Below are 57,671 nucleotides of genomic sequence, written 5' to 3' on the forward strand. Positions count from 1 at the left end.
GACGAATCGTGCGAGATGAGTCAAGCGTGACGAGCGAAGTGCGACGAAGCAAATGTATATGGCTGGACTAGACCAAACAGACAGCGCCAGGTGTCTGACTAAGTTCCGGCCATGAAGCGTCATTCGCTAGCGCCGCTGCGCGGACGTTCAGATGTTAGATCCACCCTGCGAGCGGCCATTCGATTCGCGAGGACGAATCGTGGGTCATCAGCCGCCGCGTTGATCCGCGTAAGCTCAGTCCGGCATTCCGTTATGGTCGCCGAGGGGTCTAGCGGGCCAGTCCACCCAGCGGTCCGCGCGCGTAAGTTCGTACGCTTCGTTGAGCGGGTAACGAATACGATTGTCGTCGCGCGGACGTTCGCCGATCACCATCAGCCTGACTTCGTCCTTCGTATTGTTGATGAAGGTGTGGCAAATTCCCGTACCTGCCGGAAACGCAACCGAATCACCTTCAGCAATGGAATGCAGCACACCGTCGATCCAGACGTCAGGCTTGCCCTCGAGCACGTACACAAACTCCTGCTCGGTACTTTCGGCGTGCGGATATGATGTCCTCCGGCCGGGTAGAAGCCTCACATGATGAATACCAATACGCGTGATGCCGAGTGCGGCAGAAAGCGGAGCGTCTAGCGCCATGGGCTCGGTATCGGCGGGATAGGAATGTGCATCCGGTTCTTCGAGTTCAGTCCAGTGTTTGACGAAATCTGGTCGGCTCATCGGTTGTTCTCTTAAAGGACGGCCATTGATGATAACGGTTTAGGAGCGGACGCTAACCACAACCTGCGGCCAATCTTGGCCATGGCCATTTCGGCCGACGAGCCGCAAGCGGCGGGCAAGGGTGAATGGCCGTTGTAGTTTGGGATCTGCCGAAAATGTGCTGCTGAGTCCACCGTCGGCTCCGGGTCGGAAGTCGCCGGTCGGGCCGCACCGGGCGCCGACCGGCGACTTCCCGGCCAGGAACGGACATTCGACAGCGCGATCTGAATCGTCGACAATGCAAGGTCAAACCACGGCTACGCCCCGTCAAATCAGACTGATAGCGGCGGCCTTCCAAGCCCGACAATGGTGTTGCGACGATGAGCATCAGCAAGTGGATAGCGCACGTTCGGAATGATTCTAAAAACGGCGAAGCATTCAACATGGTGACCTTGGAGGCAGCGCATCGCGTAATGTCTCCCGTGGTCGATGCGGCTTTGAACGCGCGGGGGGTCGAGACAGTAGCGCCTCTGAAGTGGGTGCGACACGACGGATCACCTATCCGCCAGATATTTGCATTTTCCGCATGGAAAGGCGGCGTCATCGCTCCTCGATGGGGCTTGTCCTTTGACTTTGTCCCGCATGTGTCCGGCAGTTCTGTTCGCTGGCACCGAACCAACAAAACTGCGATCTTTGACCTCGTTGTTGATGCACGCGACAGGGACTTAGACGTGAGCCTTATTTGTGGAGAGCAGGTCGTCGCTCAGAAATCGGCGCCGATTGTGCAAGCTGCGATCGCACGGGCAGACGAATTTTGGCGACTGGTCAATTCGATCGAGGACGTCGTCGGGGCATTCGAATGGCTGCGAAGCTATCTGTCGAGCGGAGGCTTGGGGTTTTACAACTATGTCCAGCATCCGATCGCGCTCGCATTTGTGCTCGCGAGGACAGGCAACGCTGATGGCGCACGTCGAGAGTTGGATCGCTTTCTCGAAGGGCGTTCAGCGGAAGACCCAGTCTCCATACGACTCGGTGAGATGCTGACTAAAGCTACCGGCATGGCATGATCGCGAACAAAGAATCCTTCGTGTGGATGGCGGGTGACTGCGCCAATGAACATGCGCCGAGTGTCCGCTTGCAGGAGATCTGACTGTCTCTTCAGGGGCGGGTTCGGCCAACGGCATCAGGCGACAGTCGGCCAGAACGAGCCGTCGAACCGATGCGTCCAGATCGACGATGATCGCGCTTCCGCAGACTCGCTCAAGCTCGCCGGCTCCGACTATCTCAGCTGGCATACGCAGAGGCTGCCTTAAATCCACTGGTCGTTCTCGACAGTACGCTCGCCCGCTGCGCCGTCGCCCGTGTTCACCACACCTCGCGGCTCGATCAGCAGCAGCTTTACTTCGGCATTTGCACAGGGCTTGTGTTCGACGCCCTTCGGCACCACCGCCATCTGACCGGCACGCAACACAATAGAACCATCGCCCGAAGGGCCCGCGCGAAATTCGATACGCAACTCGCCTCCGAGCACGATGAACGTTTCGTCGGTATCGGCATGGCGGTGCCACTGAAACTCGCCTTCGACTTTCACAACCTTGAACTGATAGTCATTCATTTCCGCGACGACACGCGGTTGCCAGTGACCGTCGATCAGCGCGATCTTGCCGGTCAAATCGATGGTCTGGCACTGGCCGCGTTCGGCCGGCACGTTGTTGTGTTTCGAGGATTGGGACACCGTTCTCTCCGTTCAAGGGGCAATGCTTCGAGGATATACATGCTCCTTGCGGCCGTATTGAACGATCGTGTGTGTTTTCAGCCGCGGTGAATGCTGCCCGTGACCTGGAGCCAGCGCCCTGGCGTCAGCCCGAATGTTTTCGAGAAGTGTCGCGTCATGTGGCTCTGATCAGAAAAACCCGCGGCCGCAGCGGCGTGAGCGAGCGAGGTGCCAGCGAGCAGCATGCGGCGCACCGTATCGAGGCGCCGCATCGTCAGATAACGGTACGGGCTCGTGCCGTAGAAGGTGCGAAAGTCGTGCGACAGACTCCAGCGATCGCGGCCCGTCGCCGCTTCAAGTTCGACGAGCGTGACGACGCGCGCGCAGTTCACGTGCAAATAGTCGCGCGCGCGCCGCGCCGCGAGGAAATCGCCTTTCGGACGGCGTGTGGGCGTGCCGGCAACAGCGGCAATCGCATGCGTCAGTTCGACGAGGGCATCGCTTTGTTCAAGCGGTTCAAGCCTATAGCCGACGTGCTGCAGCAATGTCGTGGTTGCCGCCGCAAGGCGCGCATCGGTCGTCACGCCGCCTTCGAGGAACGGCAGCGCGCGCCCGCCGAGCACGTCCTGAAAAAGCGCGGGTTCCACGTAGATCATCCGGTACCGAAACCCTTCGTCGGTACCCGCCTGACCATCGTGAGCCTCGTCGGGATGCAGCACCATCGTGTGGCCTGCCAGGCTGTTTCGCAGGCTGCGCCGATAGTTGAAACTCTGGACGCCAGCGAGCGTGCGACCAATCGCATAGGTATCGTGGCGGTGCATGGCATACGCCTTGCCGTGAAACCACGCTTCGATGCGTTCGACACCTTCTATCGGCTCGGCGCGCCTTACCCAGTCGGGGCATGAGATTGCGGGTTGTCGGTTCATGATGTAGAGCGTGGATGGCCTGACGCATCACGCTGCGGCACGGGCGCTCAGGCGCTGTACGATGCAAAGCCGCTATCCGAATTGTCGCATCGGATAGTCCACTAGCGATGACATGCTACGGTCGACGCGCCGGGTTGAAACGCGGCCGTTCGCGACGCCAAGAGACCACCATTTGAAAACAGCGCAACCCTACGCCTTGATATCTGTTGCCGCGAGATTCCGAACTTCTCTCGGTCGAAGGATTTTTTCAACGAGCCGAGCCGACATCTGACGGCTCAGTAGTCTCTGCAAGTTCGCAAGCAGTCGATTTCGCGTCCCCACAACCCGATAGCTCAGATTACGATCGAGCGCCCACAACGCATCCCGCACCACGTTGGCGACCGGCATCGGCACGCCGACTGCAGCCTCCTTCGTGCCAACAACGTCGAAAAAGGCCGTTTGCGTGGCGCCGGGACATAGCGCGACGACCCGGATGCCCCGCTGCCGGTTTTCAGCCCAAACAGCTTCCGAAAATGACAGGAGAAAGGCCTTCGTCGCGCCGTAGACGGCCATATACGGATCGGGCTGGAATGCCGCGGTTGACGCGACGTTGATGACTGCGCCGCCGGATCGCGCTTGCATCCCCGGCAGCAGAAGATGAGTCAGCTCGATCGCGGCGATGCAGTTCACCAGGACTTCATCGCGCTGGCGCGTCAGCGGAATCGTTTCAAAGCGCCCGTAAGCTGCGAAGCCCGCATTGTTGATCAGCACATCGACGAACGTGCCGGTCCCCTTCAGATGGCGATCGATCGTGTCGACGGCGTCGGCTGCGCTCAGGTCGACCGTCAGAAAATCGGCGTCGCACGCGTAATCGCGCCGCAGTTCCGCGGCCAGATCACGCAGCTTGTCGTGAGAGCGTGCGACCAGCAGGAGTCTCGCACCGCGTTCGGCCAACGCGTGGGCAAACGCGCGCCCGATACCCGATGATGCACCCGTGACGAGTGCTGTTTTTCCGCCAAAATCGAAAGATTTGCTCATGGGCTGCTGATGGAGTGGAACGGGAGTTGCACTCTAAACCGTTGACTATAGGCAACGGTCAAGCGTAAATGACGGTCCACGACATTGATTGGAGGCAGCATGCGCATCGGCGAGCTATGCAAGCGGGCGGGTGTATCGCGCGACACCGTCCGTTACTACGAGCGTATGGGTCTGCTGGATAAAGCAACGCAAGGTAACGCGACGAACACTTACAAGCACTATTCCGAACTTTCGTTACAGCGGATACGGCTGATCGTCCACGCGAAGGCGTTGGGCTTCACGCTGGCGGAAATTGGCGACGTTGTCCATGTATGGGAAAGTCCGACGTTCGGCGTTGACCAAAAGGTCGCGTGCCTGCAAGCAAAGCTCGCCGAACTCGACGCAAAGAGTCTCGCGTTAACCACGCTGCGAACCGGGCTGCTGAATGCGCTGGCCAAAGTTGGCGGCGATTGTGTCGAAGAAGTAGCGTGATCAGTCGCGGCCGGTGCAAGTGTCATCCTGCCCCGCACAGGAACTTCGATGGCCGCTTTGATCGCCCGTGAGGGTCCCTTCAGGGTCGGGTTGAGCCAGTCGGTGCCTGCCGGGGCTGCGGCCGGCCGAGTCCGGCCACAAACGGTCAGTCGGAAGACCACGCTCAAAGCGGCCATTCGCCGGTATTGACCTGCGCAGCCAAACGACGCTAGGATCGTCAGCATGATTAGTCGCTCCAAATCCCTCTTTTCGCTGGTCCGCGCATGTTGTCAAAACGTGCCGGGGAGATGCTGCGTCTAGCGATTAACTACACGTCGCATCAATCGCCTCTGGCCGCCCGTTGCAAAACCGGCGGCCTTTTTGTTTTTGCCCCCTTCGAGACGGAGAGAGTTGATGCAACTTACGTTGTATGACACCTGGTCGCGTACCGTGCGCTCGTTCACGCCAATTCACGCTGGCCGCGTTGGCATGTATTGCTGCGGCCCCACCGTCTATGACCATGCGCATATCGGCAATCTAAGAACGTATGTGTTCGAAGACATTCTGCGCCGGGTGCTCATTCGCAACGGCTACGAGGTCCGTCACGTCGTCAATATCACCGATGTCGGTCATCTGACTTCGGATGCTGACGAAGGCGAAGACAAGATGGAAAAAGGTAGCAGACGGACCGGAGAGTCAGCATGGGCTATCGCTCAGCGCTACACCGAGGCCTTCTTCGCGGATTGGCATGCCCTCAACTTGCTGGAGCCGACGGTATGGTGCCGTGCGACCGATCACATCGCCGAACAGATCGCGTTTATCGGCGAGTTGGAACGGTCAGGCTACGTATACAGGACCAACGACGGCCTCTATTTCGACACAAAAAAGCAGGACGATTACGGCTTTCTGGCCCGGCTCGACCGTGCCGGCCTGCAGGCGGGCAAGCGCGTCGTAGTTGGTGCCAAGCGGAACATCACAGATTTTGCGCTATGGAAGTTCAGTCCGGCGGGCGTAACGCGGCAGATGGAATGGGATAGCCCATGGGGGCGTGGATTTCCGGGCTGGCATATTGAGTGCTCGGCCATGTCGGCGAAGCACCTCGGCATCTGGTTCGACATCCACTGTGGCGGAGAAGACCATATCGCCGTGCATCACAGCAACGAGATTGCACAAACTCAAGCGGCCCACGGCACTCGGCTTGCGAACTTCTGGATGCACGGACATTTTCTAACGCTCGATGCCAACACGAAGATGTCGAAGTCGAGTGGCGATTTTGTTCGCTTGCAGACCTTGCGCACTCGGAACATCGATCCACTTGCCTACCGTTTCCTGTGCATGACGGCTCATTACCGGAGCAAGCTGCATTTCAGCTGGGCGTCTCTTGACGCAGCGCAGACAGCCTTGAACCGGCTGAGGCATCTCTATTCCGGTTGGCCGGACGGTGGCCGCATCGATCCGGATTTCGCCGCGCGCTTCGACGCCGAAGTGAATGAGGACCTGAATCTGCCGAGGGCATTGGCCGTGCTATGGGAGTTGGTCAAGAGCGAGCTCCCATCTGCGACCTTGAAAGCGACTGTCGACAGCTTTGATTATGTTCTGGGCCTTGGGTTACGCGATTGGAAGCCAGTTGCGTCTGACATTCCGGAAAGCATCCGAGTGTTGCTCGGTGAACGTGCTCAGGCCCGAGAGGCAAAGGATTGGGCAAAGGCCGATGAGATACGAAAGATGTTAAACGCCCGAGGCTGGAGAGTCGAGGATGGCAACGACGGACAACGTCTGATCGAAATCGCCACGCCCTCGACAGATATCTGAATGGGTGTTAGCTGCATGGGAGCCGCACTGAATGTCCGGATGGCACAGGCTCGATTGACCGCTTGGGGTCGGTGCGCGCCGTCCTCCGATCCAACGCAGTGTGACGGCGGCATCGGGCGGTCGTCGGCCACAAGCGGTCGGCCGACCACGCAGTCGGAATCGGCGACAATCACGACGAGTTGAGCATATTCCGTGCGACCATGTCCAATGACCAAAGAAATGTTTGCCAGCGATTCGGTACAGAATAATGCGTATGAACACTTTGGGAAGCTCTGAATTACGACGCACTTTGATGGCACTGGGGATCGTCCTGTTGACCGGTGTCTCTATGTTCTACGCGACCGACGAGGTCGGGCAAGCAGATATTGATCGTCCATCGATTGAGCGAACAACCACCAAGACCGCTGGTGTTTGGCAGTCCACGACGCGTATGGTGCTCGCCCGCTACGGGCATACCGCAACCTTGCTACCCAATGGCAAGGTGCTGGTGGCTGGTGGTTTCGGTGGCCCCGGAGGCGGCGGTCTTCTGGCGGTGAGCGAGCTTTACGATCCCGCCCACCCAAAATGGTCCAAGGCGGGCGCCATGGTGCTTCCACGCCAAGCGCACAAAGCGGTCTTGTTGGCCGATGGCAATGTGTTGGTGGCCGGCGGGCTGGCCGCTGACTCAAATAACCTCTCTGCGACGCCTTCGGCTGAGGTCTATAGCCCTACCCGTGGCGTTTGGAATCGTGTCGGGAACATGGCGACGGGGCGATTGGGTCATACGATGACTGTCTTGAAGGACGGTCGCGTGCTTGTCACCGGCGGCCATCGCGCGGATGACGTGATGGATGACGACGCTTTTGCTTCGGCCGAGCTGTTCAATCCCACCGATGGCCAATGGGCAGTCACCGCCAGTATGAGTATTGGACGTCGGGGCCACACTGCCACGCTGTTGCCGAACGGCAAGGTGCTTGTGGTTGGCGGGAGAATGGCGGGGAGCAACGGCGACGCGACCGCCATGGCTGAACTCTTTGACCCCGTCAAAGATACTTGGGTAGCGGTTGCCCCGATGAGGAACGCGCGCTACGGTCACTCCGCAACGCTTCTGCGAAGTGGGAAGGTACTCGTCGTGGGGGGCGAGGACGTCAAGAAAGCCGGCGACGACACCAAGAGGTTGGATGCCGCGATGGCGGAAGTCGTCAAGGAGAAAGGCTCGGACTTCACATCGACCGACTTGGCCATCGCGCTTGCCAAGGATCCCGGGCCTTATCGAAGCTTGGCCGAAATTTACGATCCAGTCACGAACCAGTGGTCGCCCGCGGGAAACCTGAACGCGGCGCGATCTGGGGCTCGCGCTGTGCTGTTGCCGAATGGAAACGTGCTTGTGGCACGAGGCGCTGATGACGAAAGCCTCGACCTTAATTCTTCAGAGATCTATGACGTAAAGACGGGTGTGTGGCGCCTGACGGCGCCCATGAACGACGGCGTGGGCATAGGGGCCACGCTTACCGTGCTGCCCGGTGGTGAGGTGCTCGCTGCGGGCGGGGATCGAGGTTACGTCAAGTCCAAGCCGGGCCTTCGAGAGCGTTTGGCGCAAGGAATCTATCGGGCAGACGATTTCAACGATAACAGCGCACTCTCCTCCGCAGAAATCCTGCGCTACTGATCACTTGATGCGACGCACCTCGCGAAACGCTGCGTTGGTCACGTTCATGTACAACCGATAAGCCACAGCAGAACCCGGAGCGGTGGGGAGGAGACTACGCTAACACGAACGACTGGTTCGGAGAAAAACGGGTGACCGCAGTGGGTCGATCACGGCCCTTGATGAAGTGACGGCAAAAGCAATCTCAGACCTGATCTGACGCTGACTGAGACATCAGGTCTTGACTTACGCAAATTCAAACGCGCCGAACCAAGCGCACCCGACTAAGCGCACCGCCCCACGGCCCCACCGCTGTCACAACACCGTCCACCTCGCGCCACGCGTGCCGAAACACACAGCGTCAAACCCGCTGCAGATGCGCATCGACGAGCGGCGCGAGCGTATCGGCATGCACGGCCGCGAGATCGTGCCGGCCGCCCGGCACCAGATGCAGCCGCGCATCGGGCAGCCGTTCGAGCAGGCGCTGGCCGGCCGCGACCGGGCTGATCGGATCGTCGTCTCCCCACAGCAGCAGCGTCGGTTGTGCGATGCGTCCGATCGCGTCGGACAGGTCGACGTGCAACGTCAGGAACCAGTCGGGCAAGTGCGGATTTGCGCGCGCGAAATCGGTGCGCCAGTCCTGCGCGCCGAGGCCGCGCATGTCGAGGCCGCCGGACGTGACCGTCAGCACCAGATGCGTGACGAGTGCCGGACGTTCGAGCGCCGCGTGCATCGCAATGACCCCGCCCATCGATTGCGCGATCACGGCGGTCGGCCGGTCGATCGTGTGCAGCACGCGGCGCACGAGGCCGTCGAAATCGGTGACGTCGGGATCGGCCGGCGTGTCGCCGAAGCCCGGATAGCCGACGATGCGCCGTTCGGCCGGATGCACGAGGCGGCTCGCGAGCGGCTGCCAGAACGCGGTGCTGCCCGACGCGCCGGGCAGGAAAAGCAGTTGCGAAGGAACGGGCATCGGGCGGTGATTTTCCAGTAAAAGAAGGATGGCGAACGTGACCTGACGGCGCGTCAGCAGCGGCCGGTGCGCAGCGCGACGGCCCACTCGTCGCGGCCGCGCGCGGCTGCCGTGTCGGCAGCCATCTGCCAGTCGTATTCGACGGTATGAAGTTCGGCGTGCCAGCCCGCCGGCGTGCGCGACACGATCGCATAGCGCGCGTGCGGCGAGCCGGTTTCGATCCGGTGCGGATACGGCAAATCGTCCGCATAGGCCGGCAGCCCGACGCTTCCAGGGTTGACGATCGTGCGGCCGTCGGCGAGCCGCGCGACGCGCGGCACATGCGTGTGGCCGCACAGGATCAGCGACGCCGGCTCGTCTCCGGCGCGCTGCGCGATTTCGTCGGGCGTCGCCGCGCGGCAGCCGTCGCGCGTCACCGTTTCGAGAAAATAGTCGAGGTCGCTCGCGGGCGTGCCGTGCACCAGCAGCACGTCGTCGCCGAGCGTCGCGCGTTCAGGCAATGCGGCGAGCCACGCGCGGTGGCGCTCGTGCAGCGTGTCGTGCGCCCAACGGTCGGACAGCCCCATCGCGTCGCGCGTGCGCTCCAGCAGTTGCCGTTCGTGATTGCCGCGGATCGTCGGCAGATCGAGTGCAATCAGGCGATCGGCCGTTTCCGCCGGATGGAGCGCGCCCGAGACGATATCGCCGAGATTGACGATCACGTCGGCGCCGCGGCGGCGCACGTCGTCGAGCACCGCGTCGAGCGCGGCGAGGTTGCCGTGGATGTCGGACAGCGCAGCGATTTTCATGGCGGGGCGAGTCGAGCCGGGGAATGCCGATTGTCGCGAATTCGCCGCGGGCCGTCCAATCGCTTCGACGGCGGGCGCAGTGCCATTCACGAGGCCGGTGCCGGTCGCCCGACGCGTCAGTCCGTCGCGAGGCGCGCGTACATCGCGAAATCGCCGGGCACGCCGCGCACCATCCGGTACGCACGCAGCAAGCCTTCGTAGCGGTAGCCGCATTTCTGCAGCACGCGTAGCGACGCGGCGTTGCTGGCCAGCACGACGCCCTGGACGCGCCTGAAGCCGTCGGCGAACGCCCATGCGGTCACACTCGCGCACAGCGCGCTGGCGATGCCGCGCCCCCAGTACGACGGCGCGAGATCGTACGCGATTTCGGCCGAGCGATTCGCGGTGGACACCGTATGCAGCCCGATCGTGCCGGCGAGCGCGCCGGACGCATCGTCGACGATCGCGAGACGGCGGATCGAATCCGGCTGCGCCGATTCGATCGCGTCGAACAGCGGCAGCAGGTCATCGCGCGAGCGCAGGTTCCAGCTCGTGTGACGGACGACGTCGGGCACCGACAGGTACGCGTACCACGCATCGAGATCGGTACGCTCGAGCTGGCGCAGCGACAGGCCGGGAAAGCCGCAGCGTGGCGGCGCGTCGATTCTCATCGTTCACGCCGAGCGGCGGCGAACGGCAACGGCGACATGCGGTCCATGGCGGCGGGTTCCTCGAAAGGCGGTGCTCGATTATCCGGCGCTGGTTCCTCGGTTGTACAGCGGTGCTATCCAAAGATGGCGGCCGGCTTCAGCGCATGGCCGCATGCGCGCCGCAGCGCCGGTTGCATCGTCAGCGGCATCGGCAAGTCGCCGTGCACTGCGTCATTTCCCATCCTTCACGACCTTCGCGACGCGGCGGCATGCACCATGCCCGCCGCGACGCACGATGCCGCACGCGACAATATTTTTTTCTTTCATCTAAATTTCTATTTGTAATCATTCAATCGATTCCGCGTGCGATAAAACCGCTGCGCGAAAATCAGAAAAAATGACATGCACGCATCGAATTATTCGGAATAAAGTGCCGAAAAATCAGGCCTGCACAATGCGGGCGCGACACATCGTAGCGTAGCGGCACGCCCAGCGTTGACGAGCAAAGCGCGCGACATCAGCATAACGTAAAGCCGCAAAATAATTCTCGGCACAATTTGATGGAATTTTTCAGAAATCACCAATGTTTCATCTGCGCCGAATTACAGTATCAACAAACAATCGTCCGGGAGCCTCAGTCATGTCAGTGAAACGAATCGGCGCGGTATTGCTTGCGGCATGCATGATGCTCACGGCACCGCTCGCCCACGCGCAGACGCAATACTCGACGGACTGGCTCGCCAACACGTTCGGCACGCTCGCCGCGCACGTGGGCAACGGCGCGCGCTCGCTGTGGGTCGCGCCCGAAGGCGTGATCTATACGTCGTCGCGCTGGGACGAGAACGCCGGCGGCGTCGCGATCTACCAGAACGGGCAGACGCTCGGCACGATCGGCATCCATGACGAGTTCCAGGGCGGCGCGATCACCGGCAACGCGAATTCGCTGTTCGTCGCGCTCGGCTACAACCGCACGTTCGGCAGCGGCTCGGTGGGGCGCTACAACCGCAGCACGAACCAGCGCGACCTGCGCATCCCGGTCAGCACGTGGACGGGCATCCAGTACGCCGACGTGATCACCGGCCTCGCGACGGGCGGCAACCTGCTGTACGCGAGCGACTTCTACGGCAACCGCGTGCGCGTGTACACGACGGACGGCGTGTGGCAGCGCGACATCGCGGTGTCGGGGCCGGGCGCGCTCGCGCTCGACGCGGCCGGCAACCTGTGGGTCGCGCGCAAGAGCGCCGGCGTGGTCGCGCAGTTCAGCCCGAGCGGCGCCGCGCTGGGCACGATCCAGATGGCGGCCCGCGCGCGGCCGGCTTCGCTTTATTTCGATGCGCCGAGCGGGCAGTTGCTGGTGGGCGACGAAGGCCCGGACATGAACATCAAGATCTACGCGCTCGCGGGCCAGCCCGCGCAGGTCGGCACGTTCGGCGTGCAGGGCGGCTATCTCGACACGACGACGGGCATCAAGGGGCAGGTCGGCGACAAGCGCTTCACGCGCATCGCGGGCATCGGCAAGGACGCGGCCGGCAACCTGTACGTGCTGAACAACACGTGGGGCGGCGGCTGGGATCTCGGCCGCAACGGCAGCACCGACCTCCATTCGTACAGCCCGACCGGCCTCTTGCAATGGAAGTTGCAGGCGCTGAACTTCGAGGCAGCCGCGGCGCCCGATCCGCTCACCGACGGCGCGTTCTTCTACAGCGGCAACACCGTGTATACCGGCACCGCGGGCGGCACGTTCGTCGCGAACACGATCGATCCGTTCACCTATCCGAAGGATCCGCGCCTCGACATGAACGACTATCAGCGCGGCCAGCATTTCGGTCAGCTCGCGCGGGTGAACGGCACGCGGATGCTCGTCGCGACCGGGCAGAACCCCGGCAACTACAACATCTATCACTTCAACGCGGCGAACGGCTACATCGCGATTCCAGACGGTTCGATCCCCGGCAAGCCATTCAATACGAGCCTGCAGGCGACCGCCGGTTTCATGCTCGACGACAACGGCGACGTCTGGGCCGGCCTCGATCGCACTAATACGATCTCGCACTATCCGATGACGGGCCTCGACGCGACCGGCAAGCCGTCATGGGGCAAGCCGGTGCAGATTCCGATTCCGCGCACGGTGCTGCCGCTCACGCGGATCATCTATCAGGCCGACAGCGACACGATGATCCTCGCGCAGGGCATCGCGGGCACCTGGGACTGGACGGCGATGAACGGGCACATCGAGGTCTATCGCGGCTGGAAAGCCGGCAATACGACCACGCCGAACGTCGCGATCGACCTGACCAGCGCGAACCCGAAGTCGATCGCGGCGGCCGGCCATTACCTGTTCGTCGGCTACGTGCACACGGTGCCGAACGTCGACGTGTTCGATCTGAACACCGGCAGCCTCGTCACCACGCTGACGAACTCGAACACGGCGGCGATGGATGTCGGCAACGACGTCGACTCGATGTACGGAATTCGCGCGTATCTGCGCTCGACGGGCGAGTACGTGATCACGAAGGACAATTACAACGGTTCGAGTCTCGTCGTGTATCGCTGGCGGCCGTGACGCGCGTGTGGCGCGCGGCCGCCGCGCATCAGAACGACACCGTGGTCGTCAGCGTGACGAGCCGCGGCTCGCCGACCGCCACGATCAGGTTGCTGTTGCTCGACGGGTAGTAGGTCTTGTCGAGCAGGTTCTTCACGTTCAGCTGGATGCGCGTTGGGAACTTGCCGACCATCGTTTCATACGCGGCGAACGCATCGACCGTCACGTAGCCGGGCAGCGTGAAGCTGTTCGCGGTGTCGCCGGGCCGCGCGCCGACCAGCCGCGCGCCGCCGCCGAAGCGCCAGCGTCCGGGCAGATTCGCGATCGCCGTGTCGTACACCGCGAACAGGCTGCCGGTGTGGCGCGCGACGTTGACGAGCGGCGTGTCGCTGTCGCGATCGTTCGCGTTCGTGTAGGCATAGCTGCCGATCAGGCTCAGGTGCCGCGTGAGCTGCCCGGCGACGTCGAGCTCGATCCCGCGCGAGCGCGCGGTGCCGATCGTCGACGTGAGGTCGCCGACGGTGACCGCGACGTTGCGCTTGTCGATCTGGTAAGCGGCGAGCGTGCCGCTGATCGCGGGCGTCATGCTGAACTTCAGCCCGGCCTCCAGCACGCGGCCGAACTCCGGCGCGAGCGGCGCGGCGACGTTCGACGCGACGTTCGGCTTGAACGAGCGGCTCACGTTCGCGTACGCGGTCAGCGACGGCGTGAGCGCATACGCGAGCCCGAACTGCGGCAGCCACACGTTGCCGTGCGAGCGGTCGGCGAACACGAACGGCCGGCCCATTCCCGATTCCTGCTGCCAGTCCTCCCAGCGCAGCCCCGCCGACGCGGTGAGCCGCTCGGTGAGCTTCACCGTGTCCTGCACGATCATCGAATACGCGTGGACTTTCGACAGCGAATCGCTCTGCTTCGCGCTGACCGTGCCGCCCGGCGCGAGCAGGCCGTACACGGGATCGTAGAGATCGAAGCCCTTGGTCGCCGTGCCGCGGATCGTGTCGCCGCGGAAGCTGCGCTGCAGTTCGTATTCGCCGCCGATGTACAGCGCATGGTGCATCCCGGCGAGCGTCAGGTTGCCGAGCAGGCCGAGCGTCGCGATCTGGTCGGCGTCGTTGCGGCCGAGGTTCGCGTCGGACGAGCGCGTCAGCGCGCCGGTCTTGCTGTTGAACGCAGCCGCGCGCGTGAGGTACTGATCGTAGCGATCGCGGCCCCAGCCGTAGGTCGCGCGGACACGCCACGCGTCGGAGAAGCGATGCTCGATGCGCGCGCGCAGCGTTTCCTGGATGCCGGCGCTCTGCGACCACGCCTCCTCGTAGCGGCGGTAGCGCAGCGCATCGTCGGGGCGGCCGTTGACGAGCACGGTGCCGCGGTCGAACGGCGTCGTGTAGTCGACGTATTGATAGGCGACGTCGATCGACGTGTTCGCGTCGTGCCACGACAGCGCGGGCGCGATCAGCGCATCGCGCTCGCGGCCGAAGCTGCGCCAGTAGCGGCTCGTGTCGTATTCGCCGGTGAGGCGGAACGCGAGCGTGCCGCCGGCGACCTGCCCCGGCTTGCCGAGCGGGCCGGTGAGGTCGAACTGCGCGCTGCTGCCGCCATGGCTCGTGCGCGATGCCGAGATCGAGCCGCCGAATTCGGCCTCCGGCTTGCGCGTGACGAGATTGATCACGCCGCCCGGGTCCTGCATCCCGTACAGCAGCGAAGCCGGGCCCTTCAGCACTTCGACGCGATCGATCGTCGCGAGATAGCTGTGCAGCACCGGCGTACGGACGCCGTCGACGAGCACCGAGCCGTCGTTGTTCGAACCGAAACCGCGCTTGATGAACGCATCGCGCGTGCCGCCGAGCGTGTTGGTCTGCGTGATGCCGCTGACGTTGCCGAGCACGTCGTCGAGCGAGTTCGCGTGCTGGTCCTCCATCACGGCGCTGCTGACGACGGCGATCGATTGCGGAATGTCCTTGAGCGCGCGATCGTCGCCGCCCGCGATGCTGCTGGTGCGCGGCTGGTAGCCGACGGTCGGATCGGCGACCGCCGACGCGCTGATGCTGATCGCCGGCAGTTCGCGCTCGGCCGCGGGCGGCGCGGCGGGCGACGCCGCGTCGGCCGCCGAGGCCGCCGAGGCAGGCGCGGCACGCTGGGCCTGCGCGTGTGCGCCGCCGGCGACGCAAAGGGTGATCAGGGCAGGCAGGCCCGCGCGCCACGGACGCAAAGCCCGCGCGCGGCGGAGCGGTCGACGAAATGACATGAATCGTTCAATGACGGAGTGCTGAGGAAAGAGCCGCAGCGTCCGAATGCGTCACCGCGGCAGGATGCGCATGATATATGTAATGAGAATCGTTTTCAATTGTAAATGTGGGACGGCGCACGTCGAAGCCGTCGCGGCCGCGGCTCGCGAAGTGACCGCCGTGTGGGTGACACGTCGATCGTCTGCTGCATCGGGAACGGCGGCCTATGGCCGCCCGCGTGCCGCGTCTACAGGTCGAGCACGAGCAGGTCGCTGCGGGCACGCGAACAGCAGGGCATGAACTGGTCGCCGGCGGCCTGTTCCGCTTCCGTCAGATACGAATCGCGATGGTCGGGCTCGCCTTCGAGCACGCGCGTCACGCAGGTGCCGCATACGCCCTGCTCGCACGAGGTCAGCACGTCGATGCCGTGGGCCGCGAGCGCGGCGACGACCGTGCAATCCGCCGGCACGTCGACAACCTTGCCGCTGCTCGCGAGCCGGACCTGGAACGCGCGCTCCGCACCCGACGCGACGACCGCGCCGCCGAAGAACTCGTAGTGCAGCCGCGCGTCGGGCCAGCCGCGGGCGCGTGCGGCGTCCAGCACCGCGTCCATGAAGCCGCGCGGGCCGCAGACGTACAGGTGCGTGCCGGCAGGCGCCGCGTCGAGCGCGGCGGGGAGATCGAAGCGCTGCGCGGCGTCGCCGTCGTCGACGTGCAGGCGCGTGCGGTCGCGGAACGCGGCGGTATTGATCTGCTCGACGAAGGCCATGCGCTCGAGCGAGCGCGCGCAGTAATGCAGGTCGAACGACTCGCCGGCCGCGGACAACTGTTCGGCCATGCTGAGCATCGGCGTGACGCCGATGCCGCCGGCGAGCAGCAGATGGTGCGAGGCGTCGCGCGCGAGAGGGAACTGATTGCGCGGCATGCCGATGCGCAGCGTGTCGCCCTGCCTGACCTCATCGTGAATCGCACGTGAGCCGCCGCGGCCGTCGGCGTCGCGCAGCACCGCTATCCGATAGCGATCGCCGTGGCGCGGGTCGTTGCACAGCGAATACTGGCGCACGAGGCCGCCCGGCAGATGGACGTCGATATGGGCGCCGGCGTCGAAGCGCGGCAGCGGCGAACCGTCGTCGGCGACGAATTCGAAGCCGCAGATGTCGCGCGCTTCCTGCCACTTGCGGGCGACCCGGACGGTCAGCGTCGGCGCGCTCACGACGCCGCCTCGATCCGCACGACCGCACCCGCGGCCGACGGCGCGCCGGCCGCCTCCTCGGCGGCGAGCAACCGGTCGATCACCTTGCGCGACAGCACGCCGCCCGCGTCGATATTGAGCTTCAGCAGCTTGCGCTCGGGCCATTGCTCGAGATTGCGCTGCTGGCGCTCGAGCATCTCGAGATCCTCGGCGAAGATCTTGCCCTGGCCTTCGCGGATCGTCGCGGTCAGCGCATCGTCGTCGGGCCGGAAGTTGCGCGCCATTCCCCAGAAATACCAGATCGAACCGTCGGTTTCCGGCGTGATGAAGTCGACGACGATCGACGACGCCTTGTGCTCCGCCGGCGCGTCGTAGCCGCCGTGGCCCGCATGCGCGACGCCCACTTCGATCATCACGTGGCTCGGTGGCGTGAAGCGGCAGATCTGCCAGCGGTCGACCGGCACGTCGTCGGCGAGCCCGTTGCCGCGCAGCGCCATCTGCCAGAACGGCGGCGGCATCACGTTGTGCATGAAGCGGCTCGTGACGACTTCGTCGCCGTGGCTGGTGGTCTTCGGCGGTGCTTCGTCGATTTCCTTCTGGCCGATGCTCGTCGCGTGCACGTAGGTCTCGTGCGTGAGGTCCATCAGGTTGTCGATCATCAGCCGGTAGTCGCAACGGATGTGATACAGGCCGCCGCCGTGCGCCCACGCCGGATCGTCGGCCCACGTCAGCGCGGGCAGGGCGGCCGGATCGGCGCGGGACGCATCGCCCGGCCACACCCACACGAAGCCGTAACGCTCGACCACCGGAAAGCTGCGGATCGCCGGAAAGCCGCCGACGCGCTGGCCGGGCATCGCCGCCGTCTTGCCGTTGCAGCCCATCTCCAGCCCGTGATAGCCGCAGACGAGCACGCCGTCGCGCACGAAGCCGAGCGACAGCGGCGCGCCGCGGTGCGGGCAGAAATCCTCGAGCGCGGCGACGCGGCCGTCCGCCGCGCGATAGAACACCATCGATTCGTTGCAGATTTTGCGGCCGAGCGGCTTGCCGTCGATTTCATCGGGCGTGCATGCCACGTACCAAGCGTTCTTGAGAAACACGTTCGTCGTCTCCTTCGGGGCGGTGCCGGTGGTCGGCACTTCTTCATTCCGTGTACTGAATGAGATTCAGTGTACTTATCGAAATGGGCGACGACAAGGCGGGCGGTATACTGGTTTTCCCGGCCAATGGCGCGACGCCGCGCGATGCCGCTGGCGCGCGCGACCGCGTGCGCCGCCTTATGTGACCGACTCATCCATGGAAAAAACGAATCCCGCCAGCGCGCCGGCTTTCCCGTTCGATCTGTACGACGAACCGGGACACCTGATCCGGCGTGCGCACCAGATCGCGGTGGCGATGTTCTACGAGAAGCTGGGGCGCGACGTCACGCCGGTGCAGTACGCGGTGCTGAGGATGCTCCAGGAAAGCCCCGGGCTCGACCAGGTGACGCTGGCGCAGCGCGTCGCGCTCGACACGTCGACGACCGCCGATCTGGCGGCGCGCCTCGAAGCGAAAGGGTTGATCGTGCGCGAAGTGCTGCCGCGGCGGCAGCGGCGCCTGCTGTTGACGCCGGCGGGCGTCGAACTGCTCACGCATCTGATTCCGTCGGTGCAGGCGTTGCGCGCGGGCCTGTTCGACGGGATGGGCGAAGACGACTCACGCGAACTGGTGCGGCTGTTGCGCAAGTTCGTCCATTTGAACAACGAGCAAAGCCGCGCGCCGTTGCGGGCCGCGGACGCGTCGTAGCGGCAGCGAGGCGCCATCGCGCCACGCGCGTCGAGCTACGGATCACGGCGGCACAACTTCGCCGCCCGCATCATGCCTCCGGCGCGTGTCCTTCCAGCCGGCGCATCGCTTCGGCCACCTCGTTCCTGAAGCGCACCAGCGCCGCCTGCTCCGGCGCGGGCGGCTGCACGGCCGCCCACAGCATGTCGATCAGCTGCGTGGCCGTCGTTTCCGTGTCGAGCTTGCGGTGCCCGAGGATCGCGTCCCACAGCACGTGCTCGATCGGCCCGAACACCATCGAGCGCAGCAGGCTCAGCGGCATGTCGCCGCGCACCTGGCCGGCCGCCTGGCCGCGCGCCAGCACATCCATCAGCGGCGCCGTGTAGCGGCGCTGCAGCGCGGTCAGCTCGTCGCTCAGCGCATGCTGCTTCGCGCGGCCTTCCGACAGCACCAGCGCACACAGCCCCGTGCCGTTCACCAGCATCAGCCGCAGGTGCGTGCGCACGATGAACGCGAACTGCTGCTGCACCGACGCGTCCTGCGGCATGCCGAGTTCGAACGCGGCGATGATCTCGTCGTACCAGTCGGCGATCACGCGCGCGCACAGCTCGCGCTTGCCGCGGAAATAGCTGAACACCGTCGCCTCCGACACGCCGACGCGCTGCGCGATCTCGGCAGCCGTCGCATGCTCGTAGCCCTTTTCGGCGAACACCTCGCGCCCGGCGCGCAGGATGTCCTGCACGCGCTGCTGGGACTTGCGCCCGGCGGGGGCGCGCGACGGCTCGGCGCGCTCGGCTTTGGCGGTGGCGGTCATGGTGTCGGGGCGGGCGTCTGTCATGCCCGCAATGATATCTGAGTGTCACTCAAAAAACTATTGACGCCAAACCGGACGACGCGCGAAACTGTGCGAAATATACGCTGCATTGGCTTAATGAATCGACGCATTGATCCGATTTGAGCGAAACTCAGAAATCGGCGCATGCGCAACTTTCTGGAGACGGAGGAGACATGATCAACCTGCCTGGCGTGCAATTCATGCTCGGTGAAGACATCGAGATGCTGCGCGACGCCGTCGCGACGTTCGCGGCGAAGGAAATCACGCCGCGCGCGGCGGAGGTCGACCGCACCGACCAGTTTCCGATGGATCTGTGGAAGAAGTTCGGCGATCTCGGCGTGCTCGGCATGACCGTCTCCGAGGAATACGGCGGCGCGAACATGGGCTACACGGCGCACATGGTCGCGATGGAGGAGATCTCGCGCGCCTCGGCGTCGATCGGCCTGTCGTACGGCGCGCACTCGAACCTGTGCGTGAACCAGATCCACCGCAACGGCAGCGACGCGCAAAAGCGCAAGTACTTGCCGAAGCTCGTGTCGGGCGAACACATCGGCGCGCTCGCGATGAGCGAGCCGAACGCCGGCTCCGACGTCGTCAGCATGAAGCTGCGCGCGGACAAGCATGGCGACCGCTACGTGCTCAACGGCACGAAGATGTGGATCACCAACGGCCCCGACTGCGACACGCTGGTGGTCTACGCGAAGACGGACGTCGACGCCGGCTCGCGCGGCATCACCGCGTTCATCGTCGAGAAGGGGATGAAGGGCTTCTCGGTCGCGCAAAAGCTCGACAAGCTCGGCATGCGCGGCTCGCACACGGGCGAGCTGGTGTTCCAGGACGTCGAAGTGCCGGAGGAGAACATCCTCGGCCAGCTCAACGGCGGCGTGAAGGTGCTGATGAGCGGCCTCGACTACGAGCGCGCGGTGCTGTCGGGCGGCCCGACGGGCATCATGGCCGCGTGTCTCGACGCGGTGGTCCCGTATATCCACGACCGCAAGCAGTTCGGCCAGTCAATCGGCGAATTCCAGCTGATCCAGGGCAAGGTCGCCGACATGTACACGACGTTCCAGGCGTGCCGCGCGTATCTGTACGCGGTCGGCCGCCATCTCGACTCGGCCGGCAGCGACCACCTGCGCCAGGTGCGCAAGGACTGTGCGGGCGTGATCCTGTACACGGCCGAGAAGGCCACCTGGATGGCCGGCGAGGCGATCCAGATCCTCGGCGGCAACGGCTACATCAACGAATATCCGGTCGGCCGGCTGTGGCGCGATGCGAAGCTGTACGAGATCGGCGCCGGCACCAGCGAGATCCGCCGCATGCTGATCGGCCGCGAGCTGTTCGCGGAAACGATGTAACGCCCCACGTCACGCGAACGGAGCCTCGCCGATGCCGATCATCGAATCGAAACTGAACCCGCGCTCGGAAGACTTCCGCGCGAACGCCGCGGCGCTGGAGGCCGTCGTCGCCGATCTGCGCGCGAAGATCGAACAGCTCGCGCAAGGCGGCGGCCAGGCCGCGCGCGACAAGCACCTCGCGCGCGGCAAACTGCTGCCGCGCGACCGGATCGCCCAGCTGCTCGACCCCGGTGCGCCGTTCCTCGAGCTGTCGCAGCTCGCCGCGAACGGGATGTACAACGACGACGCGCCGGGCGCGGGCCTGATCACCGGGATCGGCCGCATCGCCGGCCGCGAATGCGTGATCGTGTGCAACGACGCGACGGTCAAGGGCGGCACCTACTACCCGATGACCGTGAAGAAGCATCTGCGCGCGCAGGAAATCGCCGCGGAAAACCGCCTGCCGTGCGTGTACCTCGTCGATTCGGGCGGCGCGAACCTGCCGAATCAGGACGACGTGTTTCCCGATCGCGACCACTTCGGCCGGATCTTCTACAACCAGGCGACGATGTCGGCCGCGGGCATCGCGCAGATCGCGGTCGTGATGGGCTCGTGCACGGCCGGCGGCGCGTATGTGCCGGCGATGAGCGACGAGTCGATCATCGTGAAGAACCAGGGGACGATTTTCCTCGGCGGACCGCCGCTCGTGAAGGCCGCGACCGGCGAGGAAGTGAGCGCCGAGGATCTCGGCGGCGGCGACGTGCACACGCGGCTGTCGGGCGTGGTCGACCACCTCGCGCAGAACGACGCGCACGCGCTGTCGATCGCCCGCAGCATCGTCAGCCATCTCGCGCCGAGGATCGCCGCGCCGGTCGCGCTGCGCGAGCCGAAGCCGCCGCGCTACGACGCGCGCAGCCTGTACGGCGCGATTCCGGTCGATACGCGCAAGCCGTTCGACGTGCGCGAGGTGATCGCGCGGATCGTCGACGATTCGGAATTCGATGAATTCAAGGCGCGCTTCGGCACGACGCTCGTCACGGGCTTCGCGCACATCTGGGGCCATCCGGTCGGGATCGTCGCGAACAACGGCATCCTGTTCTCCGAATCGGCCGTGAAGGGCGCGCATTTCATCGAGCTGTGCTGCCAGCGCAAGATCCCGCTCGTGTTCCTGCAGAACATCACCGGCTTCATGGTCGGCCGCAAGTACGAGAACGAAGGCATCGCGCGCCACGGCGCGAAGATGGTGACGGCCGTGTCGAACGCGAAGGTGCCGAAGTTCACGGTGATCATCGGCGGCTCGTTCGGCGCGGGCAACTACGGAATGTGCGGCCGCGCGTTCGGCGCGCGCTTCCTGTGGATGTGGCCGAACGCGCGTATCTCGGTGATGGGCGGCGAGCAGGCGGCCTCGGTGCTCGCCACCGTGCGTCGCGACGGGATCGAGGCGAAGGGCGGCACGTGGTCGGCCGACGAAGAGGAAGCGTTCAAGCAGCCGATCCGCGATCAATACGAGCGCCAGGGCCATCCGTACTACGCGAGCGCGCGGCTGTGGGACGACGGCGTGATCGATCCGGCGCAGACGCGCGACGTGCTCGGGCTCGGCCTCGCCGCGTCGATGAATGCGCCGATCGACGAGACGCGCTTCGGCGTGTTCCGCATGTGACGGCGCGGAGGACTCACCGATGCGATACGAAACGATCAAGGTAAGCGAGGCCGGCCGCGTGGCGACCGTCACGCTCGCGCGGCCGGACGTGCGCAACGCGTTCAACGAGACGACGATCGCCGAGCTGACCACCGCGTTCGAATGGCTCGACGCGCATGCGGGCGTGCGGGCGGTCGTGCTCGCCGCCGAAGGCGCGGCGTTCTGCGCGGGCGCGGACCTGAACTGGATGAAGAAGATGGCCGGTTACTCGGATGCCGAGAACCGCGCCGACGCGCGCAAGCTCGCGCGCATGCTCGAGGCGATCCACGGCTGCAGCAAGCCGGTGATCGCGCGCGTGCACGGCGACGCGTACGCGGGCGGCGTGGGCCTCGTCGCGGCGGCCGACATCGCGATCGCGGCCGACGGCGTGAAGTTCTGCCTGTCGGAAGCGCGGCTCGGGCTGATCCCCGCGACGATCGCGCCGTACGTGGTGCGCGCGATGGGCGAGCGGGCGGCGCGCCGCTACTTCACGACGGCCGAAGTGTTCGACGGCGCGCGCGCCGCGTCGCTCGGCTTCGTTCACGACACGGTGCCGGCCGCGGCGCTCGACGACACGGTCGCGAAGCTGGCCGCGACGCTCGTCGCGAACGGCCCCGACGCGGTGCGGGCCTGCAAGCGGCTCGTTGCCGACGTGGCCGGCCGGCCGCTCGATGCGACGCTCATCGAGCAGACCGCCGACTGGATCGCGCGCACCCGCGCCGGCGCGGAAGCGCGCGAAGGGATCGCGTCCTTCCTCGAAAAACGCACGCCTTCGTGGCGTGACTGACGGCGTGCCCATCACTTTCCGGACGACATCGAAGCCATGTTCGACAAGATTCTGATCGCCAATCGCGGCGAAATCGCCTGCCGCGTCGCCGCGACGTGCAAACGTCTCGGGATTGCGAGCGTCGCCGTCTATTCCGACGCGGACGCGAACGCGAAGCACGTCGCCGCCTGCGACGAAGCCGTGCACATCGGCGGCTCGGCGGCCGCGGACAGCTACCTGCGCATCGAGCGCATCATCGACGCCGCGCGCGCCACCGGCGCGCAGGCCATCCACCCCGGCTACGGCTTCCTGTCCGAGAACGAGGATTTCGCGCAGGCGTGTCACGCGGCCGGCATCGCGTTCATCGGGCCGCCGGTCGACGCGATCGCCGCGATGGGCTCGAAGGCGGCCGCGAAGGCGCTGATGCACGCGGCGGCGGTGCCGCTCGTGCCCGGCTATCACGGCGACGACCAGACGCCGGCCCATCTGCATCGCGAAGCCGACCGGATCGGCTACCCGGTGCTGCTGAAGGCGAGCGCGGGCGGCGGCGGCAAGGGGATGCGCGTGGTCGAGCGCTCGGAGGACTTTCCGGCGGCGCTCGCGTCGTGCCAGCGCGAGGCCGCGAGCAGCTTCGGCAACGATCGCGTGCTGATCGAGAAGTACCTGACGCGGCCGCGTCACGTCGAAGTGCAGGTGTTCGGCGACACGCACGGCAACACCGTGTACCTGTTCGATCGCGACTGCTCGGTGCAGCGTCGTCACCAGAAGGTGCTCGAGGAAGCGCCGGCGCCCGGCCTGCACGACGACGTGCGGCAGGCGATGGGCGAAGCGGCGGTCGCGGCGGCGCGCGCGGTCGGCTACGTCGGCGCGGGCACCGTCGAATTCATCATGACGGGCGACGCGTTCTATTTCATGGAAATGAACACGCGGCTGCAGGTCGAGCATCCGGTGACCGAGATGGTCACGGGGCTCGATCTCGTCGAATGGCAGCTGCGCGTCGCCGCGGGCGAGCCGCTGCCGTTGCAGCAGCACGAGCTGCGCGTGCAGGGCCATGCGATCGAGGCGCGCCTCTATGCGGAGAATCCGGCGCGCGGCTTCCTGCCGTCCACCGGCACGCTCAGGCATTTGCGGCTGCCGGACGGCGTCGAGTTCGCGATCGGCGCGCCGGTGCGCGTCGACAGCGGCGTGCGCGAAGGCGATGCGATCACGCCGTTCTACGATCCGATGATCGCGAAGCTGATCGTGCACGGCGCGGATCGTGCGGAAGCGCTCGGCCGGATGCTGCGCGCGCTGCGCGCGTGCGAAGTGGTCGGGCTGCACACCAACACGGCGTTTCTGCAGCGGATCGTCGCGTGCGAGCCGTTCACGATGCCCGATCTCGACACGGGCCTGATCGAGCGCAATCACGACGCGCTGTTCGCGCCGCGCAAGCCGCCGCGCGCGGCGCTCGCGCTGGCGTGCGCGGCGCTGTTCGCGCGCGAGCGCGACGCGGCCGCGCATGCGGGCCGCTCGCCGTGGTGCGCGCTGCCGGATTGGCGTCTGAACGCCGGCTATCGCCGCACGCTCGAATGGCATGAGCCGGAGCGCGAAGTGGACCTGACGGTCGCGTACGACGACGACGGCGGCCGTGCGTGCCTCGCGATCGGCGACGCCGCCGCACAGCCGTTCGAGTGGACGCGCGGCGCGACGCCGCTCGACTTCGACGTGACGCTCGGCGGCGTGCGCAGCAGCGGGCGCGTCTATGCCGACGGCGATACGTTCCACGTGTTCACGCAGGGCGCGGCCGAGACGTTCGAATGGCGCAACCTGCTCGCGCATGCGGGCGATGCCGAGCACGGCGGCGGCCGCCTGACCGCGCCGATGCCCGGCAAGGTGATCGCGGTGCTGGTCGAGCCGGGCCAGAAGGTCGAGGCCGGCACGCCGCTGATCGTGATGGAAGCGATGAAGATGGAGCACACGATCGGCGCGCCGGGGCCGGGTGTCGTCGCCGAAGTGCTGTACGGCGTTGGCGATCAGGTCGCCGATGGCGCGCAACTGCTGATGATGGCGGAAGGCTGACGCAGGCAGCGGCCGAGCGTCGGCCGGCGCGGCCGGGCGAGACGCCGGCTGCCGTCGCAGCGGCAGCGGCAGCGGCAAGCAGCAGGTTGATCTGCGTTGGCAACGCGTGAAAAGCGTGCGCGCGGGCTCTGGTTCGAGTGGCCGGGCGCCCGCGCGGCGCATGACGATCCATGACAGTCGGGCGGCGCACGCTGCGCTAGACTGGCGGATAGTTCGCGCGGCTGCCGGCCGCGCTACACTGCGTCCAGTCCATCTCTCCTCCCGCCCACGATGAAGTCTCCTGTCCTGAACGGCCTGCGTATCGGTATCACGATCGGCCTGCGCACCGCCGACGAAAGCATGTGGATCAACGGCATCAAGCAGAACGCACTGTTTCTCGCGAAGCTGCTGATGGCGTCGCCGCACGGCTACCGCGTGACGCTGGTCAACACGACCGACGTGCCGTTGACCGACGCGCTGCCGTGGGATCGCACCGTGTACGACACGCGCGCGTTCGCCGACATGAAGGATGCGCTCGACGTGGTGATCGAGCTGGGCGGCCAGATCGACGGCGCGCAGACGGCCTACCTGAAGGCGCGCGGCGCGAAGCTCGTCAGCTACTGCTGCGGCGTCGAGTACATCAACGCGATGGAGTCGATGCTGTTCGGCCGCCGGATGTGGGATTCGCTGTTCATCAACCGCGGCTACGACGAGGTGTGGGCGATTCCGCAGATCGCGCCGTCGTCGCTGCCGTTCCTGCAGTCGCTGCGCCGCTGTCCGGGGCGCGTGGTGCCGTTCGTGTGGGACCCGATGTTCGTCACCGAGCGTGCGGCCGTGCTGCCCGGGCACGGCGAATACCGGCCGCGCACCGAGCCCGGCAAGCGGCTCACGGTGATGGAGCCGAACCACGACGTCGTGAAGTTCTGCGTGTATCCGATGCTGATCATCGACGAAGCGTATCGGCGCGACCCCGACGCGATCTGCTTCACGCACGTGACGAACGCCGACCGGCTTGCGCACGACAGCCCCGAGTTCGTGATGCTGATGAACTACCTGGACATCGTGCGCGCGGGCAAGGCGAGCTTCGTCGGGCGCTTCGAGACGCCGCTGTTCCTCGCCGACATGACCGACGTCGTCGTGTCGCATCAATGGTCGAACCCGCTCAACTACTTCTATTTCGACGTGTGCTGGCAGGGCTATCCGCTCGTGCACAACGCCAGCCTCGCGCCCGATCTCGGCTACTACTATCCGGACAACGACGTGCAGAAGGGCGCGGATGCGCTGCTGCACGCGCTGCATACGCACGACGACGACTGGGAAGGCTACACGCGGCGTCAGCGCGAGATCCTGCGCCGCTACACGTCGGCGAACCCGGCGCTGGTCGCCGAATACGACGCGCTGTTCGCGAATCTGATCGGCGCGACGCTCGCGTGACGGGCAACGCGATTCCCGGATTCAGGTCCGAGACAATCGCTGGCGACGCGATAAAAAAAGAAACCGTCGAAACGGGGAGATTCGACGGTTTGAAGGCACGAAAATCGACGGCTCCGAGGGGGAAGTCCGTCAGAAATAATTTTATAGGTTAACTGGTCTGAAAGATTGTTAAACATCTTTCGGCAGATAATCGTAAGATTATTTGAAGATCAATTGTCTATTTGATTTTTCAAAATTGCGCTTTGTGAGTTATCAATCTCGCTTGCGGCAGCGGCATTCGATCCGGCCGCGACCGGACACTTAATATTTGCTATTGATTGTTCTGCCGCGTGGCGCGACGGCGTTGCGTTTCGGCAGATTCGGCGGATTCGGCCGCCAATATCGAAAATACATAATCGTCACATCAAATTAATAACGTTCAGGCGTTTTCGAACAAATCGAACCATGCTGAGTGTCGGCGGATGAGAGGCGCCGGCGGCCGAACCCGATTGTTTCCGAATCGGCGGGTTATGTGACCTGCCGCACCGTCAATGAATCGGGTGCGTGGTGTATTAATGGTATTTGAATATCCTTGACAATGCCGTGTTTGACGGCGCGCCGGCATGAAACGTACGCTGTCGGAAAAGATGAAAACCTGAGGATGGGCCGGGTAAGCGGTGGCACGTGTCGTGGTCGGCATCTGCCATATGTTTCGTGAGCGCGGGCCGTCCATCGGCGGCTCGCCATTTGCCGGAGCGCCGGATGAATGCGGTCGAACCTCGCCTGGAGGCTAACAGGGAACGGAATCGGGACGATATCGAGTGCGTGTTCGGCGCGTCGGACGATCACCCGGATTCCGCGTCGGTACGCAGTTTCGTCGAAAGCCGGCTCGGGTTCGCGCGCGAGCCCGTATGCCGGGCCGATCTGTCCGGCGGCGTTCTGTATCACGAATGCCTCGCGCGGTTGCGCTGGGGCGCGGGCGAGAGTTTGGCGCCAGGCGCATTTCTGCCGCGCCTCGAGGCGCTCGGCCTGATGCGCTGGTTCGACCGGCTCGTGGTCGGCCGGACGATCGATGCGCTGCGTGCCGATCCGAATGCCGTATACGGCTGCAACATCGCGGCGGCGAGTGCGGTGCTCGACAGCGCGTGGCTAGCGATCTTCCGGCGCCTCGAACGTGAGCCGTCGGTTGCAGCGCGGCTGGTCGTCGAGATCACGGAGACGGAGCCGCTGAACCCCGTTGCCGGGCGCGCGTTCGTGCATCGGTTCCGCCAGGCCGGCTGCCGCGTCGCGATCGACGATTTCGGCGTCGGCTACAGTGCGCTGAACAATCTGGTGGTCGGCAATCCGGACATCGTGAAGCTCGACCGGTCGGTGCTATCGCTGATCAAGCGCAATGCGATCGGGCGCTACCAGTTTCGCCGGCTCATTGCGTTCGCGCACGAGAATGCGCGACACGTCGTCGTCGAAGGCGTCGAGAACGAACTCGACCGGGAGATTCTGGTGGATTCCGGCGTCGCGTGGGCGCAGGGCATCCGCTTCTCGTGGCGGTCGCCGGCCGCCGCGTGACAGCGTGGCAGCACGCGTCGGTACGGTATCGGACAATGGCGGATCGCAAAGGAGCGAGAGCATGGCGGTGACGAAGCTGAAGACCGGACACGGGGTGCACGAGCGGCGCGATGGCGCAGGCGCGCTGGTCGCGCTCGCCGAGCTGGCCGACATGCTGCGGGAGTTCAATGCCGAAGCCCGCGAGGCAGCCGATGCGGCCGTCGACATCGCCCCGTTTCTCGAAGGCCTGAAAGCCGTCGAACGGCATATTCGCGCGCTGAAGCCGCTCGATGCCGACGGCCGCGAGTGCGCGGCGCGGCATTATTTTGCCGGCGTGTTCGCCGGCGCCTGCGGCGACGATTCGGTGATCGCGCGCGGTGTGTCGGGCAGCCTCGCGCAGCAGGCGCGCGGCTTCAGCGGGATGGCGGCGCGCTGTTTCGCGCGCGTGGCGCGCATCGGGCAACGGCATGGCCGCGTATTCGCCACGTGGCGCGCACAGCGCGAGCCGGCCTAGCGGCCGATCGCGGGTGTCGGCCGCTTGTCGTCGGCCGCTTCGTCAGTCACTTCCGGAACTCTCCAAGCACGTACGTGAGCGCGCGATCGATCGCGTCATCCCATCGGCCGGGATGGGCGGCGCGCGCTATCCGGACACTGCGGTACAGCGCCGTCTGCGAACCGGTTTCCCAGCGCGCATCGGCCTTCGGGCTCAGCAGCAGAACTGCCGGCACGCCCAACGCGCCGGCCAGATGGATATGCGCGGTGCAGGTCGTGACGACCGCGTCCATCGCGAGCATCAGCGCGGCCAGGTCGCTGAAATCCTCGATCGCATGATGCGCGAAGGTGATCGGCAGATCCGTCTGCTCGGACTGCGCGGACATTTCGCGATTCACGCAGTACGCCGCGTGTCCGTGCAGGCGTGCGAGCGGCGCCAGATCGCGCACGCTGGCCGCTCGCAGAAAGCGTGCGTCGCTCTCTTCGCGACCGCGCCAGTTCAGCCCGATGCGGCGCGTGCCGGGCGCGCTGCCGTCGCGCGCGATGCGCTCGCGCCACGCGGCCGCGCGCTCCGGCGGGCATGACAGATAGGTGGCCGGTGCGTGCTCCGGCGCCGGCGCAAAGCCGAAGATTGCGGCCAGCACGAGGAACGAGCACCAGTAATCGTGTGCAAGTTCCGACGCGTCGATCCACGGGCCCTGCGCGGCGACGAATTCGATCTGCGGGAACGTGTGGCGCATCAGCGTGGCCAGCGCGGCCGGGACGATGACCGTCACCGCCGCGCAGCCGAGCGCGTCGAGCGCATGCAGGTAGCGCGCGTATTGAAGCTGATCGCCAATGCCGCCGTAGCTGACCACGAGCAGCCGCTTGCCGTGCAGCGGCTGGCCGTCGTAGAGCCGCTCGATCGGCAACCCGAACTGCGCGGCGCTCAGCACTTTCTCGCTGACGATGGTCGCGCGTGCCGCTTCGTCGCGCCGACCGGCGCGCAGCAGCAGCGCCGAGCGTGCCAGCTCGACGCGGCCGCGCAGCGGGTCGGGCAGTACGGCCCGGTCGCCGAAGCGTTCGAGCGCCGCGAGGCCGGCGTCGGGCACGCCGGCGAAGCCGTAGCACGACGCGAGCTGGAACGCGATCGCATCGTCGTCGAGGCCGCGGCCGCGCGCGCGTAGCCAGCGGTCGATCGCGTGCCCCCATTCGCAGCGCGCCTCGTGCTCGAGCGCGCGGTTCCAGTTCGTTTCGGGCGCGTCGGCGTCCGCTATCGCAGCGGCGGCAGCGCCGCGTTGCGCAGCCGGCGCGGTGACGAGCGGCTCGCCCGAGATGAACAACCGCTGCCGGTCCCAGCGCGCATTCGGCACGCACAGCATGTTGAGCCCGTCGATCTGGAAGAACGTGTAGTCGAGCCCGGCGAACGTGTCGGCGATCGCCTCCATGCCGACCTTCCAGTACTCGATCCAGCACCACGGCAGATGCGTTTCGATCAGCTGCCGCGCGCCGCGCAGCGCGTCGATCTCCATCCCTTCGATGTCGAGCTTCAGAAAATCGAGCCGCGGCAGGCCGAGCGAATCGAGTCTGACGATCGGCGTCGGCGTGCCGCCCGCCGCGTGTTCGCCGACGAGCGAGACCTGGCCGAAGTCGCTCGCGCGTCCGTAGTCGACGTCCGGCACCTTCATCGTGCCGTTGCTGCTGCCGAGCCCCATGTTGAGCAGATGGAGGTTGTCGAGCTCATTGAGCGCGATGGTGCCGCCCAGCGCATGATAGAGCGTGCGCTGCGGCTCGAAGGCGTACACCTGGCCGCCGCGCTCGCGCAGCCGGTGCGCAATCGGCACGCACACCAGCCCGGCGTTCGCGCCGCCGTCCACCGCGATCGCGCCGTCGGGCAGTTGGTCGATCACGTGCATGATCGTGTCGAGCTCGCGCTGGATATGCGGGCGGCCGGTCTTGATCAGCGCGTCGGCCTGCAGGTCGCAGTGCCGATTGATCAGGAACGGGCCGTGGATCGATTCGATCACGACGAAATTGCGGATGGTCTGATTCATCGGCGCGCGGATGGGTGGGATGTGGGGAAGGCCGTCAGCCCGGCGTACGGCCGCCGAACAGGCGCTGGATCTGCTCCGAATACGTACGCACGTTGTGCTCGGCGAGCGTATCGACCTGTTGCAGGCAGCGGCGTGCCGCCGCCGCGTAGTCGTCGAGCCGCGCGTCGTGCGTCTGCGCGGCGGTTGCGATCGCTTGCGCGGCGTCGAAGATTTCGAAGTCCGGATAGTAATAGCCGACGTCGCGCAGGAACGCCGAGTTGTGCACGAGCGGGTAGTTGCCGTACAGCGCGTCGTACAGCAGGTAGTTCAGGCCGTTTTCCCAGTGGTGCGACACGACGATGTCGGTATGATGCGCGGCCCACGCGACGAACGGCGCGCGCACGTCCGCCGTCGCCTTGCCGTCGCGCACCATCTCGAGCCCGAGCGCGAGGTGCTTGAAGGCGACGTTTTCCTTCTTGTCGAACGTGTTGGTCATGTACACGTGTTCGATCAGGTCGGGATGCTCGACGTAGCACGCGTTCGCGGCGAGCATCGGCACGATCGAGCTTTTCACGACGTTCAGGTTCGGCTCGAAGAACGCGATGCGCTTGGCCGGCCCGTGATTGCGGTAGCCGAAGCGCGCCTTGAGCTCGGGGTCGGCGTCGAGGCTGCGTTCGATGAAGTACGGCGACCAGATGTGCGGCAGCTCGATCACCGGCGCGCGATAGACCGCGCGGAAATATGCCGCGCACGTATGCATGTGCTGCGGATTGGTCCAGATCTCGTCGAACTGCACGCGGTTCGGGTTCGGCCGCCAGTCGTTCTTGCCGAAGTTGATCGTCTCGACCGCGATCACGTAGTCGTTGCCGAAGCGGTACGACACGCACTTGCCGCCGCGTCGGCGCACGGCGTCCGTGTGCGACGAGTCGATGAACGCGTTCATCTCGATCAGCAGGTCGGTGTCGTGGACGATCGCCGACAGCGGCCGCAGTGCGTCGCCGAACGCGTCCATCATCAGCGCCGGCGGATAGTCGGTGATGCCGTCGTCGTGCGCGAGCCACACGTTGCCGATCAGCGGCGAGCGTTTCAGCAGCATGTAGAGGAACACGCAATGCTGGTTCGCGCCGTTGTACCAGATCGACTGCGCGGAGTCGCGCTGCACGTTCATCGTAATCGCGACATTGATCTTCATCGCTGGCTCCGGGCGCGCGGCTTAGGGCGCGTAGTTTTGCGATTGACGCGGCACGTAGCCGGTCAGATGCCAGAGGCCGTCGTCCTCGAGGCGGAAGCTGAGCTTTTCGTACACGGTCGTGCCGGTGGTGAGCGTCGTTGCATAGTCGACGTTCGCGTACAGCCCGTCCGGCGTCGTGCCCGCGTTCGTATAGCGGATCCGCGTGATCTGCGCCCAGCCGCGATGACGCACCGTGCCGACCGACTGGCGCGCGCGCTGCATGTCGGCCGCGAACTGGTCCTGCTTGATGCGCGCCTTCACGAACGCGGCCGAATCGGCCCATACCGCGCCGTACTGGCCCGCGTCGAGCTGCTTGAAGACGGTGTCGGCGTCGCGCAGCAGCGCGTCCGCCGATTCGCCGCCGGCCTGCGCGTGCGCGCCGATCGCGAGGGACGCGGCGGCGCAGCCGATCAGCCATTTCGCGCGGGAGAGGGACGGGTGTGCGTTCATGTCGGAGTCCGGAAAGGGCGGCGCGTCATGCGTCGCGATAGAGCGCCGCGATCGCGTCCGAATAGGCGGCGACGTTCTCGGGGTTGTAGATGCTGACCGAGTCGAGCACGTGCTTCGATTGCTCGCGGTAGGCGTCGAGGTTCGCGTCGTGTTGCGCGAACGCCTGCAGCAGCGCCCGGCCGCCGGCCTGACAGTCGAAGTCCGGATAGAAATACCCGGCCTTGCCGAGGAACGGCGAGTTGTGGATCAGCGGATAGTCGCCGTACAGCAGTTCGTAATAGAGGTAGTTCTGCGCGTTTTCCCACGTGTGCGACACGACCGCGTCGCCGTAGGCGGCCATGAACTCGTAGACCGCATAGCGGCTTTCGAACGTCGTGATGCCGTGGTTCACGATGTCGAGGCTCTTCGCGAAGTGGACGAAGGTTGGATGCTCTTTCAGGTGCAGCGTGTTGCACACGCGCACGAATTCGAGGAAATCCGGCTTCGCGCGATAGGCCTCCTCGGCCACCAGCATCGGAATGATGCTCGTCTTCACCATGCAGATGTTCGGCTCGAACATCGTCACGCGCCAGCGCGGCTTGCCCGGCCGATAGCCGTACGACAAGCCGGCGCCGAGCGTCGCGCGCGCCTTGTCGAACAGCATCGGATGCCAGATGTGCGGGACGATCGTCACCGGTGCGCGCAGGCCCGTCTGGTAGTAGTGCAGGCACGAGCGCTCGAATTCCGGAATCGTCCACACCGCGTCGTACGGCGCGCCCGAGAACAGGAAGCCCGACGGCTTGTCGAACATCGCGCGCTCGATGTCGATCACGTAGTCGTTGCCGACCCGCATCGTGACGACCTTGCCGCCGCGCTCGTTGAAGGCGCGCAGGTAGTCCGCGCCGAACTGCGCGCTCATTTCGATCAGTACGTCGCAGCGCTCGAGCGCTTCGTCCATCGACAGCAGCGGCACGTCCCATTCGCCGAGCATCATCTGCGGATCGGCGACCTGTTCGCCGCCGTTCACCATCACGGCTTCGGCGACGAGCGGCGACTGGCGCAGCAGCAGGATCAGCAGCAGGCAGTTCTGGAAGATGCCGTTTTCCCACAGCGACTGGCCGGCGCCGCGTACGAACAGCGACACGCCGACGACGAGACGCTTGCCCTCGCCGGGCGCTTGACGGGCATTGGAGTCCGACATGCGTATGCTCCGGTTCAGGCGACCAGGCGCGCGACGAACGCGTCCAGGTTCGCGGGGTTGTCGATCGAGACGGCCTGCAGCAGCCGGCCGGCCTTCGCGCGATAGTCGTCGAGCCGCTCGTCGTGATGCAGCCACGCGTCGTACAGCGCGCGGCCGCCCGCGGCCGAATCGAAGTCCGGATAGTAGTAGCCGGCGTCGCCGAGCAGCGTCGAGTTGTGGATCAGCGGATAGCCGCCGTACAGCACGTCGTAGTAAAGGTAGTTCTGCGGATTTTCCCAGTGATGCGAGACGACCGCATCGGCGTGGCGGGCCATGAAGCCCGGCAGGTCCATGCGCGGCTCGAACGTCGCCTTCTGCTGGCGCACGAGGTCGAGGTTGTTGGCGAAATGGACGAAGGTCGGATGCGCCTTCATGTGAATCGAATTGACGACGAACAGATGTTGCACGGCCTCCGGATGCGCGCGATAGAACTCGTCGCACGCGAGCATCGGGTAATGGCACGACTTGACGACCGAGATGTTCGGTTCGAGCGTCGCGAGGTGCCACGGGCGGCGGCCGGGCCGATAGCCGAAGGTCACGCCTCCGCTCGCGAGCGCAGCGATGCGGCGGTCGAGGAAATACGGCGACCACAGATGCGGCATCGTATGGACCGGTGCGCGCGTGAGCGTGCGCAACAGCGGCACGTCGATTTTCTGCGACTTCTCGAGCACCCACACTTCGTCGAACTGCGTGCCGTTGAACACGTGGCCCGACGGCTTGCCGAAGATCGGCGTTTCGGCGAGACCGCTGTAGGTATGGCCGACGTAGCACGCGACGAGCTTCGTGCCGAGCGCCTTTACGTGCCTGAGCCATTCGACCGGCAGTTGTGCGCCCATCTCGATCACGACGTCGATGTCGTGCGTGACGTCCGTGGGTTTCACGAGCGGTATGTCGAGGCTGTCGAGTTCGAGGCCGGCGGGCAGCGCGTTCGCGTCGCCGCCGTTCAGGAAGTAGACCGGACCGATGCGGTCCGAGCGCTTGAGCATCATCGCGAGATACGCGATGTTCTGATGAATGCCGTTTTCCCAGATTGCCTGGCCGTCACGCGCAAACAGCGAGATGCCGACCGCCGGTCGTTCTCTGCGAGTGCCGCCTGACGCGGCTTGATCGATGTACGTCACCGGTTGGTTTCCTCTGCGGCGTCGCGCGTCAGGCGCTGGTGTCGAGCGACTGGCCTGCGGACGGCGCGCCGTGGATTGTCGTGGTTGCGTTCGCGTCGGCGCGCGCTGACGACGGATCGGGCGGCGCGGATCGCGAGGCGGCCGCCGGATTCCGGTGTGTCGTCGCGCGAAGCTGGCACGGCGCGCGACGCGGGCGGAAAGTTCCGGCGACAGTCTGCGGCGATTGTGGCACGGAAGACGCCGGTTTGTGGAGGGCCATGACGATGTTTGACATAGCGGAGGGTCGGCGCCGGGGCCGCTGTTCGGCGCGTCAGCGCTTCAGCGAGATCTCGACGCGGCGGTTCGCCGCACGGCCTTCGGCCGTCGCGTTCGACCCGACCGGATCGGCGCTGCCGCGGCCGGCGACCGTCATCGTAAGAGCTTTCAGCCCGTGCGCGTGCAGGTAGCGCGCGACGACGTCCGCACGGCGCTTCGACAGCGCGAGATTGGGCGCGTCGCTGCCGGCCGAGTCGGTATAGCCGGTGACCGTCACTTCGGTGTACGTGCGGTCTTCGCGTTCGCTCAGCAGCTTGTCGAGCGATGCGCGCGCGGCGGGCGTCAGCGTGGCCAGGCCCGTTGCGAACAGCGTGTCGCCTGCGAGGTTCACGTGTTCGACCGCCGCGGGCGCGGGCGCCGGTGTCGGCACGGGCGCGGCCGTTTCGGCCGGTGCGGCGCCGCACTGGAAGACCAGCGTGGCCGGATCGGCGTGGTTGCGCAGTGCATGCGCCGAATCGGCGACGCGCACCGGCTGCTCGCCGCAGATCTTGCGCGCGGCGTTCATGCAGGTCTGCGGGCCCGACAGCACGCCGTGGCAGTCGACCTGGAACGTGCGCACGCCGTCGCGCGGCTGCAGTTCGGAGGCGCTGTAGGTCGGGCCGGATGCGGTCGAGCACGCGGCGAGGCCCAGCGCCGAAAGCGCGAGCGCAAGAGCGAGTTTGTTCACGGTTACGTCCTCAAAACTGGAGTTGACTGAAGCGCGCGGCACGCCGCCCGCCGCCCGGCCGGTGGGCCGGACGGGCGGCGTGCTGCGCGACGGGTTACTTCCACTGATACAGCATGCCGGCGCCGATCACCTTCTGACCGCCGCTGAAGCCGCCGTTGATCGACGCCTTCAGGTTCTCCGTGATGCGCGCCTGCATGTTGACCGCCATCGCCTTCTGGCCAAGGAACGTCGACGTGCCGATACCCATCCCGAAGTTGGCGTCGCGGTCCATCTGCGGGATCGACGCCATCGCGCCGACGGCCGCGATGCCCTGCTTCGCCATCTGGTCCGTCTGCTGCAGTTGCGTGCCGAGCGAGTTGATCTGCGACTGCTGGCCCGACAGCGCGGTCGACAGCGTCGTCTGCACTTGCGTCAGCTGGTTCACATTGACCGCGTCGGTGCCTTGCGTGCCCGGCGCGACGTTCGTGATCTGGCGCTGCTGCGTGTCGCTGCCGACCGACACCACGTTCGAACGACCGCCGTCGCTCGAATTCGCGCCGATCGCCACCGAGTTCGAGCCGGCGGTGACGGTCGGGCGGTCGGTGCCGGTGCCGTTCATGTCGGCCGCGATGCCGGAGTTGTTCGCCGTACGCGCCTGGTTGTTGTTCACCGTCGTCGACAGCTGGTTCAGCGTGTTGCTGATGCTCGTCACGCCGGTCGACAGCGACGCCACCGTGCTGTTGGTCGAGCTGAGGCCGGTGGACAGCGAGCCGATGCCGGTCGAGGTCGACGTGGACAGCGACGTGAGGTTGCTGTTGGTCGAGCTCAAGCCGGTGGACAGCGAGCCGATCGCGGTCGAGGTCGACGTGGACAGCGACGTGAGGTTGCTGTTGGTCGAGCTCAGGCCGGTGGACAGCGAGCCGATCCCGGTCGACAGCGACGAGATGTTCGAGGCCGTCGACGTCGACAGGCTGCTGATGGCCAGGTTCGTTGCGTTGAGCTGGCTGCCGTTGACGGCGTCCGTGCTGGTGGCCGAGACGCGGCCTGCGGCGACGTTCGTGATCTGACGTTCGGCGCCCGGTGCGCCGACGCTGAAGACGCCCACCGGTGCGATGCCGCTGACCGCGTACGTGACGCCTCCGACCGTCATGCTCGACACCGCGACTGCATTGCTCGTGGTCGAGTTCGCGCCCATCGCGATCGAGTTGGCGACGTTGGCCTGCGCGTTCGTGCCGAACGCGAGGGCGTCGGTGGCCGTGGCCGCTGCGGCGGAGCCGTAGGCTTGCGCACCGGTGGCGCTGGCGACCGCGTTGCTGCCGAGCGCGAGCGCGCCGGTGCCGGTTGCCGTGTTCGCGTTGCCGAGCGCCACTGCGCCGGTGCCGGTCGCCGTGTCGTTCGCGCCCATCGCGACTGCGCCGGTGCCCGTTGCGACGCTCGGGTCGCCGATGGCGACCGCGCCGTCGCCGCTCGCCGTGTTGCCGGAGCCGATCGACACCGCCTTGCCGCCGGTGGCCGATGCGTTCTGGCCGATCGCGACGGCACCGGCGGTTTGCGCGTTCGAGCCGTCGCCGACGGCGACGCTGCTCGCGCCGGCGGCGCTGGCGTTCACGCCGGCTGCGAGGGCGTTGACGCCCGTCGCGCCGTCGTTCGCGTAGTTGCCTTGCTGCGTGCCGTTGTCGTTGACGCTGAAGTAGTGCGTCTTCGCAGCTTCGATCGCGGTCGAGGTCGAGGTGGACAGGGACGTGATCGAGCTCGTGGCCGACGAGAGGCCGGTCGAGGTCGAGGTCGACAGCGATATCACCGTGCTGTCGGTGGAACTCAGGCCGGTGGAGAGGGAGCTGAGGCCGGTCGAGGTCGAGGTGGAGAGCGAGGCGACCGTGCTGTTGGTCGAGCTCAGGCCGGTCGACAGCGAGCTGAGGCCGGTCGAAGTCGAGGTGGACAGCGACGTGATCGAACTCGTGGCCGAGGACAGGCCCGTCGACGTGGAGGTCGAGAGCGAGGCCACCGAGCTGTTGGTCGAGCTCAGGCCGGTCGACAGCGAGCTGATGCCGGTCGAAGTCGAGGTGGAGAGCGACGTGATCGAGCTCGTGGCCGAGGACAGACCGGTCGACGTGGACGTCGACAGCGACGTCACCGAGCTATCGGTGGAACTCAGGCCGGTCGACAACGAGCTGATACCGGTCGAAGTCGAGGTGGACAACGACGTGATCGAGCTGGCGGCCGACGACAGACCCGTCGACGTGGACGTCGACAGGGACGTCACCGTGCTATCCGTCGTGCTCAAACCGGTGGACAGCGAGCTGATGCCGGTCGAAGTCGAGGTGGACAGCGATGTGATCGAGCTCGTCGCCGACGACAACCCCGTCGACGTCGAGGTCGAGAGCGACGCGACCGAGCTATCGGTCGAACTGAGACCCGTGGACAACGAGCTGATACCGGTTGAGGTCGACGTGGACAGCGAACTGATCGAGCTCGTGGCCGACGACAGACCGGTCGACGTGGAGGTCGAGAGCGAGGCCACCGAGCTGTCGGTCGAACTCAGGCCGGTGGACAGCGAGGTGATGCCCGTGGAAGTCGAGGTGGACAGCGACGTGATCGAGCTCGTGGCCGACGACAGACCCGTCGACGTGGATGTCGAGAGCGATGCCACCGAGCTGTCGGTCGAGCTCAGTCCGGTGGACAGCGAGTTGATGCCCGTGGAAGTCGACGTGGAGAGCGAGCTGATCGAACTCGTCGCCGACGACAACCCCGTTGACGTCGAGGTCGAGAGCGACGCGACCGAGCTATCGGTCGAACTGAGGCCCGTGGACAACGAGCTGATGCCGGTCGAGGTCGACGTGGACAGCGACGTGATCGAGCTCGTGGCCGACGACAGACCGGTCGACGTGGAGGTCGACAGCGACGTGACCGAGCTATCGGTCGAGCTCAGACCGGTGGACAGCGAGCTGATGCCGGTCGAGGTCGACGTGGACAGCGACGTGATCGAACTCGTGGCCGACGACAGACCGGTCGACGTGGAGGTCGACAGCGAGACCACCGAGCTGTCGGTCGAGCTCAGGCCGGTGGACAGCGAGCTGATTGAGCTGGTGGCCGACGAGAGACCGGTCGACGTGGAGGTCGACAGCGAAGCGACCGAACTATCGGTCGAGCTCAGACCGGTGGACAGCGAGCTGATGCCCGTCGAAGTCGAGGTGGACAACGACGAGATCGAGCTGCTCGTGGACGAGAGGCCCGTCGACAGCGAGCTAATGCCCGTGGAGGTCGAGGTGGACAGCGAGCTGATCGAACTCGTCGCCGACGACAACCCCGTTGACGTCGAGGTCGACAGCGACGTCAACGAACTATCGGTGGAGCTGAGGCCGGTGGACAACGAGTTGATGCCCGTGGAAGTCGACGTGGAGAGCGAGCTGATTGAGCTCGTGGCCGACGACAGACCGGTCGACGTGGACGTCGAGAGCGATGCCACCGAACTATCGGTCGAGCTCAGGCCGGTGGACAACGAGCTGATGCCGGTCGAAGTCGACGTGGACAGCGACGTGATCGAGCTCGTGGCCGACGAGAGACCGGTCGACGTGGAGGTCGACAGCGAGGCCACCGAGCTGTCCGTCGAGCTCAGGCCGGTGGACAGCGAGCTGATGCCGGTCGAGGTCGACGTGGACAGCGACGTGATCGAGCTCGTGGCCGACGACAGACCGGTCGACGTGGAGGTCGACAGCGAGGCCACCGAACTATCGGTGGAGCTGAGGCCGGTGGACAGCGAGCTGATGCCGGTCGAGGTCGACGTGGACAGCGACGTGATCGAGCTGGTCGCCGACGACAGCCCGGTCGACGTGGAGGTCGACAGCGAGGCGACCGAGCTGTCGGTCGAGCTCAGGCCCGTTGACAACGAGCTGATGCCCGTGGAAGTCGACGTGGACAGCGACGAGATCGAGCTGGTCGCCGATGACAGACCCGTCGACGTCGAAGTCGACAGCGAGGCCACCGAGCTATCCGTCGAACTGAGGCCCGTTGACAGCGAGCTGATACCGGTCGAGGTCGAGGTGGACAGCGAGGTGATCGAGCTGGTCGCCGACGACAGACCCGTCGACGTGGAGGTCGACAGCGAGGCGACCGAGCTGTCCGTCGAGCTCAGGCCGGTCGAGAGCGAGCTGATACCGGTCGAGGTCGAGGTGGATAGCGACGTGATTGAGCTGGTTGCCGACGACAGGCCGGTCGATGTGGAGGTCGACAGCGAGGCGACCGAGCTGTCGGTCGAGCTCAGGCCGGTCGAGAGCGAGCTGATACCGGTCGAGGTCGACGTGGAGAGCGACGAGATTGAGCTGGTCGCCGACGACAGACCGGTCGAGGTGGAGGTCGACAGCGAGGCGACCGAGCTATCTGTCGAGCTCAGGCCAGTCGACAGCGAGCTGATACCGGTCGAAGTCGAGGTGGACAGGGACGTGATCGAGCTGGTGGCGGACGACAGACCGGTCGACGTGGACGTCGAGAGCGAGGCGACCGAACTGTCGGTCGAGCTCAGGCCAGTCGACAGCGAGCTGATACCGGTCGAGGTCGAGGTGGACAACGAGCTGATCGAGCTGGTCGCCGACGACAGACCGGTCGACGTGGAGGTCGACAGCGAGGCGACCGAACTATCGGTGGAGCTGAGGCCGGTGGACAGCGAGCTGATCGAGCTCGTCGCCGACGAGAGGCCGGTCGACGTGGACGTCGAGAGCGAGGCGACCGAGCTGTCGGTCGAGCTCAGGCCCGTTGACAACGAGCTGATACCGGTCGAGGTCGAGGTGGACAGCGAGGTGATCGAGCTGGTCGCCGACGACAGACCCGTCGACGTGGAGGTCGACAGCGAGGCGACCGAGCTGTCGGTCGAGCTCAGGCCGGTCGACAGCGAACTGATGCCCGTCGAAGTCGAGGTGGACAGCGACGTGATCGAGCTGGTTGCCGACGACAGCCCGGTCGACGTCGAGGTCGACAGCGAGGCGACCGTGCTGTCGGTCGAGCTGAGGCCTGTCGACAGCGAGCTGATACCGGTCGAGGTCGAGGTGGAGAGCGACGTGATTGAGCTGGTTGCCGACGAGAGGCCGGTCGACGTGGAGGTCGACAGCGAGGCGACCGAGCTGTCGGTCGAGCTCAGGCCGGTCGAGAGCGAGCTGATGCCGGTCGAAGTCGAGGTGGACAGCGAGCTGATCGAGCTGGTGGCCGACGACAGCCCGGTCGACGTGGACGTCGAGAGCGAGGCGACCGAACTGTCGGTCGAGCTGAGGCCCGTGGACAGCGAGCTGATGCCGGTCGAGGTCGACGTGGACAACGACGTGATCGAACTGGTCGCGGACGAGAGGCCGGTCGAGGTGGAAGTCGACAGCGAGGCCACTGAACTGTCGGTCGAGCTGAGGCCCGTGGACAACGAGTTGATGCCGGTCGAAGTCGACGTGGACAGCGAGGTGATCGAGCTGGTGGCCGACGACAAGCCCGTCGAGGTCGAGGTGGACAGGGACGCCACCGAGCTATCGGTGGAGCTGAGGCCCGTGGACAGCGAGCTGATGCCGGTCGAGGTCGACGTGGACAACGACGAGATCGAGCTGGTCGCCGACGAGAGACCCGTCGACGTGGACGTGGAGAGCGAGGCGACCGAGCTATCGGTCGAGCTGAGGCCGGTCGACAGCGAGCTGATCGAGCTCGTCGCCGATGACAGCCCCGTTGACGTCGAAGTCGACAACGACGCCACCGAACTATCGGTCGAGCTCAGGCCGGTGGACAGCGAGCTGATGCCCGTGGAGGTCGAGGTGGACAGCGACGAGATCGAGCTCGTCGCCGACGAAAGGCCCGTCGACGTGGACGTCGACAGCGAGGCCACGGTGCTGTCGGTCGAGCTGAGGCCAGTCGACAGCGAGCTGATCGAGCTGGTTGCCGACGACAAACCCGTCGACGTCGAGGTCGACAACGACGCCACCGAACTATCAGTCGAGCTCAACCCCGTCGACAACGAAGTGATGCCGGTCGACAGCGACGAGATTGCGCTGCTGGACGACGACACCGTCGTCGACAGCGAATTCACCACCGAGTTGGTCGCGAACAGTTGCGAGCCGTTGATCGCATCGGTGCTGGTGGGCGTGATCTGGCCTGCCGCGACGTTGGTGATCTGGCGCGTGATGCCGGCGCTCGGGTCGCCGACGCTGACGGTGCTCGTCGGGTTGCCGCCCGCGAACGTGGTGGTCACGCCGCCGACGGTGCCGGTCGGCGTCGGGTTGGGCGCCGCGGTGACCGAACCGTTGCCGAGCGCGACGTCGCCGGCGTTGTTGGCGATGGCGTTCGGGCCGATCGCGACCGAGTCGGCGCCGAGCGCCTGGCTGTCGGCGGCCGTCGAATTCGCGTGGAAATACTTGATGCCCTGGCTGTTGATGCTGTCGATCGCGGAGCCGACGCTGTTCGCGGTGGACGTCGTGCCGTTCGCGTTGTACATCGTGTACGACGGAGCGGAAACCGCGCCTGTCGTCGGATCGTAGGCAGCGCCGCCGCCGAGCGCCGCGGCGGTGCTGTTGCCGAGATTGTCGGTCTTGGTCACGACCGTGCTCAGGCCGGTGGACAGCGAGCTGATGCCGGTCGAGGTCGAGGTGGACAGCGACGTGATTGAGCTGTTGGCCGACGACAGGCCCGTCGACGTGGACGTCGACAGCGAAGCCACCGTGCTGTTGGTCGAGCTGAGACCGGTGGACAGCGAGCCGATGCCGGTCGATGTCGAGGTGGACAGCGACGTGATCGAGCTGGTGGCCGACGAGAGGCCGGTCGACGTGGAGGTCGACAGCGAGGCAACCGAGCTGTCGGTGGAACTCAGACCCGTGGACAACGAGCTGATGCCCGTGGAAGTCGACGTGGACAGAGAGCCGATCGAGCTGGTCGCCGACGAAAGGCCCGTCGACGTGGACGACGACAGCGACGTTACCGAACTATTAGTCGAGCTCAGGCCTGTCGACAACGAGCTGATGCCGGTCGAGGTCGAGGTGGAGAGCGAGGTGATCGAGCTGGTGGCCGACGAGAGGCCGGTCGACGTGGAGGTCGACAGCGAGGCAACCGAGCTGTCGGTGGAACTCAGACCCGTGGACAACGAGCTGATGCCCGTGGAAGTCGACGTGGACAGAGAGCCGATCGAGCTGGTCGCCGACGAAAGGCCCGTCGACGTGGACGTCGAGAGCGAGGCGACCGAGCTGTCGGTCGAACTGAGGCCGGTCGACAGCGAGCTGATACCGGTCGAGGCCGACGTGGAGAGCGAGCTGATCGAACTGGTCGCGGACGACAGACCGGTCGATGTCGAAGTCGACAGTGAGGCCACCGAGCTATCGGTCGAACTCAAGCCCGTCGACAACGAGCTGATACCGGTCGAGGTCGACGTGGACAGCGACGTGACGGAGCTCGTCGCCGACGAGAGGCCGGTCGACGTGGAGGTCGACAGCGATGCCACCGAACTGTCGGTCGAGCTCAGGCCGGTGGACAACGAGCTGATACCGGTCGAGGTCGAGGTGGACAGCGATGTGATCGAGCTCGTTGCCGACGACAAGCCCGTCGACGTGGACGACGACAGTGATGTCACCGAACTGTTGGTCGAGCTGAGGCCGGTGGACAGTGAGCTGATACCGGTCGAGGTCGACGTGGACAGCGACGTGATCGAGCTGGTGGCCGACGACAAGCCCGTCGACGTGGACGACGAAAGCGACGTCACCGAGCTGTTGGTCGAGCTGAGGCCGGTGGACAGCGAGCTGATACCGGTCGAGGTCGAGGTGGAAAGCGACGTGATCGAACTCGTGGCCGATGACAAGCCGGTCGACGTGGACGACGACAGCGACGTCACCGAGCTATTAGTCGAGCTCAGGCCCGTCGACAGGGAACTGATACCGGTCGAGGTCGAAGTGGAAAGCGAGACCACCGAACTATTGGTCGAGCTGAGACCTGTCGACAACGAGCTGATGCCCGTGGACGTCGAGGTGGACAGCGACGTGATCGAGCTATTGGCCGACGACAGCCCCGTCGACGTGGAGGTCGAAAGCGACGTCACCGAACTGTTGGTCGAGCTCAGGCCGGTGGACAGCGAGCTGATACCCGTCGAGGTCGAAGTGGAAAGCGAGCTGATCGAACTGGTTGCCGACGACAGACCCGTCGAAGCCGAAGTTGACAGCGACGTGATCGAGCTGGTGGCCGATGACAAGCCCGTCGACGTGGACGACGAAAGCGACGTCACCGAGCTGTTGGTGGAGCTCAGGCCGGTGGACAGCGAGCTGATGCCGGTCGACGTCGAGGTGGACAGCGAGACCACCGAACTATTGGTCGAGCTGAGACCCGTCGACAACGAGCTGATGCCCGTGGAAGTCGACGTAGACAGCGACGTAATCGCGCTATTGGCCGACGAGAGGCCGGTCGACGTCGACGACGAAAGCGACGTCACCGAACTATTGGTCGAACTGAGCCCGGTCGACAGCGAGCTGATACCCGTGGAAGTCGACGTAGAAAGCGATGTCACCGAACTATTGGTCGAACTGAGGCCCGTGGACAACGAACTGATGCCGGTCGAAGTCGACGTAGAAAGCGAAGTAATCGAACTACCAACCGTCGACAGCCCCGTCGACGTCGAAGTCGAAAGACTGCTGATACTTGACGTCGTCGTGCTGGCGACCGAATAGAGCTGGCTTCCGTTGACCGCATCGGTGCTGCCCGAAGTCACGAGCCCGGCCGCGACGTTCTGGATCCGCCGCTCCGCGCCGGGGCTGCCGATGCTCACGACCCCCGCGGCCGAGCTCGTGCCGGCGAACCCGGTGAACGTCTGCGTGCCGACCGTCGCGCTGCCGACGGCCCCGGTGCCTGCCGTCGTCGTACCGCTCGTGCTTGTGGTCACGGCGTTCTTGCCGAGCGCGACCGAGCCGGCGACGTTGGCCGTCGCGCCGTTGCCGAGCGCGGTCGCGCCGCTGGCCGCCGCGGTCGCGGCGGAACCCAGCGCCGTTGCGTCGGTGCCGGCCGACGTGACGACCGAGTTGGCGCCGATCGCAACGCCCGACGTCGCCGCCGCATCGACATTGGAGAACCGGCCGATCGCGATCGCGTTCGTGCCTGCCGCGACCGCACCGCCCGTGCCGCTGCTGTTGCCGCCGCCCAGCGCGACCGAACTGATGCCCGATGCCGTCGTGTCGTTGCCGACCGCGGTCGCGCCGGTATTGAGTGCCGTGGAGCCGGAACCGATGCCGATCGAGCTCGAGCCGGTGGCCACGGAACGCTGACCGAATGCCTGCGAATAGTTGCCCGACGCTGTCGCGTTCGCGCCAATCGCGATCGAGGTTGCGCCGCTGGCCGTCGTCGTGCTGCCGGCGTTGCCGCCGATCGCGATCGCCTGCGACCCCGACGCGACGACGGAGCCGCCGAACCCGCCCGCACTGTACTGCGCGTGCGCGACGTTGCCGACCGTCGCCCCCGCGACGAGCGCCACTGCCGCAACAGCCTTCGCGACGGCGGATTTGTTCGGCTTACCCCGTGCCGAGTCGTGTTCCGAGGCCGCGACCCAGGCGCCGAGAGCTTCGTTCCAGATCGAGCGGTATGTGCGGTTCATGTCCTGCTACCTCCAAATAAGCGCGCCGCACACACCGCCTTTCATTAGACGAATATTTCGTGCGCTCGCGCGAAACTCTTAATCGATGCGCGAATTTTATTTGAGGCGTTATTTGTAGATTGACAAAAAGTGATAAATGTAGCGCGTGGAAGTTTAAAGAATCGTTAATGCATCGCGATTTGATGTATTGATTAACAACCAATCCGAAAGTATGAAGAATTGTTTTTGTAAAGTGCCGGAGGTCTGATGTTCACGCATAAAAGTCGTGTGAAATCAATGGTTTGCATGGGTTGTTTGCGCGATGGTGCGCATTTTGGCCCTGGAAAGGTAGGAAGAATTGAATAGCAAACGTTTGCGCGACGCATGTTTCTTTCTGTTCTGTAATGCGACCACGATGTCGATCTACAAGAATATGAACATATTTATCAATTCGCTATTTTAATATCATGAGTGGCATTTTTATTATGTCGTTAATCATGGGGGATAATCGATTGACGACGCGGGGCGAGCCGTCGCGATATGCTGAATTGCGCATCGCGCCGCCCGCGCTGGTCCGTCGGGCGGGCTTCCGGCAGCGCTCACTATCAGTCGATGACAAAGAAACCGCTGCAGCGCAATCGCTCGCTAATTGAGAGCACATGTTGAAGCGATCCTATTGATCGTGTTCCATATGGCGGGCAATTGAGCGATTCGGCTAATCGCCGATGGGGGCAGCCGGAGGCTCCAACCGCTCGGCTGCGCGAAGCCACCGGCGGGCGCGAAATTGTCAGATCATCGCCGCCGCGTCCGGGCCGACTGTCCACGGCGCAACTCCGTTACGAGGAGCGGCAAGCCGAGCAGCGAAGTGGAAACGCGAGTAGGAACGGCGATGCGCCATCGCATTCGAAACGGCCGTGCGGTAATGGCCGCGCACTGACCGGCATCGTGTCGCGCGCGATGCGACCCGGCCAAATCGGGAACCGTGCGTTTTTGCTCCGGGAGCAAGCCTGCAAACGTTGCGCGGCGGGCACAGCATGAGCCGGACGACACCACGATGGCGCCACCTGCCGCCCCGTTGGCCAGCACGAATCGCCGGCGGTCCGCGGCCGCGATACTCGTTCGCCGCAGAACCGCCCCGTCGCAACGACGCCTATTTCCGCAGAAAGCGCAGCGCGAGCCGCGCCATGCGCGGCACGAACGTCGGGCGCAGCAGCCGCTCGTCGTACCCGGCCATGCGTCGGTCGTTCTCCGTCAGACACAGCTCGATCAGCTCGCGCGGGTCGAGTGCGTCGCCGATTTCGGCGGTGCTCGTCGCCGGAAAGTTCGCGTCGTGCGCCACGCCGTCCGTATCGATCCCGCGCGCGATGCCGACGCGCTCCCATATCAGGAACGCCCATACGGCGACGACACGGGCGAAGAACCACGGTCGTCGCCACCACGGCAGATTGCGCCAGTACCACGCGTACCAGTTCACGAAGAACAGGATGTGGCGGCCTTCCTCCTGGATCACCGGTTCGAACGTCTCGACGAGTTCGGCCGGGAAATAGCCGGAGCGCTGCGCGGAGCGGAACAGCCCGAACGCGAAGAAGCTGTCGATGCATTCGCTGAAGCCGGTCACCATCCACGACCACTCCGCGTCCTTCGGCGCCGGATACGGCGGTTCGGGCGCAAGCTCGATGCCGTATGCGGCCACCAGCTTCGACAGCACGACCTTGTGGCGCGCTTCCTCGCCGCCGTCCATGTCGAGTGCGCTGCGCAGTAGCGGATCGTCGACGGTTGCCGCGAAGGTGGCGACGCGGACCGACGCGCGGCCTTCCGTCTGCACGGCGATGTCCCAGATCGGCAGCGACGTGAGCCGCTTGAGCGCGTCGGGTTTCAGCGGCGGCCAGTCGATGACGGCCGGTTTGTATGGGTTGTGCGTATCGAGGAGCATGCGGCAGAACATCCGCTTGTGCGCATCGGAACCGATCTTGACCGGACCTTGACTCTCGAAGGTCCAGTGGCGCATGGCGTGATCTGCCGCTGCATGTTGTTCCTGCAGCGTGTCGGACATGGCTATTGTTATACGATTACAAGACGAAAGATTCTTGCATAGCTTTCGTCAGCGCGTATTTTCGTGCAGCCCGGCGCTGCCGCGCGTCGCGTTCAGGCCTGCGTGTCGACCCACAGGCGTCCCCAGCGGGATGCATACGCGAGCGCGTGTTCCTCTTCGAAAAAGAAATCGATCGCGTCGAACGACACGGCGCGCGGCGACGGGCCGCCGCTCGCCTTCTCGATCGTCAGGTTCGCGGCGAACAGCCCGTTCGGCAGACGGGCGGCGGCGGGGGCGACTTCGTAGCCCTTGTAGCGGATCGTGCGGTTCATGGCTCGCGCGTGGAAGGTACGGGCTTTCAGCGTACGAAAACCCGCGCCGCGCGTGAACCAATCTTTCGGCCAATGCTAATCACGCGGTGAGCCGAATCGTTATCGGCTGGGGGAGTCGCGAACGGCGGGAGCATCGCGGCGGACGCCGCTTGAACGTGCGAACGCCGCGCGCGCGGCGAACGTCGCCGGCCGCGCGCGGGCGGTGTGCGGTTACTGGTTGGCGATCTTCAGTACGGGCGCGAGCGCGTCGACCGATGCAGCGTGCGTGGCCGCGCGATGCGACGCGAACGCGAGCGCGAATTCGGCCGCCTGCGAGCCGACCGTCTCGAGCTGCGCGACGACCTTCGGGTCCGAGCAGCTTTCGGCGCTCTCGAAGCGCGTTTCGAGCGTATTGACGGTCGCACCGAACGGCGTCGGCCAGCCGCGCAACGCATGGACGATCGACCGCAGCGACGTGAGCACGGTGCCGGCGGCCTGCCAGCCGTACGCGGTGACGATCAGGCCGACCGCGCGGCCGTCCAGATACGGGCGCTCGTCGGCGCGCAGTTCCTCGAGCGTGTCGAGCGCGTTCTTCACGAGGCCGGACACGCCGCCGTGATAGCCCGGCGTCGCGATGATGATCGCGTCGGCCTCGCGCACGGCGTCGATCAGCTCGCGCTGTGCGTCGGTCAAGGCCTTGTGCTCGGGGGCGTAGTGCGGCAGCGTGTGCAGGAACGGGCCGTCGAACAGGCGCGTGCGCGCACCGGCCGCCTGTGCGCCGCGCAGCGCGAACGACAGCGCGCGCTCGGTCGACGATGCGGCCCGGGTGGTGCCGCCGATGCCGACCACGAACGGCCGGCGGTGTTGATCGAATGCAGTCAAGGGGCGCTCCTTGGGGATGGTTGCCCGGCTAAGCGCAGGCTTAAAACCAGATGGTAACGACCCCGCCGCCACTCTGAAAACGACTTTTCGTTCTATCGATATGCGATGCGCGCAGGTCGCGCGCGGATGCGGCGCCGCAGATGGATAGCAGAAATGCTTGGTTGGGACGCCATGCCGGGCTCGATATGATGAGCCCGTCTCCTCCATGATGTCTCTACTGACATGGGTTGGCCCCGCCGCGCGGATGCAGGCGGGGCTTTTTTTCGTCCGGCGCCGCAAAGGCGCGGCTTACTCGAACACCGGCCGGAAGAAGCTGCGCTCGTAGCTGACGATGCAGCGCGTTTCCTCCGCGTAACGGAACGCGGCCTGGCATGCCGGGTCGGCCTTCGAGCGTTCGCGGTAGCGCTCGTATTCGGCAAGGCTCGGGAACGAGAACATCGCGAGCGCGATGTTGCTCGCGCCCTCGGACGGCAGGAAGTAGCCGTGATGCGTGCCGCCGAATTGCTCGACGAGCGGAATCCACATCTTGCCGTAGGTTTCGAACTGCTCGAGTTTGTACGGATCGACGACGTAACGAAGAAAGCAGGTGACCATGGGCGCTCGCAGGGCGATGAACGAGCAGCGAGCATGGAATGCGCGGCCGGCCGTGTCAACGGGGCGCCGTCCCGCGCATGGGTCCGGCGCCGTCATCCTGCCGCGCGATGCCACGTCATTCGTCGCGCTTGCGTACCTCGCCGCTGCCGCGCGCGAGACGCCACGCGATCGTGCCGAGCACCGCGACCGCGGCGACCAGCGCGCCCCACAGCACGTAGCGGCGGGTCGCGTCCGCGTCGGCGCTCGGCTCCGGCGCGGCCTCCGACGTCGCCAAAGCCGCGCCCACGCGCGCGGGACGCACTTCGGGCGCCATGCCGATCAGCAGCGCATCGCGGCTCACGGCCGACGACGACAGCGCCGCATTGCCGACTCCGAGCGTGAAGGGCGGCGTGCCGCGCGCGACGAACGTCAGTGCGGCCGGATGCCAGCCGATCGCCACGGCCGGCTGACCGCCGCCGAGCCCGCCGTTGCGCATGTCGACGACGATGCGCCAAGCCCGGTCGGGATTCGGCGCGAACGCGAGCGGCGGGTTGCGTTGCTCGCCGCCGTTGCGTTGCAGCCGGAACAGCACCGCATCGGCGACGTCGCGCCACGGCGACTGCGCATCGCTGCGGCTCTGCACCGTTGCGCGCGCAACCGTATTCGGCTGCGGCAGGTCGATGCGCAAGCGGTCGACCGGATACGGGCCGTCGGTGTCGAACCGGTATTCGCCCGGCGTGTCGCCGGCTCGCACGCGTACGGCGTCGCGCCATTGACGCGGCACCGCGGCGGCTTCCACCGCGCGCGCATCGCGCGGACGCGTCTCGACGTCGATCGAAGCGATCGACGGCACGTCGTCGAGCCATTCGAGCCGCAGGTAGCGCGAACCCATGCCGTCGAGTGCGATACGTTCCTGCACCAGCGTGTCGCCGCCGCGTGCCACCTTCAGCAACTGCACGCTGCCGAGCGAGCGCCAGTCGTGCAGATCGTCGCTGGCCTCGACCGCGACGCGTCCCTGGTAGCTGTCGTCGCCGAGGTGCACGAGCAGCGCGTCGACGTCGCCGTCCACATGAGACAGGTCGACGAGATCCACCGCATGCGTCGCGCGTGCCGGCGCGGCGAGCGTCGCGCGTAGCGAGCCGTCCGGCGCGACCGCTACGCCGAGCGGTGCGCGGTCGTCGTTCCCGCGCGTGCGCGGCAGCGCGAACCAGTGTGCCGGCGTGCGCGTCGGCGGCAACGCGGCCGCGGTCGTCGCGGGCGCATCGAGCGAATACGGCACCGGCTCGCCCGCGCCGTTGAAGATCCGCACGTCGCCGAGGTCGTCGCGCCGGCTGCCCGCATAGACGGGTTGCGGCACGGTGAGCTGGTAATACGCGGCGCTGCCGTCGAGATCGAGCGCGAAGCGCCGTGCGACGCGTTCGGCGCCGGGCGGGCCGCCGGCGGCCGCGAACGAAGTCAGCAGGCTCAGGCCGAGCAGGGCTGCGAGTCGCTTCATGATTGGCGATCGTCCGGTTGAGCCGCTGCCTTCGGCGGCAGCGGCGAGAAATAGCCGATCAACAGCAGCAGCACGCCGATGCCGATGAACGACACGATGCGTTCGATGCCGGTGACGTGCGACAGGTCGAACACGAACAGCTTGATCACCGTGAGCGCGAGCAGCGCGGCGCCGACGAACCACAGCGGACGCAGCGCGCGGCGCGTTGCCCAGATCATCGTCGCGAGCGCGCAGAGCGTCCAGTACACGGATACGGATGCCTGCACGAGCGTCGATTCCGCCATCGCGTCGAACGCATAAGGCACGCCCGTCCAGTGATGCAGCGTGCGCAGCAGGATCGCGTTCAGCCACAGGAACGCCGTCGCGCCGGCCGCCGCGAGCAGCTCGACGCGATACGCGCCGAACGACCAGCCGAGCCGGCGCACGCGCACGAACCACGACGCGGCGAGCGCGTAGACGGCCACCAGCACGAGATCGAGCGGATTGAGCAGCGGGATGCGCGCCCAGCTGCCGCCGTCCTGCGTGAAGTTCGCGTAGAAGGTCCAGAGCCACATCACGACGATCAGCGGCAGCGACGCGAGCGCGCAGATGCGCGCGATGGCGTCGCGCCGCATCAGCCACATGCCTGCGAACGCGAACACGCTCCAGCCGACCATGAACACCTGCTGCATGCCGAACGACGACAGCACGGCGTCGACGTCGTAAGCGAGGTGGAAATGGTGATGCAGCGTGCGCAGCAGCAGCGCGTTGAACCACAGGAACACCGTCGCGAGCGCCGCGAGATCGGCCGCGAGCGGATGCCACGTCACGCCGAGCGCCTTCAGGCGGCGCAGCCACATCGCGAACGCGACGAAGATCAACAGCTGCGCGACGTCGAGCGGATTGAGGATCGGCAGCCAGAACAGCGGCGACGCGTCGCCGTCGCTCGTCACGCTCGCGATGCTCCACAGCCACAGCAACGCGGCGAGCGGTGCGGCGCCCCACAGCTGGTAGGCGCGCGGGTACGCGCCGATCGGCCAGCGCAGCCGCGAGCCGGGGCCCGAAACCAGCAGGAGCAGCGCGCCGAAGCCGTACGCCCATGCGCTCCAGCTCCACGCGCCTTCGGGCACGAACGCGCGCAAGCGCCAGAAGCCTTCGAGCGAGCACAAGCCGCACAAGGTCCAGAACATCAGCGTGTGCAGCGGCGCGAGCCACGCCGCGGGCACGGCTGCGACGGTCGGCGCGCCGGTTGCGGCGCGGGCCGTCGCCGATGCCGCCGAGGCGGGGATCGCGCGCGACTGGCGCAGCAGCAGCGCATAGCACGCGATCACCGCGATCGGCCACGCGAACGCGCCCATGCCGGACAGCGGCGCGTCGTGCGTATCGAACGCGCGGATGGCGAGCAGCGCGAGCACCGGCGTCAACGCGAGCGCGGGCCATTCGGCGATCGGCCACGCGAGCTTGCGGCGCGCCAGGTGCGCGAGCCATGCGGTGCCGGCCGCGAACAGCGCGGTCGCATCGACGACGAAGCGGTCCGCATGCAGATCGACGTGGCGGCTCGCATAGACGAGGATCTCGTGCAGCCCGCCGCTGAGCCACCACAACAGCCCCCAGACCGCGGCCGCCGAGCCCACGTCGGGCATCCACGCATGCCACGCGCGCGCTTCGTTGCGCCCGTGCAGCCACCAGCCGGTGAAGAGCCCGGCGAGCGCGATCAGCAGCATCGCGATGTACGGGCTGTTGAGCACCGGCAGCGCGTTCGCGTCGGGCGCGCCAAGCAGGCTCGTGAAGAACGCGCCGGCGGCCGCGAGTTGCATCGACAGGCCGAAGGCGAACGGCGCGAGGCGCCGTTCACGCACGCCGACCCACACGATCGCCGCGCCTTCGATCGCCCACGCGGCGCTCGTCGTCGGGCCGGAGAACGCGAGCGGCACCGCGAGCGTCGCGAAGATCACCGCGAGCGCGAGCATCGCGTCGAACAGCAGCGCGAGACGCGCGCGGCGCCGCGCGAGCCACGCGACGACCACGAGGTAGAACGCCGACAGCGCGACCGCGCTCCACGCGAGCGCGAACGGGATGTCCTTCACGAGCGCCGCCTGCAGCGCGGTCGCGACGATCGGCGTGCCGAACACGAGCGTGCCGTCGACGTAGTGACGCAGCGCCAGCTCGCGCTTCACCGCATACAGCAGCGCGATGCCGACGTACATCAGGAAGAACAGGATCAGGAACGGTTCGGTGCTCGCCAGCAACGCGGGACGATACGCGGTCACGCCCCACGCCGAACCGATCGTGAACGTGAACACGAAGCCGAGCAGATTCAGCGGACGCCACGCCTTGAACCATGCGATCGCGAACACGCCCGCGTTCAGCAATGCGTAGTAGCTGAACAGCGCGACGTGGCTGCCGTGTCCGGTCGACAGCAGCACCGGCGCGAGGAAGCCGCCCGCGGTGCCCATGAACGCGAGCGGCAGCGCGTTCTGCATCACCGCGAGGAACGCGCCGAGCGCGCATATCGCGACCATCAGCGGGAACGCCGCGCCGACCGGCAGCAGCGCGTAGAGCTTGGTGGCGGCGAAGATCGTCAGATACAGGATGCCGATGCCGCCGCCTTGCAGCACGAGCCCGTATGCCGCACGCCGCGCGCGCACGCGCCAGCCGATCGCGAGCAGGGCGGCCGCGGCGAGCGCGGTGCCGGCCAGGCGGAATTCGATCGGCAGCAGGTCGTTGTCGGCGGCGTACTTGAGCAGGAACGCGACACCGAAGAACAGCACGATGATGCCGACCCGCACGACCGTGTTGCCGCCGAGCAGCCAGTCGCGTGCGGCGCGCAGCGCGCGCTCCGCGATACCGGGCTCGCGCGGCTTCGGCGGGGCGGGTGGTGCGGGCGGCGTGGTCGCGGCGGGCGTAAGCGTCGGTGCGACGGCGGCCGCAGGCTCGGCGCTCGCGCGCGCCGAAGCGGCAGGCGCGGGCGCGGGCGCAGGCGCAGGCGCAACCGCGATCGTCGACGCCGGCGTGGCGACACGCACGGCCGCCGGTTGCACCGATGGTTGCGGCGGCATCGCGGCGGGTGACGGCGTGACAGCCGGTTTGCCCACCGGTATGACCGCCGGCGCGTGCGCGGCGCTGCCGGCCGCGACGCCGGCGTTCGCACCGGCCAGCTGCCCGCGTAGCGCGTCGAGCTCGTGGGTGAGCGCGTCGACGGTCGCTTCGAGCCGCGCGACGCGATCGGCGAGCGGCACCACCACAGATGGCGGCGCGCTGCCGGGTGTGGAAATTGCAGATGCGTCGGAGGTCGTGTCGCCGCTCGTGCGCCTGCCTTCCTGCAGCGCGTAGCCGACGCAGAAGCCGGTCACCGCGCCGAGCAGCGCGCCGGTGGCGACCGAGACATCCCCGAACAATGCGGCGATACCGCCCGCGATGAAGCCGATTGCGGCCAAGGCCCAAGTCATCGCCTAACTCCCTCTCTCATTTCGTTATCGTCCTTCGATCGTCGCGCTGCCCGATCGAGGCGGTTTTTCCATTCTGGCCGGCAGGCGAACCGGCATGCGCGCACCGCTCGAGCGTGCGCCGCGCAAGGCGCGCGGTGATGTCCCGAATGGCGTGGTTGCCGGCAATGTATCACAGTGGCCATGCGGGAATTTCAGGGTTGCCGACGGCCCGCGAACGTGGCGGTACACGTTCGCGATGCAGTCTTTTCGTACGACCATTCTTTTAATTTGCGCACGGCGCCGCGACGCGGCCGATCGGACGCAAAATTGTCGTAAAGCGACGCGCGCCACTTGTGTTTTTTCGCCCGACTGCGCGGGTTACGCGTCGCGCTGCTGCGCACAAGTCCGGGACGCGATGCCCGTCGTTGCTGACGCTGCGCGTAGTGCGTCGCCGCAATCGGGGGTCGCCGCGCGCCGCGGCCCGCGGGGCGCGGCTGTGGGGTGTGTCGTATTTGCGCAAGCGTTTGTCGTAATTCGTCGGCAGGTCGGGGTTTTTTCTGGCAACTATGTAGGCACGCTAGACACGCGTGAGTCCCCGCTACACGAGGAGAAGGTTTCGATGGATGCCCCCAAGGTCGTGGTCGAAGGTCTGTGCAAGGTGTTTGGAAGTAACCCGCAACAGGCGCTCGACATGCTTGCCGCCGGCGCGACGAAAGATGATGTGCTCAAGCGTACCGGTCAGGTCGTCGGCGTGCACAACGTATCGTTCGACGTGCAGGAAGGCGAAATATTCGTGCTGATGGGCCTGTCCGGCTCCGGCAAATCCACGCTGATCCGCCTCGTGAACCGGCTGGTCGATCCGAGCGCCGGCAAGGTGCTGATCGACGGGCTCGACGTCGCGTCGGCGCGCCGCTCGGCGCTCACCGCGCTGCGCCGCAAGGACATGAGCATGGTGTTTCAGTCGTTCGCGCTGATGCCGCATCGCACCGTGGTGTCGAACGCCGCGTTCGGCCTCGAGGTCGCGGGCGTCGGCAAGAAGGAGCGCGAGCGGCGCGCGATGGAAGTGCTCGAGCAGGTCGGGCTCGCGCCGTTCTCGCACAAGCTGCCGTCCGAGCTGTCGGGCGGGATGCAGCAGCGCGTCGGCCTCGCCCGCGCGCTCGCGGTGAACCCGTCGCTGATGATCATGGACGAGGCGTTCTCCGCGCTCGATCCGCTCAAGCGCCGCGAAATGCAGGACGTGCTGCTGCAACTGCAGAAGGAGCAGCGCCGCACGATCATGTTCGTGTCGCACGATCTCGAAGAGGCGCTGCGCATCGGCAACCGCATCGCGATCATGGAAGGCGGCCGGCTCGTGCAGGTCGGCACGCCGCAGGACATCATCGCGAACCCGGCCGACGAGTACGTGCGCGCGTTCTTCGACGGCATCGACACCAGCCGCTACCTGACGGCCGGCGACCTGATGCAGACGGGCGCCGTGCCGCTCGTGTCGAAGTGCGATGCGGAAGGCGTCGCGGCGACGCTGAACGGCAGCGCCGAATATGCGTTCGTGCTCGACGCGCAACGCAAGATCCGCGGCTTCGTCACGCGCGACGCGCTCGGTCAGGCCACGCCGTCGGTGCGGCCGATCGAGAGCATCCGGCGCGACGCGTCGCTCGAACATGTCGTCGCGCGCGTCGTCGCGAGCCCGAATGCGCTACCCGTCGTCGACGACGAAGGCTGCTACTGCGGCTCGGTCGACCGCGCACTTATCCTGAAGGCCATCACGCGTTCGCGAGGCTCCCATGTCTGAAATCATTCCACTCGGCAGCTGGGTCGACCAGTCCGTTCACTATCTGCTCGATCACGACGCAAAGACCTTCGACGCGATCGGCCAGGCGATCGAGAGCCTCGCCGCATTGGTCGAACACGGCCTGCAGGCGATTCCGATGTGGCTGATGATGGCGATCTTCATCGGCGTCGGGCTGTGGCGCGTCGGCTGGCGCTTCGCGCTGTTCACCACCGCATCGCTGCTGCTGATCTTCGCGACCGGCTTCTGGGATCAGACGGTCATCACGCTCGGCCTCACGCTGTCGTCGACGATCATCAGCCTCGTGCTCGGCATTCCGCTCGGCATCTGGGCGGCCAAGAGCAAGTGGGTCGCCGCGACCCTGCGCCCGGTCCTCGACCTGATGCAGACGATGCCCGCCTTCGTCTATCTGATTCCGGCCGCGATGCTGTTCGGCCTCGGCCGCGTGCCGGGCATCCTGTCGACGGTGATCTTCGCGATGCCGCCGGCCGTGCGGCTGACGAGCCTCGGCATCCGCCACGTGAACCGCGAGATCGTCGAAGCCGGCCAGGCGTTCGGCTGCACGCCGTGGCAACTGCTGTACAAGGTGCAGTTCCCGAACGCGCTGCCGTCGATCATGCAGGGCGTGAACCAGACGATCATGATGGCGCTGTCGATGGTCATCATCGCGTCGATGGTCGGCGCGGGCGGTCTCGGCAACGACGTGCTGGCGAGTATCCAGCGCCTCGACATCGGCCTCGGCTTCGAAAGCGGTCTGTCGGTCGTGCTGCTCGCGATCATCCTCGACCGCATCACCGAGAGCTTCGGCCGCGCGCCGGGTGCCGTGAAAGCGCCGCTGTTCTCGGGCCTGAAGCACCTGTTCCGCGCGAAGGCCGCGCCCGCGCAAGCGTAACGCCCGGCGGCCGCGCGCTGCGGCCGCTTTTCCCGATCCGATACCAGCTTCCGTGGCCTGCGCCACGGGGCTGGCTGCGTGCAACCTGATCAACCGTTCGCCAGGAGCCCGATGTGACGTTCGCCGCCGCCGCACCCGCCCCCTGCGTTTCACCGGTTTCTTCCCTCGCTCATTTCGGTTTTCTCACGCTGCCGAACTTCTCGATGATCGCGTTTTCGAGCGCGGTCGAAGTGCTTCGGATGGCAAATTACGTCGGCCGCGCCGATCACTACAAGTGGTCGATCTATTCGCTCGACGGCAAGCCGGCGCAGGCCAGCAACGGCATCGCGGTGCGGCCCACTCAGGCGCTCGACCATGACAACCTGCCCGACGTGATGATCGTGTGCGGCGGCGTGCGCATCCGCGACGTGGTCGACGACGTCGCGCGCGACACGTTGCTCGCGCTCGCCGAGCGCGGGCTGCCGCTCGGCGGCATCTGCACCGGCGCGTATGCGCTGATGTCGAGTGGGTTGCTCGACGGCTATCGCTGCACCGTGCATTGGGAGAATCTGTCGGCGCTGCATGCCGAGTTTCCGCGCGTCGGTTTCGCCGACGAGCTGTTCGTCGTCGATCGCGACCGCCTCACCTGCACCGGCGGCACCGCGCCGCTCGACCTGATGCTGAACCTCGTCGGCATGCGCTTCGGCCAGCAGCTCGCCGCGCAGGTGTCCGAGCAATTCATTCTCGAGCGTATCCGCAGCGCCACCGACACGCAGCCGATTCCGGTCGATGCGCGCGTGGGTTTTTCGCGGGCGGAGCTGATCGAGGTCGTGCGGCTGATGGAGGCGAACATCGAGGAGCCGCTGTCGCTCGAGGAGCTCGCGCGGCTCGTGCGGCTGTCGCAGCGTCACCTGCAGCGCATGTTCAAGGTGTATCTGAACGTCTCGCCCACCCACTACTACCTGACGCTGCGACTGAAGCGCGCGCGCGACCTGCTGCGCACGACCGACGCGTCGATTGCGCGCGTGACGACGACGTGCGGCTTTCATTCGCCGTGTCATTTCAGCAAGGCGTATCGCGCGCAGTTCGGTCACGCGCCGAGCTACGAGCGCCGCCTGCCGGGGCGCTGACGCGAACGGCGCACCGATACGCGAACCATCCGGTCCGCGACGCCGCCGGGATCGCGGCGCGCGGCTTTACCCATCGATCCCGTAGCCCAAGCAAACGACGTCACTTTGAGGAGAAGAAAGATGAAGCGCCTATTGATCGCAACGGTATGCGGGATCGGGATGGCAGCGCCGATGTC

Annotated in this window: 41 protein-coding genes and 1 pseudogene (1 of these 42 running past the window's edge); 18 read left to right on the forward strand and 24 right to left on the reverse strand. The window is 66.0% G+C overall.

All coding sequences use genetic code 11. From position 1 onward, the window contains the following. Positions 1 to 234 precede the first annotated feature (234 nt). Positions 235 to 717, reverse strand: a complete 483-nt coding sequence (locus C3Y15_RS17245) for a cupin domain-containing protein (protein ID WP_034194741.1) — start codon at positions 715 to 717, stop codon at positions 235 to 237. A gap of 359 nt (positions 718 to 1,076) precedes the next feature. Between C3Y15_RS17245 and C3Y15_RS17250 the strand changes: the two genes are divergently transcribed. Continuing rightward, positions 1,077 to 1,763, forward strand: coding sequence for a hypothetical protein (locus C3Y15_RS17250; RefSeq protein ID WP_124259675.1), 687 nt, complete (start codon positions 1,077 to 1,079; stop codon positions 1,761 to 1,763). A 242-nt stretch (positions 1,764 to 2,005) separates the two neighbouring features. On the opposite strand, the gene C3Y15_RS17255 is transcribed toward C3Y15_RS17250, so the two are convergent. From C3Y15_RS17255 to C3Y15_RS17265, 3 genes are all read right to left on the reverse strand, one after another. Continuing rightward, positions 2,006 to 2,431, reverse strand: a complete 426-nt coding sequence (locus tag C3Y15_RS17255; protein WP_059475914.1) for a cupin domain-containing protein — start codon at positions 2,429 to 2,431, stop codon at positions 2,006 to 2,008. 77 nt (positions 2,432 to 2,508) lie between these two features. Further along, complete coding sequence (locus C3Y15_RS17260; RefSeq protein ID WP_014724037.1) at positions 2,509 to 3,336, reverse strand: AraC family transcriptional regulator; 828 nt, start codon at positions 3,334 to 3,336, stop codon at positions 2,509 to 2,511. Positions 3,337 to 3,525: 189 nt separating this feature from the next. Then, positions 3,526 to 4,353, reverse strand: coding sequence for an SDR family oxidoreductase (locus tag C3Y15_RS17265; protein ID WP_059669177.1), 828 nt, complete (start codon positions 4,351 to 4,353; stop codon positions 3,526 to 3,528). 99 nt (positions 4,354 to 4,452) lie between these two features. Between C3Y15_RS17265 and C3Y15_RS17270 the strand changes: the two genes are divergently transcribed. The 3 genes from C3Y15_RS17270 (at position 4,453) to C3Y15_RS17280 (ending at position 8,263) form a co-directional block, all read left to right on the forward strand. Beyond that, positions 4,453 to 4,824, forward strand: coding sequence for a heavy metal-responsive transcriptional regulator (locus tag C3Y15_RS17270; RefSeq protein ID WP_034195534.1), 372 nt, complete (start codon positions 4,453 to 4,455; stop codon positions 4,822 to 4,824). 393 nt (positions 4,825 to 5,217) lie between these two features. Continuing rightward, positions 5,218 to 6,615: a cysteine--tRNA ligase gene (gene cysS / locus C3Y15_RS17275; protein ID WP_014724035.1), complete on the forward strand. Its 1,398-nt coding sequence runs from the start codon at positions 5,218 to 5,220 to the stop codon at positions 6,613 to 6,615. Between the two features lie 253 nt (positions 6,616 to 6,868). Next, positions 6,869 to 8,263, forward strand: coding sequence for a kelch repeat-containing protein (locus tag C3Y15_RS17280; protein ID WP_196480344.1), 1,395 nt, complete (start codon positions 6,869 to 6,871; stop codon positions 8,261 to 8,263). 340 nt (positions 8,264 to 8,603) lie between these two features. Here the strand turns inward: C3Y15_RS17280 and C3Y15_RS17285 are convergent, their stop codons facing one another. The 3 genes from C3Y15_RS17285 to C3Y15_RS17295 all read right to left on the reverse strand — a co-directional run bounded on the left by C3Y15_RS17285 (position 8,604) and on the right by C3Y15_RS17295 (position 10,653). Further along, positions 8,604 to 9,215, reverse strand: a complete 612-nt coding sequence (locus tag C3Y15_RS17285; RefSeq protein ID WP_034195550.1) for an alpha/beta fold hydrolase — start codon at positions 9,213 to 9,215, stop codon at positions 8,604 to 8,606. A gap of 53 nt (positions 9,216 to 9,268) precedes the next feature. After that, positions 9,269 to 10,003 (reverse strand): metallophosphoesterase family protein, encoded by a 735-nt coding sequence (locus tag C3Y15_RS17290; RefSeq protein ID WP_034195533.1) that lies wholly within the window; start codon positions 10,001 to 10,003, stop codon positions 9,269 to 9,271. A gap of 116 nt (positions 10,004 to 10,119) precedes the next feature. Then, positions 10,120 to 10,653, reverse strand: coding sequence for a GNAT family protein (locus C3Y15_RS17295; protein WP_034195532.1), 534 nt, complete (start codon positions 10,651 to 10,653; stop codon positions 10,120 to 10,122). Between the two features lie 123 nt (positions 10,654 to 10,776). On the opposite strand from C3Y15_RS17295, the gene C3Y15_RS17300 reads away from it, so the two are divergent. Together C3Y15_RS17300 and C3Y15_RS17305 are read left to right on the forward strand one after the other, a co-directional pair. Beyond that, positions 10,777 to 10,977: a hypothetical protein gene (locus C3Y15_RS17300; protein WP_045577694.1), complete on the forward strand. Its 201-nt coding sequence runs from the start codon at positions 10,777 to 10,779 to the stop codon at positions 10,975 to 10,977. Positions 10,978 to 11,272: 295 nt separating this feature from the next. After that, complete coding sequence (locus tag C3Y15_RS17305; protein ID WP_124259674.1) at positions 11,273 to 13,195, forward strand: SMP-30/gluconolactonase/LRE family protein; 1,923 nt, start codon at positions 11,273 to 11,275, stop codon at positions 13,193 to 13,195. Between the two features lie 28 nt (positions 13,196 to 13,223). Here the strand turns inward: C3Y15_RS17305 and C3Y15_RS17310 are convergent, their stop codons facing one another. From C3Y15_RS17310 to C3Y15_RS17320, 3 genes are all read right to left on the reverse strand, one after another. Further along, positions 13,224 to 15,419, reverse strand: a complete 2,196-nt coding sequence (locus C3Y15_RS17310) for a TonB-dependent siderophore receptor (RefSeq protein ID WP_059896489.1) — start codon at positions 15,417 to 15,419, stop codon at positions 13,224 to 13,226. 227 nt (positions 15,420 to 15,646) lie between these two features. After that, positions 15,647 to 16,612, reverse strand: a complete 966-nt coding sequence (locus C3Y15_RS17315) for a PDR/VanB family oxidoreductase (RefSeq protein ID WP_011880850.1) — start codon at positions 16,610 to 16,612, stop codon at positions 15,647 to 15,649. Further along, complete coding sequence (locus C3Y15_RS17320) at positions 16,609 to 17,688, reverse strand: aromatic ring-hydroxylating dioxygenase subunit alpha (protein ID WP_041494232.1); 1,080 nt, start codon at positions 17,686 to 17,688, stop codon at positions 16,609 to 16,611. Before C3Y15_RS17320 ends, C3Y15_RS17315 begins: the two co-directional genes overlap by 4 nt. 196 nt (positions 17,689 to 17,884) lie before the next feature. Between C3Y15_RS17320 and C3Y15_RS17325 the strand changes: the two genes are divergently transcribed. Continuing rightward, positions 17,885 to 18,373, forward strand: a complete 489-nt coding sequence (locus C3Y15_RS17325) for a MarR family winged helix-turn-helix transcriptional regulator (RefSeq protein WP_014724026.1) — start codon at positions 17,885 to 17,887, stop codon at positions 18,371 to 18,373. A gap of 70 nt (positions 18,374 to 18,443) precedes the next feature. Here C3Y15_RS17325 and C3Y15_RS17330 read toward each other — a convergent pair whose 3' ends face one another. After that, the gene (locus C3Y15_RS17330) at positions 18,444 to 19,190 is read right to left on the reverse strand and encodes a TetR/AcrR family transcriptional regulator (RefSeq protein ID WP_011880847.1); all 747 of its coding nucleotides are present in this window, start codon (positions 19,188 to 19,190) and stop codon (positions 18,444 to 18,446) included. A 170-nt stretch (positions 19,191 to 19,360) separates the two neighbouring features. On the opposite strand from C3Y15_RS17330, the gene C3Y15_RS17335 reads away from it, so the two are divergent. The 7 genes from C3Y15_RS17335 (at position 19,361) to C3Y15_RS17365 (ending at position 28,474) form a co-directional block, all read left to right on the forward strand. Then, positions 19,361 to 20,542: an isovaleryl-CoA dehydrogenase gene (locus tag C3Y15_RS17335; RefSeq protein ID WP_011880846.1), complete on the forward strand. Its 1,182-nt coding sequence runs from the start codon at positions 19,361 to 19,363 to the stop codon at positions 20,540 to 20,542. A gap of 31 nt (positions 20,543 to 20,573) precedes the next feature. Continuing rightward, entirely contained in the window at positions 20,574 to 22,181 is a 1,608-nt protein-coding gene (locus tag C3Y15_RS17340) for a carboxyl transferase domain-containing protein (RefSeq protein ID WP_059695779.1), read from the forward strand. 19 nt (positions 22,182 to 22,200) lie between these two features. Then, the gene (locus tag C3Y15_RS17345; RefSeq protein WP_046427440.1) at positions 22,201 to 22,986 is read left to right on the forward strand and encodes an enoyl-CoA hydratase/isomerase family protein; all 786 of its coding nucleotides are present in this window, start codon (positions 22,201 to 22,203) and stop codon (positions 22,984 to 22,986) included. A gap of 36 nt (positions 22,987 to 23,022) precedes the next feature. Further along, entirely contained in the window at positions 23,023 to 25,023 is a 2,001-nt protein-coding gene (locus C3Y15_RS17350; protein ID WP_011880843.1) for an acetyl/propionyl/methylcrotonyl-CoA carboxylase subunit alpha, read from the forward strand. A gap of 270 nt (positions 25,024 to 25,293) precedes the next feature. After that, a complete protein-coding gene (locus C3Y15_RS17355; protein WP_011880842.1) occupies positions 25,294 to 26,436 on the forward strand; it encodes a DUF2827 domain-containing protein in 1,143 nt (380 codons plus the stop codon). A gap of 741 nt (positions 26,437 to 27,177) precedes the next feature. After that, the gene (locus C3Y15_RS17360) at positions 27,178 to 27,981 is read left to right on the forward strand and encodes an EAL domain-containing protein (protein ID WP_011880841.1); all 804 of its coding nucleotides are present in this window, start codon (positions 27,178 to 27,180) and stop codon (positions 27,979 to 27,981) included. A gap of 61 nt (positions 27,982 to 28,042) precedes the next feature. Next, the gene (locus C3Y15_RS17365; protein ID WP_011880840.1) at positions 28,043 to 28,474 is read left to right on the forward strand and encodes a hypothetical protein; all 432 of its coding nucleotides are present in this window, start codon (positions 28,043 to 28,045) and stop codon (positions 28,472 to 28,474) included. A 46-nt stretch (positions 28,475 to 28,520) separates the two neighbouring features. Here the strand turns inward: C3Y15_RS17365 and C3Y15_RS17370 are convergent, their stop codons facing one another. The 13 genes from C3Y15_RS17370 to C3Y15_RS17430 all read right to left on the reverse strand — a co-directional run bounded on the left by C3Y15_RS17370 (position 28,521) and on the right by C3Y15_RS17430 (position 53,729). Further along, positions 28,521 to 30,485 (reverse strand): FkbM family methyltransferase, encoded by a 1,965-nt coding sequence (locus tag C3Y15_RS17370; RefSeq protein WP_069240476.1) that lies wholly within the window; start codon positions 30,483 to 30,485, stop codon positions 28,521 to 28,523. Between the two features lie 34 nt (positions 30,486 to 30,519). Continuing rightward, a complete protein-coding gene (locus C3Y15_RS17375) occupies positions 30,520 to 31,656 on the reverse strand; it encodes a DUF2827 family protein (RefSeq protein ID WP_011880838.1) in 1,137 nt (378 codons plus the stop codon). A 21-nt stretch (positions 31,657 to 31,677) separates the two neighbouring features. After that, positions 31,678 to 32,145 carry a DUF4019 domain-containing protein gene (locus tag C3Y15_RS17380; protein WP_011880837.1) on the reverse strand — a complete coding sequence of 156 codons (468 nt, stop codon included), beginning with the start codon at positions 32,143 to 32,145 and terminating at the stop codon, positions 31,678 to 31,680. A 25-nt stretch (positions 32,146 to 32,170) separates the two neighbouring features. Then, on the reverse strand, positions 32,171 to 33,325 hold the full coding sequence (locus C3Y15_RS17385; protein ID WP_034195520.1) for a DUF2827 domain-containing protein: 1,155 nt from the start codon (positions 33,323 to 33,325) through the stop codon (positions 32,171 to 32,173). 14 nt (positions 33,326 to 33,339) lie between these two features. Beyond that, positions 33,340 to 34,485 (reverse strand): DUF2827 domain-containing protein, encoded by a 1,146-nt coding sequence (locus C3Y15_RS17390; protein WP_014724017.1) that lies wholly within the window; start codon positions 34,483 to 34,485, stop codon positions 33,340 to 33,342. Between the two features lie 310 nt (positions 34,486 to 34,795). Next, positions 34,796 to 35,467 (reverse strand): OmpA family protein, encoded by a 672-nt coding sequence (locus C3Y15_RS17395; protein ID WP_059669168.1) that lies wholly within the window; start codon positions 35,465 to 35,467, stop codon positions 34,796 to 34,798. 94 nt (positions 35,468 to 35,561) lie between these two features. Next, positions 35,562 to 45,029: a YadA-like family protein gene (locus tag C3Y15_RS32545; protein WP_134206850.1), complete on the reverse strand. Its 9,468-nt coding sequence runs from the start codon at positions 45,027 to 45,029 to the stop codon at positions 35,562 to 35,564. Between the two features lie 1,129 nt (positions 45,030 to 46,158). Beyond that, positions 46,159 to 47,061, reverse strand: coding sequence for a hypothetical protein (locus C3Y15_RS17405; RefSeq protein WP_014724012.1), 903 nt, complete (start codon positions 47,059 to 47,061; stop codon positions 46,159 to 46,161). Between the two features lie 92 nt (positions 47,062 to 47,153). Beyond that, positions 47,154 to 47,372, reverse strand: a complete 219-nt coding sequence (locus C3Y15_RS17410; protein ID WP_006749916.1) for a hypothetical protein — start codon at positions 47,370 to 47,372, stop codon at positions 47,154 to 47,156. 210 nt (positions 47,373 to 47,582) lie between these two features. Beyond that, the gene (locus C3Y15_RS17415) at positions 47,583 to 48,233 is read right to left on the reverse strand and encodes an NAD(P)H-dependent oxidoreductase (RefSeq protein ID WP_014724011.1); all 651 of its coding nucleotides are present in this window, start codon (positions 48,231 to 48,233) and stop codon (positions 47,583 to 47,585) included. 288 nt (positions 48,234 to 48,521) lie between these two features. Further along, positions 48,522 to 48,827 carry an NIPSNAP family protein gene (locus C3Y15_RS17420; protein WP_011880828.1) on the reverse strand — a complete coding sequence of 102 codons (306 nt, stop codon included), beginning with the start codon at positions 48,825 to 48,827 and terminating at the stop codon, positions 48,522 to 48,524. A gap of 115 nt (positions 48,828 to 48,942) precedes the next feature. After that, on the reverse strand, positions 48,943 to 50,301 hold the full coding sequence (locus C3Y15_RS17425; protein ID WP_069240469.1) for a DUF3999 domain-containing protein: 1,359 nt from the start codon (positions 50,299 to 50,301) through the stop codon (positions 48,943 to 48,945). Continuing rightward, positions 50,298 to 53,729: a DUF2339 domain-containing protein gene (locus C3Y15_RS17430; protein WP_069240468.1), complete on the reverse strand. Its 3,432-nt coding sequence runs from the start codon at positions 53,727 to 53,729 to the stop codon at positions 50,298 to 50,300. The genes C3Y15_RS17425 and C3Y15_RS17430 overlap by 4 nt, the downstream gene beginning before the upstream one ends. A 483-nt stretch (positions 53,730 to 54,212) precedes the next feature. Between C3Y15_RS17430 and C3Y15_RS17435 the strand changes: the two are divergent. The 4 genes and pseudogenes from C3Y15_RS17435 to C3Y15_RS17450 form a co-directional block, all read left to right on the forward strand. Further along, a pseudogene (locus tag C3Y15_RS17435) lies at positions 54,213 to 55,497 on the forward strand (glycine betaine/L-proline ABC transporter ATP-binding protein); the annotation flags it as partial. Further along, positions 55,490 to 56,386 (forward strand): choline ABC transporter permease subunit, encoded by an 897-nt coding sequence (choW, locus tag C3Y15_RS17440; protein ID WP_011880824.1) that lies wholly within the window; start codon positions 55,490 to 55,492, stop codon positions 56,384 to 56,386. The pseudogene C3Y15_RS17435 and the gene choW, both read left to right, overlap by 8 nt. A gap of 113 nt (positions 56,387 to 56,499) precedes the next feature. Continuing rightward, positions 56,500 to 57,495, forward strand: a complete 996-nt coding sequence (locus tag C3Y15_RS17445; protein WP_011880823.1) for a GlxA family transcriptional regulator — start codon at positions 56,500 to 56,502, stop codon at positions 57,493 to 57,495. A gap of 120 nt (positions 57,496 to 57,615) precedes the next feature. After that, positions 57,616 to 57,671: the 5' end (the start) of a choline ABC transporter substrate-binding protein gene (locus C3Y15_RS17450; protein ID WP_014724007.1), read on the forward strand. Its footprint extends 892 nt past the window's final position; the window shows 56 of its 948 coding nt (coding positions 1–56); it begins with the start codon at positions 57,616 to 57,618; the stop codon falls past the right edge of the window.

It is taken from the genome of Burkholderia sp. B10 (assembly GCF_004368385.1).
In the GTDB taxonomy this organism is placed as follows: Bacteria; Pseudomonadota; Gammaproteobacteria; order Burkholderiales; family Burkholderiaceae; genus Burkholderia; species Burkholderia vietnamiensis.

Excerpts from the sequence above, each read along its gene's own strand:
- C3Y15_RS17245 (WP_034194741.1), bottom strand. The coding sequence starts at position 717 with ATGAGCCGACCAGATTTCGTCAAACACTGGACTGAACTCGAAGAACCG.
- C3Y15_RS17250 (WP_124259675.1), top strand. The coding sequence starts at position 1,077 with ATGAGCATCAGCAAGTGGATAGCGCACGTTCGGAATGATTCTAAAAAC.
- C3Y15_RS17260 (WP_014724037.1), bottom strand. The coding sequence starts at position 3,336 with ATGAACCGACAACCCGCAATCTCATGCCCCGACTGGGTAAGGCGCGCC.
- C3Y15_RS17265 (WP_059669177.1), bottom strand. The coding sequence starts at position 4,353 with ATGAGCAAATCTTTCGATTTTGGCGGAAAAACAGCACTCGTCACGGGT.
- C3Y15_RS17270 (WP_034195534.1), top strand. The coding sequence starts at position 4,453 with ATGCGCATCGGCGAGCTATGCAAGCGGGCGGGTGTATCGCGCGACACC.
- cysS (WP_014724035.1), top strand. The coding sequence starts at position 5,218 with ATGCAACTTACGTTGTATGACACCTGGTCGCGTACCGTGCGCTCGTTC.
- C3Y15_RS17280 (WP_196480344.1), top strand. The coding sequence starts at position 6,869 with ATGAACACTTTGGGAAGCTCTGAATTACGACGCACTTTGATGGCACTG.
- C3Y15_RS17285 (WP_034195550.1), bottom strand. The coding sequence starts at position 9,215 with ATGCCCGTTCCTTCGCAACTGCTTTTCCTGCCCGGCGCGTCGGGCAGC.
- C3Y15_RS17290 (WP_034195533.1), bottom strand. The coding sequence starts at position 10,003 with ATGAAAATCGCTGCGCTGTCCGACATCCACGGCAACCTCGCCGCGCTC.
- C3Y15_RS17295 (WP_034195532.1), bottom strand. The coding sequence starts at position 10,653 with ATGAGAATCGACGCGCCGCCACGCTGCGGCTTTCCCGGCCTGTCGCTG.
- C3Y15_RS17300 (WP_045577694.1), top strand. The coding sequence starts at position 10,777 with ATGGCGGCCGGCTTCAGCGCATGGCCGCATGCGCGCCGCAGCGCCGGT.
- C3Y15_RS17305 (WP_124259674.1), top strand. The coding sequence starts at position 11,273 with ATGTCAGTGAAACGAATCGGCGCGGTATTGCTTGCGGCATGCATGATG.
- C3Y15_RS17310 (WP_059896489.1), bottom strand. The coding sequence starts at position 15,419 with ATGTCATTTCGTCGACCGCTCCGCCGCGCGCGGGCTTTGCGTCCGTGG.
- C3Y15_RS17325 (WP_014724026.1), top strand. The coding sequence starts at position 17,885 with ATGGAAAAAACGAATCCCGCCAGCGCGCCGGCTTTCCCGTTCGATCTG.
- C3Y15_RS17330 (WP_011880847.1), bottom strand. The coding sequence starts at position 19,190 with ATGACAGACGCCCGCCCCGACACCATGACCGCCACCGCCAAAGCCGAG.
- C3Y15_RS17335 (WP_011880846.1), top strand. The coding sequence starts at position 19,361 with ATGATCAACCTGCCTGGCGTGCAATTCATGCTCGGTGAAGACATCGAG.
- C3Y15_RS17340 (WP_059695779.1), top strand. The coding sequence starts at position 20,574 with ATGCCGATCATCGAATCGAAACTGAACCCGCGCTCGGAAGACTTCCGC.
- C3Y15_RS17345 (WP_046427440.1), top strand. The coding sequence starts at position 22,201 with ATGCGATACGAAACGATCAAGGTAAGCGAGGCCGGCCGCGTGGCGACC.
- C3Y15_RS17350 (WP_011880843.1), top strand. The coding sequence starts at position 23,023 with ATGTTCGACAAGATTCTGATCGCCAATCGCGGCGAAATCGCCTGCCGC.
- C3Y15_RS17355 (WP_011880842.1), top strand. The coding sequence starts at position 25,294 with ATGAAGTCTCCTGTCCTGAACGGCCTGCGTATCGGTATCACGATCGGC.
- C3Y15_RS17360 (WP_011880841.1), top strand. The coding sequence starts at position 27,178 with ATGAATGCGGTCGAACCTCGCCTGGAGGCTAACAGGGAACGGAATCGG.
- C3Y15_RS17365 (WP_011880840.1), top strand. The coding sequence starts at position 28,043 with ATGGCGGTGACGAAGCTGAAGACCGGACACGGGGTGCACGAGCGGCGC.
- C3Y15_RS17370 (WP_069240476.1), bottom strand. The coding sequence starts at position 30,485 with ATGAATCAGACCATCCGCAATTTCGTCGTGATCGAATCGATCCACGGC.
- C3Y15_RS17375 (WP_011880838.1), bottom strand. The coding sequence starts at position 31,656 with ATGAAGATCAATGTCGCGATTACGATGAACGTGCAGCGCGACTCCGCG.
- C3Y15_RS17380 (WP_011880837.1), bottom strand. The coding sequence starts at position 32,145 with ATGAACGCACACCCGTCCCTCTCCCGCGCGAAATGGCTGATCGGCTGC.
- C3Y15_RS17385 (WP_034195520.1), bottom strand. The coding sequence starts at position 33,325 with ATGTCGGACTCCAATGCCCGTCAAGCGCCCGGCGAGGGCAAGCGTCTC.
- C3Y15_RS32545 (WP_134206850.1), bottom strand. The coding sequence starts at position 45,029 with ATGAACCGCACATACCGCTCGATCTGGAACGAAGCTCTCGGCGCCTGG.
- C3Y15_RS17405 (WP_014724012.1), bottom strand. The coding sequence starts at position 47,061 with ATGTCCGACACGCTGCAGGAACAACATGCAGCGGCAGATCACGCCATG.
- C3Y15_RS17410 (WP_006749916.1), bottom strand. The coding sequence starts at position 47,372 with ATGAACCGCACGATCCGCTACAAGGGCTACGAAGTCGCCCCCGCCGCC.
- C3Y15_RS17420 (WP_011880828.1), bottom strand. The coding sequence starts at position 48,827 with ATGGTCACCTGCTTTCTTCGTTACGTCGTCGATCCGTACAAACTCGAG.
- C3Y15_RS17425 (WP_069240469.1), bottom strand. The coding sequence starts at position 50,301 with ATGAAGCGACTCGCAGCCCTGCTCGGCCTGAGCCTGCTGACTTCGTTC.
- C3Y15_RS17430 (WP_069240468.1), bottom strand. The coding sequence starts at position 53,729 with ATGACTTGGGCCTTGGCCGCAATCGGCTTCATCGCGGGCGGTATCGCC.
- choW (WP_011880824.1), top strand. The coding sequence starts at position 55,490 with ATGTCTGAAATCATTCCACTCGGCAGCTGGGTCGACCAGTCCGTTCAC.